Here is a 55270-nt window from a genome sequence, read left to right as displayed (position 1 = left end):
ACACTGGTCAACGAACCGGTGACGGTGGGCGTCAGCCTCTGACGCCCCGGGTCAGTACGCGACCCCGACGCCCTGCTTGACCGTGGCCGCGTCGTCGACCATGGCCAGCATGGCGTGCGCCACGTCCGCGCGCCCGATGAAGCGCCCGCCGTGCGGAAAACCGCCGATCACCATGCGGTACCGGCCGGTGAGCGGCTTGTCCAGGAGCTTCGGGGGGCGTACGGCCGTCCAGTCGGTGCCGCTCGCCGCGAGCGCGGTCTCTGTCTCGCGCAGGTCGGCGTAGATGTCCTTGAAGACCGCCGACACCACGCGCCGCATCCCCCGGTCCAGGGCGCCCTCCCGCTCCGGAGCGGGACCGATCGGCGCGGCGGTCACCACGAGCAGGCGGCGTACCCCCTCCGCCTCCATGGCACCGAGGACCGTACGGGTCAGCGGGGCGGCCACCCCGGCGTCCTTGCGCGTGCGCGCGCCGAGCCCCGACAGCACCGCGTCCCGGCCCGCGACGGCGGAGCGCAGCGCCCCGGGGTCGGACAGGTCGGCGCGGACCACGTCGAGCCGCTCGCCGGTGACGGTCAGCCGCGCCGGGTCACGGACCACCGCGGTGACCTCGTGCCCAGTCCCCAGAGCCTGACGGACGATCTCGCCACCGATACCGCCGGTGGCACCGAAAACGGTGAGCTTCATGGCGACTTCCCTTCCTAGGACACACCTCGCCGACAGGTGGGTGAGCATTCACTCACCCCCGTCCCTTCTAGAGTGGGTAAACACTCACCTGTTCGTCAAGGACGATTGGACGACCCATGCAGACGAAGCCGGCCCGCGTCCGCATCCTCGACGCCGCCCACGAGCTGATGCTCACCGTCGGCCTCGCCCGCGCCACCACCAAGGAGATCGCCAAGGCGGCCGACTGCTCCGAGGCGGCCCTCTACAAGTACTTCGACAGCAAGGAGGACCTGTTCGTCCAGGTCCTCCACGAGCGACTGCCCGGACTCACCCCGCTGCTCTCCGGCCTCACAGCCGCGCCGGGGCAGGGCACCCTGGAGCGGAACCTCACGGACATCACCCGCGAAGCCGCCCTCTTCTACGAGCAGAGCTTCCCGATCGCCGCGTCCCTTTATGCCGAGCAGCAGCTCAAACGCCGCCACGACGACGCCCTGCGCACCCTCGGCTCCGGACCCCACGTGCCCATCGAGGGACTGGACGCCTATCTGCGGGCCGAACAGGAACTCGGCCGCGTCCGCCCCGACGCCGACACCTACGCCGCCGCCCTGCTCCTGCTCGGCGCCTGCGTCCAGCGTGCCTTCGCCTACGACGCGAGCCCCGACGGCACCCGGCCGCCCGTGGACGACTTCGCCGCCCGTATGGTCCGCACCGTGCTGACCGGCATCGCCGCCTGAGCCCCTGCCCCCGCGCCTCAGACCGCCGGGCGGGTCAGCCAGTCGTCCACGCCCGCGAGCAACTGCTCCTTCTTCGCCTCCGGAGCCGCCGAGCCGCGGATCGACTGGCGGGCCAGTTCCGCCAGCTCCGGGTCCGAGAAGGCGTGGTGGCGGCGGGCGATCTCGTACTGCGCGGCCAGGCGCGAGCCGAACAGGAGCGGGTCGTCGGCGCCCAGGGCGAGCGGCACGCCCGCCTCGAAGAGGGTGCGCAGCGGGACGTCCTCCGGCTTCTCGTAGACGCCGAGCGCCACGTTCGACGCCGGGCAGACCTCGCAGGTGATGCCCCGGTCCGCCAGCCGCTTCAGCAGGCGCGGGTCCTCCGCCGCGCGCACACCGTGCCCGATCCGGGAGGCGTCCAGGTCGTCCAGGCAGTCCCGCACCGAGGCGGGTCCGGTCAGCTCGCCGCCGTGCGGCGCCGCCAGCAGACCGCCCTCGCGGGCGATGTGGAAGGCACGGTCGAAGTCGCGGGCCATGCCCCGCCGCTCGTCGTTGGAGAGCCCGAAGCCCACCACCCCCCGGTCCGCGTACCGCACCGCGAGGCGGGCCAGGGTGCGCGCGTCCAGCGGGTGCTTCATCCGGTTCGCGGCCACCAGCACCCGCATCCCGAGCCCGGTGTCGCGGGAGGTGGTCTCCACCGCGTCCAGGATGACTTCCAGAGCCGGGATCAGACCGCCGAGCCGGGGGGCGTACGAGGTCGGGTCCACCTGGATCTCCAGCCAGCCCGAGCCGTCCTTCAGGTCCTCCTCGGCAGCCTCGCGGACCAGCCGCTGGATGTCCTCCGGCTCGCGCAGGCACGAGCGCGCCGCGTCGTACAGCCGCTGGAAGCGGAACCAGCCGCGCTCGTCCGTGGCCCGCAGTCTCGGCGGCTCGCCGCTGGTCAGCGCCTCCGTCAGCGCGTCCGGCAGGCGCACGCCGTACTTGTCGGCCAGCTCGAGGACGGTTTCCGGCCGCATCGACCCGGTGAAGTGCAGATGAAGATGGGCCTTCGGCAGCTCAGAGACATCACGTACACGCTCCATCCCCAGATCCTGCCGCACCCGTGCGTCACATCGGTAGCGGGTTCCCCTTTAGTGGGCTTGCTCGCACACAGAAGCGGGCGCGACCTCCTCTCACCGGAGATCGCGCCCGCTTCCGAGGAGAGGAACCTCAGTCCCGCGCCTCCGCCAGCAGCTTCTGCAGCCGGCTCACGCCCTCGATCAGGTCCTCGTCGCCGAGCGCGTACGACAGCCGCAGGTAACCCGGCGTGCCGAACGCCTCGCCCGGCACCACCGCGACCTCCGCCTCGTCCAGGATCAGCGCGGCCAGCTCGACCGAGTCCTTGGGACGGCGCCCCCGGATCTCCTTGCCGAGCAGCGCCTTGACCGACGGGTAGACGTAGAAGGCGCCCTCGGGCTCCGGGCAGACCACGCCGTCGATCTCGTTGAGCATCCGCACGATCGTCTTGCGGCGCCGGTCGAACGCCTCGCGCATCGCCGCCACCGCGTCCAGGTCGCCGGAGACGGCGGCGAGGGCGGCAGCCTGGGCCACGTTGGAGACGTTCGAGGTGGCGTGCGACTGGAGGTTCGTCGCCGCCTTGATCACGTCCTTCGGACCGATCACCCAGCCCACCCGCCAGCCGGTCATGGCGTACGTCTTGGCGACGCCGTTGACCACGACGCACTTGTCGCGCAGCTCGGGCAGGATCGCCGGGAGCGAGGTGAAGGTCGCGTCGCCGTAGACCAGGTGCTCGTAGATCTCGTCGGTCAGCACCCACAGACCGTGCTCGACGGCCCAGCGGCCGATCGCCTCGGCCTCGGACTCCGAGTACACCGCGCCGGTCGGGTTGGACGGGGAGACGAAGAGGACGACCTTGGTCTTCTCCGTGCGCGCCGCCTCCAACTGCTCGACGGTGACGCGGTAGCCCGTGGTCTCGTCGGCCACGACCTCCACCGGGACACCGCCCGCGAGCCGGATCGACTCCGGGTAGGTGGTCCAGTACGGCGCCGGGACGATGACCTCGTCGCCCGGGTCGAGGATCGCGGCGAACGCCTCGTAGATCGCCTGCTTGCCGCCGTTGGTCACGAGGATCTGGGACGCGTCGACCTCGTAGCCGGAGTCGCGCAGCGTCTTCGCGGCGATCGCGGTCTTCAGCTCGGGCAGGCCGCCCGCCGGGGTGTAGCGGTGGAACCGGGGGTTCCGGCACGCCTCGACGGCCGCCTCGACGATGTAGTCGGGGGTCGGGAAGTCGGGCTCACCGGCGCCGAAGCCGATCACCGGACGTCCGGCGGCCTTGAGGGCCTTGGCCTTGGCGTCGACGGCGAGGGTGGCGGACTCGGAGATCGCGCCGACTCGGGCGGAGACCCGGCGCTCGGTGGGAGGGTTTGCAGCGCTCATGGGGCCCATCGTTCCAGACCCGAAACGCCCCGGGTACACGGGTTTCACAGACTGAACGGCTACCGGTCCACGGCAGAACCGGTGTCCGAATCCGCGCCCCGGCCTGGACGATCACCGCTGCGCGGTACCCGGTCAGGCACTTTCTGTTCGACGCCGGGCCCCGGACCACGTACACTCACACCTCGTTGGTCTCCAGCGGCCTCGCACGGCCGGTGCACACCGGGCACTCGGTCGGATGCGGTACGTTGGGGAGCACACAAAGGGTCGTAGCTCAATTGGTAGAGCACCGGTCTCCAAAACCGGCGGTTGGGGGTTCAAGTCCCTCCGGCCCTGCTACACACACCGCCAGGATGTGTGCGCATGTACGTACTGCAATGCACCGCCGTGCGGCTCAGGAACCGGGCGCGGCACGGCCACGACCCGGGATCAGGTGAGGACGCATGACGGACGCCGTGGGCTCCATCGACACGCCTGATGCTCAGGACGAGCTGCAGAAGAAGCCCCGCAAGGGCGGCAAGCGCGCCAAGAAGGGCCCGCTGAAGCGCCTCGCGATCTTCTACCGCCAAGTCGTCGCGGAACTCCGCAAGGTCGTCTGGCCCACGCGCAACCAACTGACGTCCTACACCACCGTGGTGATCGTCTTCGTTGCCGTCATGATCGCCCTGGTGACCGTGATTGACTATGGGCTCAACCACGCGGCCAAGTACGTTTTCGGCTGAGCCAAAAGCGAAGGGCGCCGTGGTACCGGCGCCCGTTTTCGCATGTTCCACCCCTATGTATCCAGGAAGAAGCAGCCATCGTGTCTGACCCGAACCTGAACGACGCCACCGAGCCGGACGAGACGGTCGACGACGAGCTCGACATCGTCGAGGGCGCGGACGAGCGGGACGAGTTCGAGGCTGCCGAGGAAGAGGCGGGCGAGCCGGCCGAGGAGGCCGCCGTGCACGTCGAGGGCGACGCCGAGGCGGTCGTCGAGGTCGCCGAGGACGTCGTCGAGGTCGAGGAAGAGACCGAGCCCGTCGACCCGGTCGTCGCACTCCGCGAGGAGCTGCGCACCCTCCCCGGCGAGTGGTACGTCATCCACACCTACGCCGGTTACGAGAACCGCGTGAAGACCAACCTGGAGCAGCGCGCCGTCTCGCTGAACGTCGAGGACTACATCTTCCAGGCCGAGGTGCCGCAGGAAGAGGTCGTCCAGATCAAGAACGGCGACCGCAAGACGATCAAGCAGAACAAGCTGCCGGGTTACGTCCTGGTCCGCATGGACCTGACGAACGAGTCCTGGGGCGTCGTCCGCAACACCCCCGGCGTCACCGGCTTCGTCGGCAACGCCTACGACCCCTACCCGCTGACCCTGGACGAGATCGTCAAGATGCTCGCCCCGGAGGCCGAGGAGAAGGCCGCCCGCGAGGCCGCCGAGGCCGAGGGCAAGCCCGCCCCGCAGCGCAAGGTCGAGGTCCAGGTCCTGGACTTCGAGGTCGGCGACTCGGTCACCGTCACCGACGGTCCCTTCGCCACCCTCCAGGCCACGATCAACGAGATCAACGCCGACTCGAAGAAGGTCAAGGGCCTCGTCGAGATCTTCGGCCGCGAGACCCCGGTCGAGCTGAGCTTCGACCAGATCCAGAAGAACTAGCACCCGCCGGTTCCCGCTGGGCACACGCTTCCGGGCAGGTCAGACGAGCTCTCGCAGCACGTCTGACCTGCCCGGTTTTCAGCCGCGCATCTATACCCGTTATCGTTGTGCGGTATGCCTGCATCCGGGTGGTTCCCCGGGCGCGGGCAGGACCCGAATCGAAAGGACCCGGAGAGCTATGCCTCCCAAGAAGAAGAAGGTCACGGGGCTTATCAAGCTCCAGATCAACGCCGGTGCGGCGAACCCGGCTCCGCCGGTCGGCCCCGCGCTCGGTCAGCACGGCGTCAACATCATGGAGTTCTGCAAGGCGTACAACGCCGCGACCGAGTCGCAGCGTGGCTGGGTCATCCCGGTGGAGATCACGGTCTACGAGGACCGTTCCTTCACCTTCGTGACCAAGACTCCGCCGGCCGCCAAGATGATCCTCAAGGCCGCGGGTGTCGAGAAGGGCTCCGGCGAGCCGCACAAGACCAAGGTCGCCAAGATCACCGAGGCGCAGGTCCGCGAGATCGCCACGACCAAGATGCCCGACCTGAACGCCAACGACCTGGACGCCGCGTCGAAGATCATCGCCGGCACCGCCCGTTCCATGGGCATCACGGTCGAGGGCTGATCACCCCCCTTGCAGTCGCGGCCATGACCGGCCGCACGTGGCAGGGCCTGCTCGGCCCGTACCACGACTCCTTTCCCCAGAACACACAGGAGCAGTTGTGAGCAAGCGCAGCAAGGCTCTCCGCGCTGCGGACGCCAAGGTCGACCGGGAGAAGCAGTACGCCCCGCTCGAGGCCGTCCGTCTCGCCAAGGAGACCTCCACGACCAAGTTCGACGGCACCGTCGAGGTCGCCTTCCGCCTGGGTGTCGACCCGCGCAAGGCCGACCAGATGGTCCGTGGCACCGTGAACCTTCCGCACGGCACCGGTAAGACCGCCCGGGTCCTGGTCTTCGCGACCGGCGACCGTGCCGAGGCCGCGCGTGCCGCGGGCGCCGACATCGTCGGCTCCGACGAGCTGATCGACGAGATCTCCAAGGGCAACCGCCTGAACGAGTTCGACGCCGTCGTCGCCACCCCGGACCTCATGGGCAAGGTCGGCCGCCTCGGCCGCGTCCTCGGCCCGCGTGGTCTGATGCCGAACCCGAAGACCGGCACCGTGACCCCGGACGTGGCCAAGGCCGTGTCCGAGATCAAGGGCGGCAAGATCGAGTTCCGCGTCGACAAGCACTCGAACCTGCACTTCATCATCGGCAAGACGTCCTTCGACGACACCAAGCTGGTGGAGAACTACGGCGCGGCGCTGGAGGAGATCCTCCGTCTGAAGCCGTCCGCCGCCAAGGGTCGCTACATCAAGAAGGCCGCCGTCAGCACCACGATGGGCCCCGGCATTCAGATCGACCCGAACCGCACCCGCAACCTCCTCGTCGAGGAGGACCCGGCCGCCGTCTGAGCCCCCGGCTCGTGAGGCAGCCGCGTCGGTGACGCGTCAGCAGGGCGGACCCCGCAACCGTGAGGTGGCGGGGTCCGTCCTTTTTTCTGTGCGCGCGCTGTCGGTGCTCCACGCTACGGTGCGAACACGACAACACACCAAGGGGTGGGGAACACATGCAGAGCACGACCGTCCGCCGTACGGCCCTCGCGGCCGCCGTCGCCGCCGCGCTGTCCGGGGTGGCCGCCTGCGGCGCCCAGGACGACGGGAAGGGCGGCAAGGCGTCCCACGACGTCGTGCCGGTGAGCCCGATCGCCGCGCTGCGCGCCGCCGACAAGTCGACCGACCGGGCGGAGTCCGCCAAGGTGCGCTCCACCATGAGCCTCGGCAAGCTCATGGACACCTCCGCCGACGGCGTCCTCGCCTGGGGCGACGGGATGCGCGGTGAGATGACTATCACCTACACCGGCGGCGACATGGCCGAGCTGATGCGCAAGGCGGGCTCCGCCTCCTCCGAGGCCCGCTATCTGCCGGACGCCTTCTACTCCCGGATGAGCGACGCCTTCGCCCGGCAGAACAGCGGCAAGCACTGGGTCAGGTACGGCTACGCGGACCTCGCCAAGCTGGGCGGGCGGGGCTCGACCGCCTACCTCCAGGACCAGGTCCGGCACAGCTCCCCGAACCAGTCGGTGAAGCTGCTGCTCGCCTCCGGCGACGTGAAGAAGGTCGGCGAGGAGAAGGTGGACGGCACCGCCACGACGCACTACGCGGGCACCGTGGACATCGCCGCCCTGGCCCGCAAGAACAGCGGTCTGACCGCCTCGCAGCTCTCCGACCTCAAGAGCGAGCTGACGCAGGCGGGTGTCACCACCGAGACCATCGACGTCTGGCTGGACGGCAAGAACCTGCTGGTCAAGAAGGTCGAGCGAGCCAAGACGGCGAACGGCACGATGGTCAGCACCGCCCACTACAGCGACTACGGCGTGAAGGTCACGGCCGAGGCGCCCGCGGCGGGCGACACCAAGGACTTCAAGGACCTGATGAAGGCCACGACCGCAGGCAGCGGCGTCACGTCCTGACCGTCCCGTCCTGACCGTCCTGCCCTGAAACGCGCAGGTCCCGGGGTCCGGAGGGCACCGATTTGCTCGACGGTGCCCCGGTCCCGTACTCTCTCGGAGAAGCCAAAGACCGCTGGTCGTTGCCGTGCGCTGTAATGAGCGCTCGGTGGCCGAAGGACCTACTGAAAAGTGGGCGACCCGCGCAGGTGATTGTGGAAGAACTCCCGGAGCAGACGCGCTCACGCGTGTGCGGCCGGTCGAGTCCGCCCCGAGCGCCTGCGCCGGGGCGTTTCGTTTTGCAAGTCCTCCTTCGGGTCCGCGCGGTCAGAATCACCCGGAAGGAGGCCGAGGCTCTATGGCGACGCCCGACAAGGCTGCCGCGGTTGCCGAGCTGACGGACAAGTTCCGCAGCTCCAACGCCGCCGTGCTGACCGAGTACCGCGGTCTCACCGTGGCGCAGCTCAAGACGCTGCGCCGGTCGCTCGGTGAGAACGCCCAGTACGCCGTGGTGAAGAACACGCTGACCAAGATTGCGGCCAACGAGGCCGGGATCACGCTGGACGACCAGCTCTTCGCTGGTCCGACGGCCGTCGCCTTCGTCACCGGTGACCCGGTGGAGTCGGCGAAGGGTCTGCGTGACTTCGCCAAGGACAACCCGAATCTCGTCATCAAGGGCGGTGTCCTTGACGGCAAGGCGATGACCGCCGACGAGATCAAGAAGCTTGCGGACCTCGAGTCCCGCGAGGTTCTGCTCAGCAAGCTGGCCGGTGCCTTCAAGGGCAAGCAGTCTCAGGCTGCTCAGCTCTTCCAGGCGCTGCCGTCGAAGCTCGTCCGCACCGTGGACGCCCTTCGCGCCAAGCAGGCCGAGCAGGGCGGTGCCGAGTAATTCGGCTCGCTTTCTGATCCTGGCCGCCTGACGCGGCGAGGGTCGCAGCGGGCCCTAAGTACGCCCGCCTCACCCAGTACATCCGGCACCTGCCGAATTAGTGGAAGGACCGCCATCATGGCGAAGCTCACCCAGGACGAGCTGCTGGCCCAGTTCGAGGAGATGACCCTCATCGAGCTCTCCGAGTTCGTGAAGGCCTTCGAGGACAAGTTCGACGTCACCGCCGCCGCTGCCGTCGCCGTCGCCGGCCCGGCCGCCGCCGGTGCCCCGGCCGAGGCTGCCGAGGAGCAGGACGAGTTCGACGTCGTCCTCACCGGCGCCGGCGAGAAGAAGATCCAGGTCATCAAGGTCGTGCGTGAGCTGACCTCCCTGGGTCTGAAGGAGGCCAAGGACCTCGTCGACGGCACCCCGAAGCCGGTCCTCGAGAAGGTCAACAAGGAGGCCGCTGAGAAGGCCGCCGAGGCCCTCAAGGGCGCCGGTGCCTCCGTCGAGGTCAAGTAAGACCTCACGGGGTTCAGCGAACCTCACCGCGCGCTGATTGCGGCCCGAGAGGGTCTGTAACGCGAACGCACCGAAGAGCGATCATCCATCCGGGTGGTCGCTCTTCGGCGTGTCCGGAGGGGGACCACGGTTGCCTTGCACTCGTGGTGGCGAGGGGTATGGTGATCATCGTCGTGTCTCCGGACGGCTCCGTTCCGGCTGGGGGGCCTTGACGAACCGCACGCAGCGCGCAATTCTCAGGACGCGTCGTCACAACGATCCGAATCCGAGGCATGGATCGACGGCGAAGAGGGCAGTATCACCGTGCGTTGAGGGCAACATGCCGAGGGCGTCGAAGACGAGGGCGTTGAGAAAGACGAAGGGTCTGCGAAACCCGGACTGGACATCAGTGTGCCAAGTGGCTACACTGACCCTTTGCGCTGCCTGTTAGCTGTCCCCTGCCCGTCACCAGGGGTCTGCCCTCACCCGAGCACCGACGGCCGAACTTCCCTGACCTGGGGTTTTCCGTCTCGCCGCTGGGAGAGGGGCCGGTACGCGCGTAGTGAGTCCGAGCCCTCGGAAGGACCCCCTCTTGGCCGCCTCGCGCACTGCCTCGACCGCGAATACGAACAACGGCGCCAGCACCGCCCCGCTGCGCATCTCCTTTGCAAAGATCAAGGAGCCCCTCGAGGTTCCGAACCTTCTCGCGCTCCAGACCGAGAGCTTCGACTGGCTGCTCGGCAACGACGCCTGGAAGGCTCGCGTCGAGAAGGCTCTCGAGAACGGTCAGGACGTCCCCACCAAGTCCGGTCTGGAGGAGATCTTCGAGGAGATCTCCCCGATCGAGGACTTCTCCGGGTCGATGTCGCTGACGTTCCGCGACCACCGCTTCGAGCCGCCGAAGAACTCCATCGACGAGTGCAAGGACCGCGACTTCACGTACGCCGCTCCGCTCTTCGTCACCGCTGAGTTCACCAACAACGAGACCGGCGAGATCAAGTCCCAGACGGTCTTCATGGGCGACTTCCCGCTCATGACGAACAAGGGCACCTTCGTCATCAACGGCACCGAGCGTGTCGTGGTGTCGCAGCTCGTGCGTTCTCCCGGTGTCTACTTCGACTCCTCCATCGACAAGACGTCCGACAAGGACATCTACTCCGCCAAGATCATCCCGTCCCGGGGTGCCTGGCTGGAGATGGAGATCGACAAGCGCGACATGGTCGGTGTCCGCATCGACCGCAAGCGCAAGCAGTCGGTCACCGTCCTGCTCAAGGCGCTCGGCTGGACCACCGAGCAGATCCTCGAGGAGTTCGGCGAGTACGAGTCGATGCGCGCCACCCTGGAGAAGGACCACACCCAGGGCCAGGACGACGCGCTGCTCGACATCTACCGCAAGCTGCGTCCGGGCGAGCCGCCCACGCGCGAGGCCGCGCAGACGCTGCTCGAGAACCTGTACTTCAACCCCAAGCGCTACGACCTGGCCAAGGTCGGCCGCTACAAGGTCAACAAGAAGCTGGGCGCGGACGCTCCGCTGGACGCGGGCATCCTGACCGTCGAGGACATCATCTCGACGATCAAGTACCTGGTGAAGCTGCACGCCGGTGAGACCGAGACGGTCGGCGACAGCGGCCAGTCGATCGTCGTCGAGACCGACGACATCGACCACTTCGGCAACCGTCGTCTGCGCAGCGTCGGCGAGCTCATCCAGAACCAGGTCCGCACGGGTCTGGCTCGTATGGAGCGCGTCGTGCGCGAGCGCATGACCACCCAGGACGTCGAGGCGATCACGCCGCAGACCCTGATCAACATCCGGCCGGTCGTCGCCTCCATCAAGGAGTTCTTCGGCACCAGCCAGCTCTCGCAGTTCATGGACCAGAACAACCCGCTGTCGGGTCTCACCCACAAGCGCCGTCTGTCGGCTCTTGGTCCGGGTGGTCTCTCCCGTGAGCGGGCCGGCTTCGAGGTCCGTGACGTGCACCCCTCGCACTACGGCCGCATGTGCCCGATCGAGACGCCCGAAGGCCCGAACATCGGTCTGATCGGCTCGCTCGCCTCCTACGGCCGGGTCAACGCGTTCGGTTTCGTCGAGACGCCGTACCGCAAGGTCGTCGACGGTCAGGTCACCGACGAGGTGGACTACCTGACGGCCGACGAAGAGGACCGATTCGTCATCGCGCAGGCCAACGCCACGCTCAATGACGACATGCGGTTCGAGGAGTCCCGCGTCCTGGTCCGCCGTCGTGGCGGCGAGGTCGACTACGTCCCCGGTGACGAGGTCGACTACATGGACGTCTCCCCGCGCCAGATGGTGTCGGTCGCGACCGCCATGATCCCGTTCCTCGAGCACGACGACGCCAACCGTGCCCTCATGGGCGCGAACATGATGCGCCAGGCCGTGCCGCTCATCAAGAGCGAGGCCCCGCTCGTCGGCACCGGCATGGAGTACCGCTCCGCCGTCGACGCCGGTGACGTGGTCAAGGCCGAGAAGGCGGGTGTGGTCCAGGAGGTCTCCGCGGACTACGTCACGACCGCCAACGACGACGGCACGTACATCACGTACCGCCTGCACAAGTTCTCGCGCTCCAACCAGGGCACGTCGGTCAACCAGAAGGTCATCGTCAACGAGGGCGACCGGATCATCGAGGGCCAGGTCCTGGCCGACGGTCCGGCCACCGAGAACGGCGAGATGGCCCTGGGCAAGAACCTGCTCGTGGCGTTCATGCCGTGGGAGGGTCACAACTACGAGGACGCGATCATCCTGTCGCAGCGCCTCGTGCAGGACGACGTCCTCTCCTCGATCCACATCGAGGAGCACGAGGTCGACGCCCGTGACACCAAGCTCGGCCCCGAGGAGATCACCCGGGACATCCCGAACGTCTCCGAGGAGGTCCTGGCGGACCTGGACGAGCGCGGCATCATCCGCATCGGCGCCGAGGTCACCGCGGGCGACATCCTCGTCGGCAAGGTCACGCCCAAGGGTGAGACCGAGCTGACCCCGGAGGAGCGTCTGCTCCGCGCGATCTTCGGTGAGAAGGCGCGCGAGGTCCGCGACACCTCCCTGAAGGTGCCGCACGGCGAGACCGGCAAGATCATCGGTGTCCGCGTCTTCGACCGCGAGGAGGGCGACGAGCTGCCCCCGGGCGTCAACCAGCTCGTCCGCGTCTACGTCGCGCAGAAGCGCAAGATCACCGACGGTGACAAGCTCGCCGGCCGCCACGGCAACAAGGGTGTCATCTCCAAGATCAACCCGATCGAGGACATGCCCTTCCTGGAGGACGGCACCCCGGTCGACATCATCCTCAACCCGCTGGGTGTCCCGTCCCGAATGAACCCGGGACAGGTCCTGGAGATCCACCTCGGCTGGCTCGCCAGCCGCGGCTGGGACGTCTCCGGTCTCGCGGAGGAGTGGGCCCAGCGTCTGCAGGCCATCGGCGCCGACCAGGTCGACCCCGGCACCAACGTCGCGACCCCGGTCTTCGACGGTGCCCGCGAGGACGAGCTGGCGGGTCTGCTGCAGCACACCATCCCGAACCGGGACGGCGAGCGCATGGTGCTCCCGACCGGCAAGGCGCGGCTGTTCGACGGTCGCAGCGGTGAGCCGTTCCCGGACCCGATCTCGGTCGGCTACATGTACATCCTCAAGCTGCACCACCTGGTCGACGACAAGCTGCACGCGCGCTCGACCGGTCCGTACTCGATGATCACCCAGCAGCCGCTGGGTGGTAAGGCTCAGTTCGGTGGCCAGCGCTTCGGTGAGATGGAGGTGTGGGCGCTCGAGGCTTACGGCGCCGCCTACGCCCTCCAGGAACTGCTGACCATCAAGTCCGACGACGTCACCGGCCGCGTGAAGGTCTACGAGGCCATCGTCAAGGGCGAGAACATCCCCGAGCCCGGCATCCCCGAGTCCTTCAAGGTGCTCATCAAGGAGATGCAGTCCCTGTGCCTCAACGTGGAGGTGCTGTCCTCGGACGGCATGTCCATCGAGATGCGCGACACCGACGAGGACGTCTTCCGCGCTGCGGAGGAGCTCGGTATCGACCTGTCCCGGCGCGAGCCGAGCAGCGTCGAAGAGGTCTGACGGGAGTCCGGTACGGGGGCTCGGTCCCGCAAGGAACCAAGCCCCCTTACCGGCCCCAGGACCCCCGTTTCAGACCCCATGACTCACAACCCTGAGAGGGATTGACGCATAGTGCTCGACGTCAACTTCTTCGACGAGCTCCGGATCGGTCTGGCCACCGCTGACGACATCCGTCAGTGGAGCCACGGCGAGGTCAAGAAGCCGGAGACCATCAACTACCGCACGCTCAAGCCCGAAAAGGACGGACTCTTCTGCGAGAAGATCTTCGGTCCGACCCGGGACTGGGAGTGCTACTGCGGCAAGTACAAGCGCGTCCGCTTCAAGGGCATCATCTGTGAGCGCTGTGGCGTCGAGGTCACCCGCGCCAAGGTGCGCCGTGAGCGGATGGGCCACATCGAGCTGGCCGCTCCCGTCACCCACATCTGGTACTTCAAGGGCGTTCCGTCGCGCCTTGGCTACCTGCTCGACCTCGCCCCGAAGGACCTTGAGAAGGTCATCTACTTCGCCGCGTACATGATCACGTACGTCGACGAGGAGCGCCGTCAGCGCGACCTGCCCTCGCTGGAGGCGCACGTCTCCGTCGAGCGTCAGCAGATCGAGAACCGCCGCGACTCCGACCTGGAGGCCCGCGCCAAGAAGCTCGAGACCGACCTGGCCGAGCTCGAGGCCGAGGGTGCCAAGGCCGACGTGCGCCGCAAGGTGCGCGAGGGTGCCGAGCGCGAGATGAAGCAGCTCCGCGACCGCGCGCAGCGCGAGATCGACCGCCTCGACGAGGTGTGGAACCGCTTCAAGAACCTCAAGGTCCAGGACCTCGAGGGCGACGAGCTGCTCTACCGCGAGCTGCGTGACCGCTTCGGCACGTACTTCGACGGCTCGATGGGTGCCGCGGCGCTGCAGAAGCGCCTGGAGTCCTTCGACCTCGAGGAGGAGGCCGAGCGCCTCCGCGAGATCATCCGCACCGGCAAGGGCCAGAAGAAGACCCGTGCGCTCAAGCGCCTCAAGGTCGTCTCCGCGTTCCTGCAGACCAGCAACAGCCCCAAGGGCATGGTGCTCGACTGCGTGCCGGTCATCCCGCCGGACCTGCGTCCGATGGTGCAGCTCGACGGTGGCCGCTTCGCGACCTCCGACCTGAACGACCTGTACCGCCGTGTGATCAACCGCAACAACCGTCTGAAGCGCCTGCTCGACCTGGGTGCTCCGGAGATCATCGTCAACAACGAGAAGCGCATGCTTCAGGAGGCTGTTGACGCCCTCTTCGACAACGGTCGTCGTGGTCGCCCGGTCACCGGTCCCGGCAACCGCCCGCTGAAGTCCCTCAGCGACATGCTGAAGGGCAAGCAGGGTCGTTTCCGTCAGAACCTGCTCGGCAAGCGAGTCGACTACTCGGCGCGTTCCGTCATCGTCGTCGGCCCGCAGCTCAAGCTGCACCAGTGCGGTCTGCCCAAGGCCATGGCGCTGGAGCTCTTCAAGCCGTTCGTGATGAAGCGCCTGGTCGACCTGAACCACGCGCAGAACATCAAGAGCGCCAAGCGCATGGTGGAGCGCGGCCGCACGGTCGTGTACGACGTCCTCGAAGAGGTCATCGCCGAGCACCCGGTTCTGCTGAACCGTGCTCCCACCCTGCACCGCCTCGGCATCCAGGCTTTCGAGCCGCAGCTCGTCGAGGGCAAGGCCATCCAGATCCACCCGCTCGTCTGCACCGCGTTCAACGCGGACTTCGACGGTGACCAGATGGCCGTGCACCTTCCGCTGTCCGCGGAGGCGCAGGCCGAGGCCCGCATCCTGATGCTGTCCTCGAACAACATCCTCAAGCCCGCCGACGGCCGTCCGGTGACGATGCCGACCCAGGACATGGTCCTCGGTCTGTTCTTCCTCACCACCGACGGCGAACTGCGTGACACCAAGGGCGAGGGCCGCGCGTTCGGCTCCACGGCCGAGGCGATCATGGCGTTCGACGCCGGCGAGCTGGCCCTGCAGTCGCCGATCGACATCCGCTTCCCGGTGGGCACCATCCCGCCGCGTGGCTGGACGCCGCCGGCGCGCGAGGAGGGCGAGCCGGAGTGGCAGCAGGGGGACTCGTTCCGTCTGCGCACCACCCTGGGTCGCGCGCTCTTCAACGAGCTGCTGCCCGAGGACTACCCGTTCGTCGACTACTCGGTGGGCAAGAAGCAGCTCTCCGAGATCGTCAACGACCTGGCCGAGCGCTACCCCAAGGTCATCGTGGCGGCGACGCTCGACAACCTGAAGGCGGCGGGCTTCTTCTGGGCGACCCGTTCCGGTGTCACCGTGGCCATCTCCGACGTCGTCGTTCCCGAGGCGAAGAAGGAGATCGTCAAGGGCTACGAGGCGCAGGACGAGAAGGTCCAGAAGCAGTACGAGCGCGGTCTCATCACCAAGGAAGAGCGCACTCAGGAGCTCATCAACATCTGGACCAAGGCGACCAACGAGGTCGCCGAGGCGATGAACGAGAACTTCCCCAAGACGAACCCCATCTTCATGATGGTTGACTCGGGTGCCCGAGGAAACATGATGCAGATGCGGCAGATCGCCGGTATGCGTGGTCTGGTGTCGAACGCCAAGAACGAGACCATCCCGCGTCCGATCAAGGCGTCCTTCCGTGAGGGCCTGTCCGTGCTGGAGTACTTCATCTCCACGCACGGTGCCCGTAAGGGTCTGGCGGACACCGCCCTGCGTACCGCCGACTCGGGTTACCTGACCCGTCGTCTGGTGGACGTCTCGCAGGACGTCATCATCCGCGAGGAGGACTGCGGCACCGAGCGTGGTCTCAAGCTCCGTATCGCGGACCGCGGCGCGGACGGTGTGCTGCGCAAGGCCGACAACGTCGAGACCAGCGTGTACGCCCGTGCGCTGGCCGAGGACATCGTCGTCGACGGTGTGGTGCTGGCCCCGGCCAACACCGACCTGGGCGACGTCCTCATCGACGAGCTGGTCAAGCACGGCGTCGAGGAGGTCAAGACCCGCTCGGTCCTGACCTGCGAGTCCGCCGTCGGCACCTGCGCGATGTGCTACGGCCGTTCGCTGGCCACCGGCAAGCTGGTCGACATCGGTGAGGCGGTCGGCATCATCGCCGCCCAGTCCATCGGTGAGCCCGGTACCCAGCTCACGATGCGTACCTTCCACACCGGTGGTGTGGCCGGTGACGACATCACCCAGGGTCTGCCCCGTGTCGTCGAGCTCTTCGAGGCCCGTACCCCGAAGGGTGTCGCCCCGATCTCCGAGGCCAGCGGCCGCGTGCGGATCGAGGAGACCGAGAAGACCAAGAAGCTGGTCGTCACCCCGGACGACGGCAGCGACGAGACGGCGTTCCCGATCTCCAAGCGCGCCAAGGTCCTGGTCCGCGAGGGCGAGCACGTCGAGGTGGGCCAGCAGCTCACCGTGGGTGCCACCAACCCGCACGACGTGCTGCGCATCCTGGGTCAGCGTGCCGTCCAGGTCCACCTGGTCGGCGAGGTCCAGAAGGTGTACAACTCGCAGGGCGTGTCGATCCACGACAAGCACATCGAGATCATCATCCGGCAGATGCTCCGCCGCGTGACGATCATCGAGTCCGGCGACGCCGAGCTGCTGCCCGGCGAGCTGGTCGAGCGCTCGAAGTTCGAGCACGAGAACCGTCGTGTGGTCCAGGAGGGCGGTCACCCGGCTTCCGGTCGTCCGCAGCTCATGGGTATCACCAAGGCGTCGCTGGCGACGGAGTCGTGGCTGTCCGCGGCGTCCTTCCAGGAGACGACCAGGGTCCTGACGGACGCGGCGATCAACGCCAAGTCCGACTCCCTGATCGGCCTCAAGGAGAACGTCATCATCGGTAAGCTCATCCCGGCCGGTACGGGTCTGTCCCGCTACCGCAACATCCGGGTCGAGCCGACCGAGGAGGCCAAGGCCGCGATGTACTCGGCCGTCGGCTACGACGACATCGACTACTCGCCGTTCGGCGCCGGTTCCGGTCAGGCCGTGCCGCTGGAGGACTACGACTACGGTCCGTACAACCAGTAAGCGAGCAGTTCCGAAGGGCGGCACCCTCCACGGGGGGTGCCGCCCTTCGGCGTTGTCCGGCTGACGCCGTCTGCGGGCATTTCCGCCCGGGACGGGGCGATCGGGCGCATCATGGAGGGACTCCGCCGGGGGTTTCGGGAGGTGCTCCGTGTCGTATCCGTCGTGGTGGCAGGGGAACGGCCGCGTGCCCGGACCGGTCCCTGGCAGTGGTCCGGCGTTCCTGCTGGCCTCGCACGCCGACCGGGAGCGCACCGTGGACGTGCTGCGCGCCGGGTACGGCGAGGGACGGCTGGACAAGGGGGAGTTCGACCGGCGCGTGGAGCGCGCCTACGCGGCCCGTACGGTGGGCGAACTGGCGCTGGTGGTGGCGGACCTGCCCCATGGCCCCGCACCGCAGCAGACGGCCCTCGGGCCCGTCCCGCCGCCCTTTCTGCCGCCCCCGCGGCCGGCGACCAACGGCAAGGCGGTCGGAGCCGCCGTCTGCGGGCTGCTGTGCCTGCTGACCGCCGGGCTCACCGGCATCCCGGCGATCGTGCTCGGCCACACCGCGCGCGGCGAGATCCGGCGCACCGGCGAGGACGGCGACGGGCTCGCGCTGATCGGGCTGGTCATGGGCTGGCTGTCGGCGGCCGGCTGGAGCGTGTTCTGGCTGCTGCTCATCGTGGCGGCCGCCGCCGGAACCTGAACCGCGCCAGTGTCCACGGGTGTCCGGCATGTGAAATCCCCGGGCACTCGCGGCCGGGGGACTTGACATGCTCCGTCGGTCACGTGCGGGTGCACCGCATTTGTTTTGACCGAAGTCCGTGCGGTAGGTACGCTCATACCTTGTGCCTGGGGTGTGCCCTGGCTCCCGTGCGTGCCTTCGACCGCGCGGCGAGCCGTCACCGGCCATCGCAATCCGCGCCCTTCCTCCCTTGCGGTGGAAGTCTGGCGGGTTCGACACACCCGACCGCGTGGGTCGGCGTAGTTCCAGGTTAGCTTCACCATTCGGCACACAGAAACCGGAGAAGTAGTGCCTACGATCCAGCAGCTGGTCCGTAAGGGCCGGCAGGACAAGGTCGAGAAGAACAAGACGCCCGCACTCGAGGGTTCCCCTCAGCGTCGCGGCGTCTGCACGCGTGTGTTCACGACCACCCCGAAGAAGCCGAACTCGGCCCTGCGTAAGGTCGCGCGTGTGCGTCTGACCAGCGGCATCGAGGTCACGGCCTACATTCCGGGTGAGGGACACAACCTGCAGGAGCACTCCATCGTGCTCGTGCGCGGCGGCCGTGTGAAGGACCTGCCGGGTGTTCGCTACAAGATCATCCGCGGCTCGCTCGACACCCAGGGTGTCAAGAACCGCAAGCAGGCCCGCAGCCGCTACGGCGCCAAGAAGGAGAAGTAAGAATGCCTCGTAAGGGCCCCGCCCCGAAGCGCCCGGTCATCATCGACCCGGTCTACGGTTCTCCTCTGGTGACCTCCCTCATCAACAAGGTGCTGCTGAACGGCAAGCGCTCCACCGCCGAGCGCATCGTCTACGGCGCCATGGAGGGTCTGCGTGAGAAGACGGGCAACGACCCGATCATCACGCTGAAGCGCGCGCTGGAGAACATCAAGCCGACCCTCGAGGTCAAGTCCCGCCGCGTCGGCGGTGCGACGTACCAGGTGCCGATCGAGGTCAAGCCCGGTCGCGCCAACACGCTCGCGCTGCGCTGGCTCGTCGGTTACTCCCGCGCCCGTCGCGAGAAGACGATGACCGAGCGTCTGCTCAACGAGCTTCTCGACGCTTCGAACGGCCTCGGTGCGGCCGTCAAGAAGCGCGAGGACACGCACAAGATGGCCGAGTCCAACAAGGCCTTCGCGCACTACCGCTGGTAGTCGCTACCCACATCGAGACCGAGAGAAGACTGAAGCCTTATGGCTACCACTTCACTTGACCTGGCCAAGGTCCGCAACATCGGGATCATGGCCCACATCGACGCGGGCAAGACGACCACCACCGAGCGGATCCTGTTCTACACCGGCGTGTCGTACAAGATCGGTGAGGTCCACGACGGCGCCGCCACGATGGACTGGATGGAGCAGGAGCAGGAGCGTGGCATCACGATCACGTCTGCTGCCACCACCTGCCACTGGCCCCTCGAGGGCAGTGACTACACCATCAACATCATCGACACCCCGGGTCACGTCGACTTCACCGTCGAGGTGGAGCGTTCGCTCCGCGTGCTCGACGGCGCCGTGACGGTGTTCGACGGTGTCGCCGGTGTGGAGCCGCAGTCCGAGACGGTGTGGCGTCAGGCCGACCGTTACGGCGTGCCGCGCATCTGCTTCGTGAACAAGCTGGACCGTACCGGCGCCGAGTTCCACCGCTGCGTGGACATGATCTCGGACCGCCTGGGCGCTCAGCCGCTGGTCATGCAGCTCCCGATCGGTGCCGAGGCCGACTTCAAGGGCGTCGTGGACCTGGTCCGCATGAAGGCGCTCGTGTGGTCCGCCGAGGCGGCCAAGGGCGAGATGTACGACGTCGTCGACATCCCGGACACCCACACCGAGGCTGCCGAGGAATGGCGCGGCAAGCTCGTCGAGGCTGTCGCGGAGAACGACGAAGAGATCATGGAGCTGTACCTGGAGGGCCAGGAGCCCACCGAGGAGCAGCTCTACGCCGCGATCCGTCGTATCACCATCGCGTCCGGCAAGTCCGACGGCACCACCGTCACCCCGGTGTTCTGCGGTACCGCGTTCAAGAACAAGGGCGTCCAGCCCCTGCTCGACGCGGTCGTGCGCTACCTGCCGACCCCGCTCGACGTCGAGGCCATCGAGGGCCACGACGTCAAGGACCCCGAGGTCGTCGTCAAGCGCAAGCCGTCCGAGGACGAGCCGCTGTCCGCGCTCGCGTTCAAGATCATGAGCGACCCGCACCTGGGCAAGCTCACCTTCGTCCGGGTCTACTCGGGCCGCCTGGAGTCCGGCACCTCGGTGCTGAACTCCGTCAAGGGCAAGAAGGAGCGCATCGGCAAGATCTACCGCATGCACGCGAACAAGCGTGAGGAGATCGACTCGGTGGGCGCCGGTGACATCGTCGCCGTCATGGGCCTGAAGCAGACCACCACCGGTGAGACGCTGTCCGACGACAAGAACCCGGTCATCCTGGAGTCCATGGACTTCCCGGCGCCGGTGATCCAGGTCGCCATCGAGCCCAAGTCCAAGGGTGACCAGGAGAAGCTGGGTGTCGCCATCCAGCGTCTCGCGGAGGAGGACCCCTCCTTCCAGGTTCACTCGGACGAGGAGACCGGCCAGACCATCATCGGTGGTATGGGCGAGCTGCACCTCGAGGTGCTGGTCGACCGTATGCGCCGTGAGTTCAAGGTCGAGGCCAACGTCGGCAAGCCGCAGGTCGCCTACCGCGAGACGATCCGCAAGGCTGTCGAGCGTCACGACTACACCCACAAGAAGCAGACCGGTGGTACCGGTCAGTTCGCCAAGGTGCAGATCGCGATCGAGCCGCTCGAGGGTGGCGACACCTCGTACGAGTTCGTGAACAAGGTCACCGGTGGCCGTATCCCGAAGGAGTACATCCCTTCGGTGGACGCCGGTGCGCAGGAGGCCATGCAGTTCGGCATCCTGGCCGGCTACGAGATGACGGGCGTCCGCGTCATTCTTCTCGACGGTGGCTACCACGAGGTCGACTCCTCCGAGCTCGCCTTCAAGATCGCCGGTTCGCAGGCCTTCAAGGAGGCCGCGCGCAAGGCTTCGCCCGTGCTCCTTGAGCCGATGATGGCCGTCGAGGTCACCACGCCCGAGGACTACATGGGTGAGGTCATCGGCGACATCAACTCCCGCCGTGGCCAGATCCAGGCCATGGAGGAGCGGGCCGGTGCCCGCGTCGTGAAGGGCCTCGTGCCCCTCTCGGAGATGTTCGGCTACGTCGGAGACCTCCGCAGCAAGACCTCGGGTCGCGCAAGCTACTCGATGCAGTTCGACTCCTACGCCGAGGTTCCGCGGAACGTCGCCGAGGAGATCATCGCGAAGGCCAAGGGCGAGTAACGCACCCCGTTTACACGCTTTAGGCTTGACACCGACCGCCGGGGTCGGACCACTCGGAAACACCCCGGCGGGCGGCATCCCAGCAAAGATCACCTGGCGCCGATGAGTAAGGCGTACCAGAACCACTCCACAGGAGGACCCAGTGGCGAAGGCGAAGTTCGAGCGGACTAAGCCGCACGTCAACATCGGCACCATCGGTCACATCGACCACGGTAAGACGACCCTCACGGCCGCCATTACCAAGGTGCTGCACGACGCGTACCCGGACCTGAACGAGGCCACCGCGTTCGACAACATCGACAAGGCGCCCGAAGAGCGTCAGCGCGGTATCACCATCTCCATCGCGCACGTCGAGTACCAGACCGATGCGCGTCACTACGCCCACGTCGACTGCCCGGGTCACGCGGACTACATCAAGAACATGATCACCGGTGCCGCGCAGATGGACGGCGCGATCCTCGTGGTCGCCGCCACCGACGGCCCGATGCCGCAGACCAAGGAGCACGTGCTCCTGGCCCGCCAGGTCGGCGTTCCGTACATCGTCGTCGCCCTGAACAAGGCCGACATGGTGGACGACGAGGAGATCCTGGAGCTCGTCGAGCTCGAGGTCCGTGAGCTCCTCTCCGAGTACGAGTTCCCGGGCGACGACGTTCCGGTCGTCAAGGTCTCCGCGCTCAAGGCCCTCGAGGGTGACCCCGAGTGGACCCAGTCGGTTCTCGAGCTGATGAAGGCCGTCGACGAGGCCATCCCGCAGCCCGAGCGTGACGTCGACAAGCCGTTCCTGATGCCGATCGAGGACGTCTTCACGATCACCGGTCGTGGCACCGTCGTCACCGGTCGTATCGAGCGTGGTGTCCTCAAGGTCAACGAGACCGTCGACATCATCGGCATCAAGCCGGAGAAGACCACCACCACGGTCACCGGCATCGAGATGTTCCGCAAGCTGCTCGACGAGGGCCAGGCCGGTGAGAACGTCGGTCTGCTGCTCCGCGGCATCAAGCGCGAGGACGTCGAGCGCGGCCAGGTCATCATCAAGCCCGGTTCGGTCACCCCGCACACCGAGTTCGAGGCCCAGGCCTACATCCTGTCCAAGGACGAGGGTGGCCGCCACACGCCGTTCTTCAACAACTACCGTCCGCAGTTCTACTTCCGTACGACGGACGTGACCGGCGTGGTGACCCTCCCCGAGGGCACCGAGATGGTCATGCCGGGTGACAACACCGAGATGAAGGTGGAGCTCATCCAGCCCGTCGCCATGGAAGAGGGCCTGAAGTTCGCCATCCGTGAGGGTGGCCGCACGGTAGGCGCCGGCCAGGTCACCAAGATCACGAAGTAAGTTCCCTTGCTTCGAGGTCACTGACTGACCTTCGAGAGGCCCGTACGACTCCGGTCGTACGGGCCTCTTTGTCGTATCTACGGCTTTGTCGTATCTACGGCGGCGTCAACCCGGGTCTCCGTAACCCACCGTGACGAAGACCGGCGTCCTTCGGTTGGGGGTGGTGGACGGCTGATCGGAGGGTGGACGGTGGACGGACCCGGTGTTTCTCTCGTACCCGGTGGTGGTTCCCCAGGTGGGGGAGGGCTGCTGGCTTCCTCGCCCGCGCGGCAGCGGGCGGCGGCGCGGGCGCTCCAGGACTGCCTGGAGCCGGACACCCGGGCGGCCGGGGGACGGGCGGACGACGAGACCTCTGCCGCCGTGAAGGCGTTCGGCGCCCGGGACGGCGACGGCTGGCTGACCTCGGCTGCCCTGCGCACCGCGCACGCCGCCTGGGGCGCGCAGGTGCGGAACCTGCTGGACCGGCTGGGCGCCGAGAAGGACGCGCTGGGCGGCACGATCACCGTCCTGACGGCAGCGGACCTGGACGTCGGCGCGCGGGTACGGCACGTGTCGGCGCTGGACCGGTACTGAGCGGGGGCGGGACGGGATGCCGACGTACCACGAGATCATGACCGCCGACCTCGCCGCGCTCACCGGCGCCGCCGAGCGGTGGGACGGCATGGCGGGGGAGTTCGCGCGGCAGGAGAAGGCGTACCGGCGGCAGGTGTACGGCATCACCCTCGCGCCCGCCTGGTCCGGCATGAGCGCGGAGGCGGCGCACGGGCGCTTCGGCGTCACCCTGGGGGAGTTCCGGTCGGCGCAGACGGAGGCGAAGGCGATCGCGTCACTGCTGCGGGACGCGCACGCCCAGTTCACGGAGCTGCGGGGGCGGTTGAGCGGGGTGCGGCGGGAGGCGGCGGCTGCGGGGCTGCGGGTGTCGGACCAGGGGGTGGTGACGGGGGACGGCGCCGAGTCGTCCGTGGTGCGGGCGTGGCAGGAGCGCGTCGATCACGCCGTACGGGCGGTGTCGGACGCGGACGAGGGGGTGCGGATCGCGCTGACCTCGGCGGTGGACGGTGGCGGGTCGGGCCGGGGCTTCAACGGTTCGGCTCTGGGGGACGTCGAGAAGTACGAGGCGCTGGCGGCGGAGGGGGCGCTGGAGCGGCTGAGCCGGGGCGGGCGGCTGTCCGCGCGCGAACTCGCCGAGCTGCGGCGGGAGTTCCGCGACAACGCCGGCGACGAGGTCTTCTCCCGCATGATCCTGGACGACCTCGGTCCGGCGGGCACGGTCCGCCTCACGAACGAGCTGAACGACCTCCTCCACGGTCCCCGCGGTGTCCCCGGACTCGGTTCGGTGTACGGCGAGTTGGAGTCCGGGCTCGCGAACAGCCTGGCCACGGCTACGCGGGACACGGAGTCCGCCTGGTACCGGCACTGGCGCGCCGGTATGCGCCGGGCGGGCGTCCGCGCTGGGCCACCGACGCGCAGGGCGAGCGCCTGGACAAGGCTCTCGGCTACCAGTCCCTGGTCACCCTGATGCGCGCGGGGCACGGCTACTCCGGTCGCATGCTGGAGGACCTGACCGACGACCTGATCGCCGCTGAGCGGCACCATCCCGGGATCTGGCAGTCGAAGGGGCGGTACGCGGGTGCCCGGTCCGGCTGGTTCGCCAACGACCCCGTGGACGGCGCGCTCGGTCTCATGGCCCGCGATCCCGCCACGGCGGCGCACTACCTCTCCTCCGACGCCCATATGCGGTACCTGGTGAAGGAGCGGGACTGGGCGGTGAGTCTTCGGGAGGGGAGATCCGGTTCGTACACGCCTGTCCTGGACGGTGACGACCGCGCGGGGTTCGGGGCGGCGCTGGAGGCGGGCGCGACGGGGGTCTCCTCGACGGGCGGTCACTGCGTCCCGCACACCGCGCGGAACGAGACCGTCCTGCGCTCCGCCCTCCACCACCTCTCCGCCCAGGGCGACGACCTCCCGCCCTCCCTGCGGCGCCCCCTCGCGAACATCCTCGTCAACCACGGTCCCACCGTCCACGCCGCGATGAGCGAGGTCGACATCTCCCGCTCTCCCCTGCCCCAGGACGAACTCTTCGAAGTCACCAAACAGGTCTCCAGGACCAGGGACGCCTACGACACCCTGAACGGCGGCCTCAACCAGGCGATGGTCTCGGGCATCCACGCCACCCCCTCCCCGTCCCCCGAACCCCTCCTCCGCGCCGGCCGCACCATCGGCTTCCTGGAGGAGGCCCGTCTCCAATCCCAGGGTGACCCGAAAACAGCCACCTTCGAAACGAAGCCGCTGTTCGACAAGGCGATCGGTTATCTCCCTGTCGCGAGTGAGGACGTGCAGGAGGGGTTCGATTACGTCACGGGGAAGTGGTTGGAGGATGAGCAGAAGAGGCTGGACGACAAGCAGTCGGAAGAAAACATCAAGGCGTTCGATGTGAGGAATGGCCAGTTGATGAGCTTGGCTGCGGAATGGGCCAAGACGCAGAAGCCGGGTGGTGCAGCGGACTTCGACACCAAGGCGGAAGTCAGTCGATCTGCTCAAGACGGCATGCAACATGCCAACGGTGTGTCAGGAGCGCAGCCTCGATGAACCGGCGCCTGTGCGGGGCTCTCTCGCTGGCAGTGCTGGCTACCCTGGGCACGTCTTGTAGCCCCGCCAGGGAATACGTCCCCGAGAAGATCTGCGGAACGCACGTCGATCCGAGTCTTACGAGGTCCCTCCTCGCTCCCAGTAGCAAGTGGGATGAGTACGACCGCGTCAGCCGCTCGGAAGGAGTCACGGCGCCCTGTCTGGTTCTCTCTCAACGCCAGGTCGTCATGCGATTGCGTTTTTCGTGGGACAGCGGCGCGGCAGATCTCATGCATCTGGCGAGCGATACAGGGGACGTTTCCCGAGTGAGCTCCCCCCGCTACGTGACAGCAAATTCGTACACGATGCTGGGCGGAACCGACGGTGCCATTTCCCAAGCCCCCTGCAAAACCAAAACCGGGAACTACTTCACCCTCACCCTCCAGCTCCCCCAGATCAAGCTCGCCGATCAGACCCACCGCAACGACATCGAGAAGTTCATGCGGGTCTACTTCCCGGCGACGGTGGGGACGTTGGGGTGTCGTCGGTGAGCCGGAGGTTCAGGGGTGTCCGGACCGCACCGGACCCCCGCCCCGCGCGCTGGTGTTTGACCTGCGTCACTCCCGGGGTAATCTCTTCGGCTCGATTGGCCAGGGGGCTGCCCCATATGGCAGACTGTCCGAGTTGCTCGGTCGAGTGTTGATGCTGCGCGCCTCCCGCCGGGAGGACCGGAAGCGAGTCCCACAGTACTCGTCAACCCCCCGCGGGTTGGACGTACGGGAATCTTCCGGGAAGCGTGGGTGCGGCACCGGCCAGGCACTCGGTGGGCCTTCCGCCCCCGGTCCGCGGTTCCGGACGGGCCGTGTGCATTCCCCGTAGGGATGTTCCGACTAGGGACATCTTTGTTGGCGGGAGCGCGACACGCCCGACCGCGTGGGTCGGAGAGAAGGCAATCGGAAACCACCGGGTTCCAGAGCGTTGAGAGACAGGACTACTGAGTAGCCATGGCGGGACAGAAGATCCGCATTCGGCTCAAGGCCTACGACCACGAGGTCATCGACTCTTCGGCCAAGAAGATCGTCGAGACGGTGACGCGCACTGGTGCGTCGGTCGCGGGCCCGGTGCCGCTGCCCACTGAGAAGAACGTGTACTGCGTCATCAAGTCGCCGCACAAGTACAAGGACTCGCGCGAGCACTTCGAGATGCGCACGCACAAGCGCCTGATCGACATCCTCGACCCGACGCCCAAGACCGTTGACTCCCTGATGCGACTCGACCTCCCGGCCGGTGTCGACATCGAGATCAAGCTCTGAGGGTCGGTGATCTGAGAATGGCTAAGCAGATCAAGGGCATCCTGGGCGAGAAGCTCGGCATGACGCAGGTGTGGGACGAGAACAACCGTGTTGTTCCGGTCACCGTCGTCAAGGCCGGCCCGAACGTCGTGACCCAGGTCCGCACGAACGACGTCGACGGCTACGAGTCGGTCCAGATCGCCTTCGGCGAGATCGACCCGCGCAAGGTGAACAAGCCCCTCAAGGGCCACTTCGCCAAGGCCGACGTCACCCCGCGCCGCCACCTGGTGGAGCTCCGTACCTCCGACGCCAGCGAGTACACGCTGGGTCAGGAGATCACTGCCGAGGTCTTCGAGTCGGGCGTCAAGGTCGACGTCACCGCGAAGAGCAAGGGCAAGGGCTTCGCCGGTGTCATGAAGCGCCACAACTTCAAGGGTGGCAAGGCGTCCCACGGTGCCCACCGTGTGCACCGCATGCCCGGTTCCATCGGTGGCTGTGCCACCCCCGGCCGTGTCTTCAAGGGCATGCGCATGGCGGGTCGCATGGGCAACGAGCGGGTCACCACCCAGAACCTGACCGTCCACGCCGTTGACGCGGAGAAGGGTCTGCTGCTCATCAAGGGCGCGGTTCCTGGTCCGAACGGCGGCCTCGTCCTGGTCCGCACCGCGGCCAAGGGGGCCTGAGGTAACCGATGAGCACTGTTGACATCCTTTCGCCGGCTGGCGACAAGGCCGGTTCCGTCGAGCTCCCCGCGGAGATCTTCGACGTGGAGAAGATCAGCATTCCGCTGATCCACCAGGTCGTCGTCGCCCAGCTCGCCGCTGCCCGCCAGGGCACCCACAAGACGAAGACGCGTGGCGAGGTCCGCGGCGGTGGCCGCAAGCCGTACCGCCAGAAGGGCACCGGCCGCGCCCGCCAGGGTTCGACCCGCGCCCCGCAGTTCGCCGGCGGTGGCGTCGTCCACGGCCCGCAGCCGCGTGACTACTCGCAGCGGACCCCCAAGAAGATGAAGGCCGCGGCCCTGCGCCACGCCCTCACCGACCGGGCGCGTCACAACCGCATCCACGTCGTCTCCGGCGTGGTCGAGGGTGCGAACCCGTCCACGAAGGCCGCCAAGAGCCTGTTCGGCAAGATCTCGGAGCGCAAGAACCTGCTCCTGGTCGTCGAGCGCGCCGACGAGGCCGCGTGGCTCTCCGCCCGCAACCTGCCCCAGGTCCACATCCTGGAGCCGGGCCAGCTGAACACGTACGACGTTCTCGTCTCGGACGACGTGGTCTTCACCCAGGCCGCGTTCGAGTCCTTCGTGTCTGGCCCCAAGGCCGCTGACACCGAAGGGAGCGAAGCCTGATGGCTACGCGTCACCCGAGCATCGCCTCGAAGGCCGCCAAGGCCGCCAAGGCCGCGCGCGTCGCCAAGGCGAAGCGCCACGCCACCGAGGGCAAGAACACCGTCGAGACCCCGCTGAGCAAGTCGTACACGGACCCCCGTGACGTCCTGCTGAAGCCGGTCGTCTCGGAGAAGAGCTACTCGCTCATCGACGAGAACAAGTACACGTTCATCGTCGACCCGAACGCCAACAAGACCCAGATCAAGCAGGCCGTCCAGGCGGTCTTCGACGTCAAGGTCACCGGGGTCAACACGATCAACCGCCAGGGCAAGCGCAAGCGCACGAAGACCGGCTTCGGTCAGCGTGCCGCCACCAAGCGCGCGATCGTGACCCTCGCCGAGGGCGACCGTATCGACATCTTCGGCGGTCCGACCGCCTAAGGGCGGTCTGGATCGTCCGATATCGGACGAGGACTGAGAAATGGGAATCCGCAAGTACAAGCCGACTACGCCGGGCCGTCGTGGTGCCAGCGTCGCCGACTTCGTCGAGGTCACGCGGTCCACGCCGGAGAAGTCGCTGGTCCGCCCGCTGCACAGCAAGGGCGGCCGTAACAACGCCGGTCGTGTGACCGTTCGCCACCAGGGTGGCGGACACAAGCGCGCCTACCGAGTGATCGACTTCCGTCGTCACGACAAGGACGGCGTGCCGGCGAAGGTCGCGCACATCGAGTACGACCCCAACCGCACCGCGCGCATCGCGCTGCTGCACTACGCCGACGGCGAGAAGCGCTACATCCTCGCCCCGCGCAACCTGCAGCAGGGTGACCGCGTCGAGAACGGTCCGGGCGCCGACATCAAGCCGGGCAACAACCTGGCCCTCCGCAACATCCCGGTCGGTACCACGATCCACGCGATCGAGCTCCGTCCCGGTGGCGGTGCCAAGTTCGCCCGTTCCGCCGGTGCCTCCGTGCAGCTCCTTGCGAAGGAGGGCGCCTACGCCCACCTGCGCATGCCGTCCGGTGAGATCCGTCTGGTCGACGTGCGCTGCCGCGCCACCGTCGGCGAGGTCGGCAACGCCGAGCAGAGCAACATCAACTGGGGTAAGGCCGGCCGTAAGCGGTGGCTGGGCGTTCGCCCGACCGTCCGTGGTGTCGTCATGAACCCGGTCGACCACCCGCACGGTGGTGGTGAGGGCCGGACCTCCGGTGGTCGCCACCCTGTGTCCCCGTGGGGCAAGAAGGAAGGCCGTACTCGTTCGCCCAAGAAGGCGTCGAACAAGTACATCGTCCGCCGCCGCAAGACGAACAAGAAGCGCTAAGGACGGGTTGAGATGCCTCGTAGCCTGAAGAAGGGGCCCTTCGTCGACGACCACCTGATCAAGAAGGTGGACGCCCAGAACGAAGCCGGCACCAAGAACGTCATCAAGACCTGGTCCCGCCGCTCGATGATCATCCCGGCGATGCTCGGACACACCCTCGCGGTGCACAACGGCAAGACCCACATCCCGGTGTTCGTCACCGAGTCGATGGTCGGCCACAAGCTCGGCGAGTTCTCGCCGACTCGCACCTTCCGGGGCCACGTCAAGGACGACCGGAAGTCGAAGCGCCGCTAGTAGCGGATCGCATTCAGACACGTAAGTAACTGAGAGGGACAACCATGGAAGCCAGGGCCCAGGCGCGGTACATCCGCGTTACGCCCATGAAGGCCCGCCGCGTGGTGGACCTTATCCGTGGCATGGATGCCACGGAGGCTCAGGCTGTTCTGCGATTCGCTCCGCAGGCAGCCTCCGTGCCGGTCGGCAAGGTGCTCGACAGCGCCATCGCCAACGCCGCGCACAACTACGACCACACCGACGCCGACAGCCTCTACATCTCCGAGGCGTACGTCGACGAGGGCCCGACCCTGAAGCGGTTCCGGCCGCGCGCCCAGGGCCGTGCCTACCGGATCCGCAAGCGGACCAGCCACATCACTGTGGTCGTCAGCAGCAAGGAAGGAACCCGGTAATGGGCCAGAAGGTTAACCCGCATGGGTTCCGGCTCGGTGTCACGACCGACTTCAAGTCGCGTTGGTACGCCGACAAGCTGTACAAGGACTACGTCAAGGAAGACGTCGCCATCCGTCGGATGATGACGTCCGGCATGGAGCGCGCCGGCATCTCGAAGGTTGAGATCGAGCGCACCCGTGACCGCGTGCGGGTGGACATCCACACCGCTCGTCCGGGCATCGTCATCGGCCGCCGTGGCGCCGAGGCCGACCGCATCCGCGGCGACCTCGAGAAGCTCACGGGCAAGCAGGTCCAGCTCAACATCCTCGAGGTCAAGAACCCCGAGACGGATGCGCAGCTCGTGGCCCAGGCCGTTGCCGAGCAGCTCTCCTCCCGCGTCTCCTTCCGTCGGGCCATGCGCAAGAGCATGCAGTCCGCCATGAAGGCCGGCGCCAAGGGCATCAAGATCCAGTGCGGCGGCCGCCTCGGTGGCGCCGAGATGTCCCGCTCGGAGTTCTACCGCGAGGGCCGCGTGCCCCTGCACACGCTCCGTGCGAACGTGGACTACGGCTTCTTCGAGGCCAAGACGACCTTCGGCCGCATCGGCGTGAAGGTCTGGATCTACAAGGGCGACGTCAAGAACATCGCCGAGGTCCGCGCCGAGAACGCCGCGGCCCGTGCGGGTAACCGCCCGGCCCGTGGTGGCGCCGACCGCCCGGCCCGTGGTGGCCGTGGTGGCGAGCGCGGCGGTCGCGGTCGTAAGCCGCAGCAGGCTGCCGGCGCCGAGGCCCCCAAGGCCGAGGCTCCCGCCGCCGCCGCTCCGGCTGAGAGCACCGGAACGGAGGCCTGACCGACATGCTGATCCCCCGTAGGGTCAAGCACCGCAAGCAGCACCACCCGAAGCGCCGTGGTCAGGCCAAGGGCGGTACGACGGTCGCGTTCGGCGAGTACGGCATTCAGGCCCTCACGCCGGCGTACGTGACCAACCGCCAGATCGAGGCGGCCCGTATCGCGATGACCCGTCACATCAAGCGTGGCGGCAAGGTCTGGATCAACATCTACCCGGACCGCCCGCTGACGAAGAAGCCTGCCGAGACCCGCATGGGTTCCGGTAAGGGTTCTCCGGAGTGGTGGATCGCGAACGTGCACCCGGGCCGGGTCATGTTCGAGCTGTCCTACCCCAACGAGAAGATTGCGCGTGAGGCCCTCACTCGTGCGGCTCACAAGCTGCCGATGAAGTGCCGGATCGTCAAGCGCGAGGCAGGTGAAGCGTGATGTCGGCCGGTACCAAGGCGTCCGAGCTGCGCGAGCTGGGCAACGAGGAGCTTCTCGCGAAGCTCCGCGAGGCCAAGGAAGAGCTGTTCAACCTCCGTTTCCAGGCGGCGACTGGTCAGCTCGAGAACCACGGCCGTCTGAAGGCGGTCCGCAAGGACATCGCGCGGATCTACACCCTGATGCGCGAGCGTGAGCTGGGCATCGAAACGGTGGAGAACGCCTGATGAGCGAGAAGAACGTGACTGAGAACGCAGAGGCCCGCGGCTTCCGCAAGACCCGTGAGGGTCTCGTCGTCAGCGACAAGATGGACAAGACCGTCGTCGTCGCCGTCGAGGACCGCGTGAAGCACGCGCTGTACGGCAAGGTCATCCGCCGTACGAACAAGCTCAAGGCGCACGACGAGCAGAACGCCGCGGGTGTCGGCGACCGTGTCCTCCTCATGGAGACCCGGCCGCTGTCCGCGACGAAGCGCTGGCGCGTCGTCGAGATCCTCGAGAAGGCCAAGTAATCCCTGCGGGGCTTTGACCCGCAGACAGATTCGCCGTCCCGGCGGGGGCTCCGTGAGGTGACTCACGGACCCCCCGCCGGGAAACCGGCAAGGTAATTCCTGCGGGAGTTCACTCGCAGGAGAGTTCCGCCAGGCTCTTCGGGCTCAACCCCCGGAGGGAACCGGCAGACAAACAGGAGATAGACGTGATCCAGCAGGAGTCGCGACTGCGTGTCGCCGACAACACTGGTGCGAAGGAAATCCTTTGCATCCGTGTGCTCGGTGGCTCCGGTCGCCGCTACGCGGGCATCGGTGACGTCATCGTCGCCACCGTCAAGGACGCGATCCCCGGCGGCAACGTGAAGAAGGGTGACGTCGTCAAGGCGGTCATCGTTCGCACCGTCAAGGAGCGCCGTCGTCCGGACGGCTCGTACATCCGCTTCGACGAGAACGCCGCCGTCATTCTGAAGAACGACGGCGACCCTCGCGGCACCCGTATCTTCGGCCCCGTCGGCCGTGAGCTGCGCGAGAAGAAGTTCATGAAGATCATCTCGCTCGCGCCGGAGGTGCTGTAAGCATGAAGATCAAGAAGGGCGACCTGGTCCAGGTCATCACCGGTAAGGACAAGGGCAAGCAGGGCAAGGTCATTGCCGCTTACCCGCGCGACGAGCGTGTCCTGGTCGAGGGTGTCAACCGGGTCAAGAAGCACACCAAGGCCGGCCCGACCGCCAGCGGCTCCCAGGCCGGCGGCATCGTGACCACCGAGGCCCCCATCCACGTCTCCAACGTTCAGTTGGTCGTGGAGAAGGACGGCAACAAGGTCGTCACGCGCGTCGGTTACCGCTTCGACGACGAGGGCAACAAGATCCGCGTTGCCAAGCGGACGGGTGAGGACATCTGATGACTACCACCACTCCGCGTCTGAAGCAGAAGTACCGCGAGGAGATCGCGGGCAAGCTGCGTGACGAGTTCAAGTACGAGAACGTCATGCAGATCCCCGGCCTCGTCAAGATCGTGGTCAACATGGGTGTCGGCGACGCCGCCCGTGACTCCAAGCTCATGGACGGTGCCGTCCGTGACCTGACCACCATCACCGGTCAGAAGCCGGCCATCACCAAGGCCCGCAAGTCCATCGCGCAGTTCAAGCTGCGCGAGGGTCAGCCGATCGGTGCCCACGTCACGCTCCGTGGCGACCGCATGTGGGAGTTCCTGGACCGCACCCTGTCGCTCGCGCTCCCGCGCATCCGCGACTTCCGTGGTCTGTCCCCCAAGCAGTTCGACGGCCGTGGCAACTACACCTTCGGTCTCACGGAGCAGGTCATGTTCCACGAGATCGACCAGGACAAGATCGACCGCGTCCGGGGTATGGACATCACCGTGGTCACCACGGCGACCAACGACGCTGAGGGCCGCGCGCTCCTTCGTCACCTCGGCTTCCCGTTCAAGGAGGCGTGAGCGAGATGGCGAAGAAGGCTCTTATCGCTAAGGCTGCTCGCAAGCCCAAGTTCGGTGTGCGTGGCTACACGCGCTGCCAGCGCTGCGGCCGTCCGCACTCCGTGTACCGCAAGTTCGGCCTCTGCCGCGTGTGCCTTCGTGAGATGGCTCACCGTGGCGAGCTGCCGGGCGTGACCAAGAGCTCCTGGTAATCCCCCTAAACAGGGATTCCTGAAGCTCTCGGTAAGCATCTGGGTCGACAGAGGCCCTTCCCCACATGCCGTAGGCTTGCGGGGTTGGGCGTCTGTCGCCCGTACGACTTACTACGCCGTAGGTCCACCGCGCCGCACCCGCCCCGTCCCGGATCGGGGAGAGGGATGGCGCACCAGGAAACCCCGGCGAGAGAGGCCGAAGGCCAATTCATGACCATGACTGATCCGATCGCAGACATGCTTACGCGTCTGCGTAACGCGAACTCGGCATACCACGACTCCGTGACGATGCCGGCGTCGAAGATCAAGTCTCACATCGCGGAGATCCTCCAGCAGGAGGGCTTCATCACCGGCTGGAAGACCGAGGACGCCGAGGTTGGCAAGAACCTCGTCCTCGAGCTGAAGTTCGGTCCGAACCGTGAGCGCTCCATCGCGGGCATCAAGCGGATCTCGAAGCCCGGTCTCCGGGTCTACGCGAAGTCCACCAACCTGCCCAAGGTGCTGGGTGGCCTCGGCGTGGCGATCATCTCCACGTCCCACGGGCTCCTCACCGACAAGCAGGCCGGCAAGAAGGGCGTAGGCGGAGAAGTTCTCGCCTACGTCTGGTAACGGAAGGGAACGGAGGAAACAGCTATGTCGCGTATTGGCAAGCTCCCCATCACGGTTCCCGCCGGCGTGGACGTCACCATCGACGGCCGTACGGTCTCGGTCAAGGGCCCCAAGGGCACCCTGTCCCACACCGTCGTGGCGCCGATCGACATCGCCAAGGGTGAGGACGGCGTTCTGAACGTCACCCGCCCCAACGACGAGCGTCAGAACAAGGCCCTGCACGGCCTGTCCCGCACGCTGGTGGCGAACATGATCACCGGCGTGACCCAGGGTTACGTGAAGAAGCTCGAGATCAGCGGTGTCGGTTACCGAGTGACCGCCAAGGGTTCGAACCTCGAGTTCGCGCTCGGCTACAGCCACCCGATCGTCGTCGAGGCCCCCGAGGGCATCACCTTCAAGGTGGAGACCCCGACCCGCTTCCAGGTCGAGGGCATCGACAAGCAGAAGGTCGGCGAGGTTGCGGCGAACATCCGCAAGCTGCGCAAGCCCGACCCGTACAAGGCCAAGGGCGTCAAGTACGAGGGCGAAGTCATCCGCCGCAAGGTCGGAAAGGCGGGTAAGTAAGCCATGGCATACGGACAGAAGATCCTCAAGGGCGACGCCTACAAGCGCGCCGCGATCAAGCGCCGTCACATCCGGATCCGTAAGCACATCTCGGGTACGGCTGAGCGCCCGCGTCTCGTCGTGACGCGCTCGAACCGCCACATCGTGGCCCAGGTCATCGACGACATCAAGGGTCACACCCTGGCGTCGGCGTCGACCCTGGACGCCTCGATCCGCGGCGGCGAGAGCGACAAGTCGACGCAGGCCAAGTCCGTCGGCGCCCTGGTCGCCGAGCGCGCCAAGGCCGCCGGTGTCGAGGCTGTCGTATTCGACCGTGGTGGCAACCAGTACGCCGGGCGCATCGCCGCCCTGGCGGACGCCGCCCGCGAAGCCGGACTCAAGTTCTGAGTCGCCCGTCGCGCAGCGACTTTCAGACGCTGCGTAGCTAGCGGATAAAGAGAGAGGTAATTCCAATGGCTGGACCCCAGCGCCGCGGTGGCGGTGCCGGTGGCGGCGAGCGGCGGGACCGGAAGGGCCGTGACGGCGGCGCGGCTGCCGCCGAGAAGACCGCGTACGTTGAGCGCGTTGTCGCGATCAACCGCGTCGCCAAGGTTGTGAAGGGTGGTCGTCGCTTCAGCTTCACCGCGCTGGTCGTGGTGGGCGATGGTGACGGCACCGTCGGTGTCGGTTACGGCAAGGCCAAGGAGGTGCCGGCCGCCATCGCCAAGGGTGTTGAGGAGGCCAAGAAGCACTTCTTCAAGGTCCCCCGTATCCAGGGCACCATCCCCCACCCCATCCAGGGTGAGAAGGCTGCCGGCGTCGTCCTGCTCAAGCCCGCGTCCCCCGGTACCGGCGTTATCGCCGGTGGCCCGGTGCGTGCGGTGCTCGAGTGCGCCGGTATCCACGACATCCTGTCGAAGTCCCTGGGCTCCGACAACGCGATCAACATCGTGCACGCCACCGTGGCGGCCCTCAAGGGCCTGCAGCGTCCCGAGGAGGTCGCGGCCCGCCGCGGTCTGCCGCTCGAGGACGTCGCCCCCGCGGCTCTGCTGCGTGCGCGTGCCGGGGCTGGTGCGTAATGGCGCAGCTCAAGATCACGCAGGTCAAGTCCTACATCGGCAGCAAGCAGAACCACCGTGACACCCTGCGTTCCCTTGGTCTCAAGGGCATCAACACGCAGGTCGTCAAGGAGGACCGCCCCGAGTTCCGCGGCATGGTGCACACCGTCCGCCACCTCGTGACGGTCGAGGAGGTCGACTGATCATGGCGGAGCAGAACCCGCTCAAGATCCACAACCTCCGTCCCGCCCCGGGCGCCAAGACCGCCAAGACCCGTGTGGGTCGTGGTGAGGCGTCGAAGGGTAAGACGGCCGGTCGTGGTACCAAGGGCACGAAGGCCCGTTACCAGGTTCCGGAGCGCTTCGAGGGTGGCCAGATGCCCCTCCACATGCGTCTCCCGAAGCTCAAGGGCTTCAAGAACCCGTTCAAGACCGAGTACCAGGTCGTGAACCTGGACAAGCTGGCCTCCCTCTACCCGCAGGGTGGAGAGGTCACCGTCCAGGACCTCGTGGCCAAGGGTGCCGTTCGCAAGAACAGCCTCGTCAAGGTCCTCGGCCAGGGCGAGCTCTCCGTGGCGCTGCAGGTGACGGTGGACGCCGTCTCCGACTCCGCCAAGGAGAAGATCACCGCCGCCGGCGGTACGGTCACCGAGCTGGTCTGAGTCCCTCAGGTCTCTCGATGACATAGACGATCCCGACCGGGGATACCTCACAATGGGGTATCCCCGGTTGGTCGTTCCTAGGGGGGCAGTGTCGCCGGTAAGGTGGCCTGCACTGTTCTTATTCGTATTCGTCGAACCTCTAGACCGTCACCCTTGACGCAGTTGCGCGGGGGTCGCAGGAGGCACCGTGCTCACCGCGTTCGCCCGGGCGTTCAGGACGCCCGACCTGCGCAAGAAGCTGCTCTTCACGCTGGGCATCATCGTGGTCTACCGGGTCGGTACCCACATCCCGATCCCCGGCGTCAATTACAAGGCCGTCCAGCAGTGTGTGACCGAGGCGTCCGGCAATCAGGGCCTCTTCGGACTGGTCAACATGTTCAGCGGTGGCGCGCTGCTGCAGATCACGATCTTCGCCCTCGGCATCATGCCGTACATCACGGCCAGCATCATCCTTCAACTGCTGACCGTGGTGATCCCGCGTCTGGAAGCCCTCAAGAAGGAGGGCCAGGCGGGCACGGCGAAGATCACGCAGTACACGCGGTATCTGACCGTGGCGCTGGCCATCCTCCAGGGCACCGGACTGGTCGCCACCGCCCGCACCGGCGCGCTGTTCAGCGGCTGCACCGCCGCCCCGAGCATCGTCCCGGACCAGTCGATCTTCATCACGATCACCATGGTGATCTGCATGACCGCCGGTACCTGCGTCGTCATGTGGCTCGGTGAGCTGATCACCGACCGCGGCATCGGCAACGGCATGTCGATCCTGATGTTCATCTCGATCGCCGCGACCTTCCCGTCCGCGCTGTGGGCCATCAAGAAGTCCGGCACCCTGGCCGACGGCTGGATCGAGTTCGGCACCGTCATCCTGGTCGGCCTGGTCATGGTCGCGCTCGTCGTCTTCGTGGAGCAGGCCCAGCGCCGTATCCCCGTGCAGTACGCGAAGCGCATGATCGGTCGCCGGTCCTACGGCGGCACCTCGACGTACATCCCGCTCAAGGTGAACCAGGCCGGTGTCATCCCGGTCATCTTCGCCTCGTCGCTCCTCTACATCCCGGCTCTGGTCGCGCAGTTCGCGGGCGGGGACTCGGGGTGGAAGCGCTGGATCACGGCGAACCTGACCAAGGGCGACCACCCGGTCTACATCACGATGTACTTCCTCCTGATCGTGTTCTTCGCGTTCTTCTACGTGGCGATCTCGTTCAACCCCGAGGAAGTCGCCGACAACATGAAGAAGTATGGTGGCTTCATCCCGGGCATCCGGGCTGGCCGACCGACCGCTGAGTACCTCAGTTACGTGCTCAACCGGATCACCTGGCCGGGTTCGCTGTATCTGGGTCTGATCGCTCTTGTGCCGACGATGGCGTTGGCGGGCTTCGGGGCAAGCCAGAACTTCCCGTTCGGCGGGACCAGCATCCTCATCATCGTGGGTGTCGGCCTGGAGACCGTGAAGCAGATCGAGAGCCAGCTCCAGCAGCGCAATTACGAAGGGTTCCTCCGCTGATGCGTATCGTCCTCGTCGGGCCGCCGGGTGCCGGTAAGGGAACGCAAGCCGTCCGCCTCGCCGAGACCCTGTCGGTCCCGCACATCTCCACGGGCGACCTGTTCCGGGCCAACATCAGCCGGCAGACGGAGCTGGGCAAACTCGCGAAGTCCTTCATGGACGCCGGAAACCTCGTCCCCGACGAGGTCACCATCGCGATGGCCAAGGACCGCATGGAGCAGCCCGACGCCGAGAACGGCTTCCTGCTCGACGGGTTCCCGCGCAACGTGTCGCAGGCCGAGGCGCTGGACGAGCTGCTGCGCGGCGAGGGCATCAAGCTGGACGCGGTGCTGGACCTGGAGGTCCCGGAGGACGAGGTCGTCAAGCGGATCGCCGGTCGGCGCATCTGCCGCAACGACTCCTCGCACGTCTTCCACGTGACGTACAGCAAGCCGAAGCAGGAAGGCGTCTGCGACGTCTGCGGCGGCGAGCTGTACCAGCGTGACGACGACTCCGAGGACACGGTCCGCAAGCGCCTGGAGGTCTACCACACGCAGACCGAGCCGATCATCGACTACTACCGGTCCCAGGGCCTGGTCGTGACGATCTCCTCGCTCGGTCCGGTGGACGAGATCACCCAGCGCGCGCTGGCCGCTCTCAAGAGCGAGCAGACCGAGAGCGAGTAACGAGCGGTCCCTCCGGCCGCGGTGTCCCTCATGGGCGCCGCGGCCGTAGTGTTGTGTCCCTAACAGTCGATGAGTGACGGAGAGCGCAGGCCCCCCATGGTGCAGATCAAGACCCCTGAGCAGATCGCCAAGATGCGTGAGGCGGGGCTGGTCGTCGCCGCGATCCACGCGGCCACCCGTGAGGCGGCGGTGCCCGGCGCGACCACCCGCGACCTGGACCAGGTCGCGCGCAAGGTGCTCGACGAGCACGGCGCCAAGTCGAACTTCCTGGGGTACGGCGGTTTCCCCGCGACGATCTGCACCTCGGCCAACGAGGTCGTCGTCCACGGCATCCCCTCCGACGAGGTCGTCCTCAAGGACGGCGACATCATCTCCATCGACTGCGGTGCGATCGTCGACGGCTGGCACGGCGACGCCGCGTACACCGCTTTCGTCGGCTCCGGGCACGCGCCCGAGCTGATCGAGCTGTCGCGGGTCACCGAGGAGTCGATGTGGGCGGGCATCGCGGCGATGAAGCAGGGCAACCGGCTGGTGGACATCTCGCGGGCGATCGAGACGTACATCCGTCGTCAGCCGAAGCCGGGGGGCGGGCGGTACGGGATCATCGAGGACTACGGCGGTCACGGCATCGGTACCGAGATGCACATGGACCCGCATCTGCTGAACTACGTCGAGCGGCGGCGGGGGAAGGGACCGAAGCTGGTGCCGGGGTTCTGCCTCGCCATCGAGCCGATGGTGTCTTTGGGTACGCCTCGCACGGAGGTGCTGTCCGACGACTGGACTGTCATCACCACGGACGGGACCTGGTCTTCGCACTGGGAGCACTCTGTCGCTCTTACGGCTGAGGGTCCGCTGGTGCTGACCGCGCCCGACGGGGGTAGGGCGAAGCTGGCTGAGTACGGGGTTACCGCTGCGCCGGATCCGCTGGCGTAGGGGCGGGGCGCCGTCGCCGGCTGCGGGTCACGGCTGTGCCCACCCGTTCCGCCCCAGCGGAACGACTGCCCACAGCCTGGGCGGTCGTGATGAGTGGCACCCCGGGTGCATGATGATCTACTCGGCAGGGCAGACTTCTGCGATTCGTGTTTCCGGGTGCGCTGACGTAGACTGACTCGTCGGCTCTCGTGCACCCGCATGTCCGCATGCGCTCGCAGCTCGCCCCTCGGGGTGGGTGAGAGAGTCGATCAAGGTAGTCGATTCGAAGGGCGAAGCGTGGCCAAGAAGCAAGGTGCCATCGAGATCGAGGGCACTGTCGTCGAGTCTCTGCCGAACGCCATGTTCAAGGTCGAGCTCCAGAACGGCCACCAGGTCCTGGCACACATCAGCGGCAAGATGCGTATGCACTACATCCGCATCCTCCCTGACGACCGGGTCGTGGTGGAGCTGTCTCCGTACGACCTGACGCGTGGCCGGATCGTCTACCGGTACAAGTAGATCTTGCCCGCATTCCGGCATCCGCCGGGATGATGGCACTGACCCGGAGAACCTCACCCATGAAGGTCAAGCCGAGCGTCAAGAAGATCTGCGACAAGTGCAGGGTGATCCGCCGTCACGGCCGGGTCATGGTCATCTGCGAGAACCCGCGCCACAAGCAGCGCCAGGGCTGACGCACGACCGATCCCTCTGCACCCGCAGAGATTCGCGCGACGCAAGCTGAATATGTTCATACGCAGAGCCCGAGCCATCCAGCTCGACACCCTCGGTTCGGAGGCCGAGGACCCGGTTCGTACCTAGTACGGCGGCCGGGAACCGGTTCTGTGGAAGACCTCCGAAGATTCACCAGGAGCCATTGAATGGCACGCGTTTCCGGTGTTGACATCCCGCGCGAAAAGCGCGTGGAGGTCGCCCTCACCTACGTGTTCGGCATCGGCCGGACCCTCTCCCAGGAGACGCTGGCTGCGACCGGCGTCGACCCGAACACCCGTGTCCGCGACCTGAGCGAAGAGCAGCTCGTCGCGATCCGCGAGTACGTGGACGCCAACATCAAGACCGAGGGTGACCTCCGTCGCGAGATCCAGGCCGACATCCGCCGCAAGGTCGAGATCGGTTGCTACCAGGGTCTCCGTCACCGTCGTGGTCTGCCCGTCCGCGGTCAGCGCACCAGCACCAACGCCCGCACCCGCAAGGGCCCGCGTCGCGCCATCGCCGGCAAGAAGAAGCCGGGCAAGAAGTAGTCCTCAGCGGACAACGCTTCATCAGCGGTCTTCGCTGTAGGACCGACCACCTCCCCGTAGGAGTTTGTAGATGCCCCCCAAGGGTCGTCAGGGCGCTGCCAAGAAGGTGCGCCGCAAGGAAAAGAAGAACGTCGCTCACGGCCACGCGCACATCAAGAGCACGTTCAACAACACGATCGTCTCCATCACGGACCCGTCGGGCAACGTGATCTCCTGGGCCTCCGCCGGTCACGTCGGCTTCAAGGGCTCCCGGAAGTCCACGCCGTTCGCCGCGCAGATGGCCGCCGAGTCGGCTGCCCGCCGCGCTCAGGAGCACGGCATGCGCAAGGTCGACGTGTTCGTGAAGGGCCCGGGTTCCGGTCGTGAGACCGCGATCCGCTCCCTGCAGGCCACGGGCCTCGAGGTCGGCTCCATCCAGGACGTCACCCCGACCCCGCACAACGGCTGCCGCCCGCCGAAGCGCCGCCGCGTCTGACGCACAGCGCTCCGCTGCTGGTTTAGCGGTTCCGGGCGGTACGGCTCCTCACGGGGCCGTGCCGCCCGTACCCTTGCAGTACAAGTCGGGCGTCAAATAGCGGGCGCCCCTGACTGAAGGACTCACTCCATGCTGATCGCTCAGCGTCCCTCGTTGACCGAAGAGGTCGTCGACGAGTTCCGCTCCCGGTTCGTCATCGAGCCGCTGGAGCCGGGCTTCGGCTACACCCTCGGCAACTCCCTCCGCCGTACCCTCCTGTCGTCGATCCCCGGCGCTGCTGTCACCAGCATCCGCATCGACGGTGTCCTGCACGAGTTCACCACCGTGCCGGGCGTCAAGGAGGACGTCACCGACCTGATCCTCAACATCAAGCAGCTCGTGGTCTCCTCGGAGCACGACGAGCCGGTCGTGATGTACCTGCGCAAGCAGGGCCCGGGTCTGGTCACCGCCGCCGACATCGCGCCCCCGGCCGGTGTCGAGGTGCACAACCCCGACCTCGTCCTCGCCACGCTCAACGGCAAGGGCAAGCTGGAGATGGAGCTGACCGTCGAGCGCGGTCGCGGCTACGTCTCCGCCGTGCAGAACAAGCAGGTGGGCCAGGAGATCGGCCGTATCCCGGTCGACTCCATCTACTCGCCGGTTCTCAAGGTCACGTACAAGGTCGAGGCCACGCGTGTCGAGCAGCGCACCGACTTCGACAAGCTGATCGTCGACGTCGAGACCAAGCAGGCGATGCGTCCGCGTGACGCCATGGCCTCCGCCGGTAAGACGCTGGTCGAGCTGTTCGGTCTCGCCCGCGAGCTGAACATCGACGCCGAGGGCATCGACATGGGTCCGTCCCCGACGGACGCCGCCCTGGCCGCGGACCTGGCTCTGCCGATCGAGGAGCTTGAGCTCACGGTCCGTTCCTACAACTGCCTCAAGCGTGAGGGCATCCACTCCGTGGGTGAGCTGGTCGCGCGTTCCGAGGCGGACCTCCTGGACATCCGTAACTTCGGTGCGAAGTCCATCGACGAGGTCAAGGCGAAGCTGGCGGGTATGGGTCTCGCGCTCAAGGACTCGCCGCCCGGATTCGACCCGACCGCTGCGGCTGACGCGTTCGGCGCGGACGACGACGCGGACGCGGGCTTCGTCGAGACCGAGCAGTACTAAGAGCTCGGGCCTTCTGGTCCGTACTTGGGTGCGGGTGCGCTGTGCTTGATCGCGCAGTTCCCCGCGCCCCTTCCGGACGACTCGCCCCTTCGGGGCTTGTCGTCCGGATCTCTGACAGACAACCGTCTGCTCAGATACTGACTTCGGTACCTGATACGGCCGGGGCAGACACCTAGGAGAAACACCATGCCGAAGCCCACCAAGGGTGCCCGTCTGGGCGGCGGTGCCGCGCACGAGAAGCTGCTGCTCGCGAACCTCGCGAAGAGCCTCTTCGAGCACGGCCGCATCACCACCACCGAGGCGAAGGCGCGCCGCCTGCGCCCGTACGCCGAGCGTCTGATCACCAAGGCGAAGAAGGGTGACCTTCACAACCGCCGTCAGGTGCTCCAGGTCATCACGGACAAGGGCATCGTCCACACGCTCTTCACCGAGATCGGCCCGCGGTACGAGAACCGCCCCGGTGGTTACACCCGCATCACCAAGGTCGGTAACCGCCGTGGCGACAACGCGCCCATGGCCGTCATCGAGCTGGTCGAGGCCCTGACCGTCGCCCAGCAGGCGACCGGTGAGGCCGAGGCCGCCACCAAGCGTGCGGTCAAGGAGTCCGAGGAGGCCAAGGTCGAGCAGACCGAGGCTGCCGAGGCTCCCGCCGAGGAGTCCAAGGACGCCTGAGGCTGACGCCTGAGAGCGGGTCTGCCCTTGCCGGGCAGGCCCGCTTTCGCGTACCTGAGAGGATTTCCCCGTGAGTGACGAAGCACAGCCCGGCCATGTCCGTATCCGCCTCGATCTGTCGTACGACGGCACCGACTTCCACGGCTGGGCCAAGCAGGCCGGCGGGAGGCGGACCGTGCAGGGGGAGATCGAGGACGCCCTCAGGACGGTCACGCGGTCCAAGGAGACGTACGAGCTGACCGTGGCGGGGCGCACGGACGCCGGGGTGCACGCGCGCGGGCAGGTCGCGCACGTCGACCTGCCCGAGGACGTGTGGGCCGAGCACCGGGAGAAGCTGCTGAAGCGGCTCGCCGGGCGGCTGTCGAAGGACGTACGGGTGTGGAGCCTGACCGAGGCGCCCCCCGGGTTCAACGCGCGTTTCTCGGCGGTCTGGCGGCGCTACGCCTACCGCGTCACCGACAACCCCGGCGGGGTCGATCCGCTGCTGCGCAACCATGTGCTGTGGCACGACTGGCCGCTGGACGTGGACGCGATGAACGAGGCGGCGCGGGCGCTCCTCGGCGAGCACGACTTCGCGGCGTACTGCAAGAAGCGCGAGGGCGCGACCACCATCCGCACCCTCCAGGAGCTGAGCCTGGTGCGCGGGGCGGACGGTGTGATCACCGCCACGGTCCGCGCGGACGCCTTCTGCCACAACATGGTGCGCTCGCTGATCGGCGCGCTGCTGTTCACCGGCGACGGGCACCGGGGTCCCGAGTGGCCGGGGAAGGTACTGGCCGCCGGGGTGCGGGACTCCGCCGTGCATGTCGTACGGCCGCACGGGCTGACGCTGGAGGAGGTCGGCTACCCGGCCGACGAGCTGCTGGCCGCCCGGAACAAGGAGGCGCGCAACCGGCGCTCGCTGCCGTCGGCGGGCTGCTGCTGAGCGAGGGGGACGCGGGGGCCCGGAAAGCCCCCGCGCGGCTACTTCGCGGCTGCCGACGCCTGAGCCTCGCCGCGGCGCAGGAGCTGGCGGAAGGTGAACTGCGCGAGGTCGTTGCCCGCCGAGAACACCTTGTTGTCCTTGAGGGTGACGTCCTTGCCGTTCGTGAAGCCCGCAGTGGTGAAGTAGGCGTACCTGCCGAGGGTGTTGGTGGTCGTGCGGCAGATCGCCGAGTCGCAGAAGGACTTCACGCCCTTGCCGGGCAGCGAGGAGATGATGCTCTTCGTGTCCGTCTGCCCCTTGAACTTGGCGGCCTCGGCGGCGGTGTCGAAGACGGCCACGCCCGCGGTGACGGCCACGCCGTCCTTGACGTAGCTGACCCGCATCAGCCGGGTGCACTTGTTCGCGGTGAGGAGCTTGGGGAGGGTGCCGCGCGCGCCGGTGGCGCAGTTCTTGGTGTCGGCGGTGGCGCCCTTCTTGTACACCGTGTCGCCCATGGTGAGCTGGGTGCCCGGGAACAGGGTCTCGGGGCTGAGCGGGGCGGTGTCCTTCTTGGCGCTGGAGATGAATTCCTTCGGGTCCAGCGGGGGCGGCGCGCTGGTCGGCTCGAAGGACGGTGCCGTGGCGCCGCCCGGCAGCGAGGCGCTCGGGGGCAGGGCCGAGGGGCCGCCGGAGGCGTCGTCGTCGCTGCCCGAGTTGACGACGGCCATCGCGACGGCGGTGCCTATCGCGGCCGTGGCCAGGGCACCGCCGACGATCAGCAGCACCTTGCGGCGCTTGCTGCGGTTCTCGGACTGGTCCGCGAGCGCGGCCCAGTCGGGAGTCCCGTCGTCGCCCTTGGCGCTCCACGGCTGCTCGGATTGAGGTGTCCAGGGATCCCACTGGTTCTGGGAGCCCCCCTGCCCGTAACTCATGGGGCGCATCTTAGAGGGGCTCCGAGAGTGCCGGTACGCCCGAGGGCACGGGCCCGGGAGGCGATAGGGGGACCTTCCGCGCAGGGGGGAACATCTCGGCGCGCCGGGTTTCGGTTCCGACGCGTTTTGACCCGTCCGGGGGTGCCCCGGTAACCTGGCTCCTCGTTGTGTATTGGCTTGCTCATTCTCACGGGACGGGCCCTTACACCGGTCCACCGGGCCGATGACCAGCGATCCGCACGCGGTTGCGTCACCGCAGTGCGATCGAGGCTGTCGTGATCGTTTCGGTGACCTGTTCAGGACCATTCACTCGAAGCGAAGGCTACGAACCGTGCGTACGTACAGCCCCAAGCCCGGCGATGTGACGCGCCAGTGGCACGTCATCGACGCTCAGGACGTTGTCCTGGGCCGTCTGGCCACCACTGCCGCCACCCTGCTGCGCGGCAAGCACAAGCCGATCTACGCGCCGCACGTCGACGCTGGCGACTTCGTCGTCATCATCAACGCCGACAAGGTGCACCTGTCCGGCAACAAGCGGACCCAGAAGATGGCGTACCGCCACTCCGGTTACCCGGGTGGTCTGCGCTCGGTCCGCTACGACGAGCTGCTCGACAAGAACCCCGAGAAGGCCGTCGAGAAGGCCATCAAGGGCATGCTCCCCAAGAACACCCTCGGCCGTCAGATGCTCTCGAAGCTGAAGGTCTACAAGGGCGACCAGCACCCGCACGCTGCCCAGCAGCCGGTGCCGTTCGAGATCACCCAGGTCGCGCAGTAATTCCGGCCGCCCTTTAACTGACAGAGAATCTGAGGAGAATCGTGGCCGAGACCACTGCCGAGCAGCCGCTCGAAGAGACCGAGCTCGTCGACATCGAGAGCTACACCACCGAGAGTGACGTCCCCGTCGAGGGCGAGTACACCTCGGAGTCCGTGGCGTCCCGCTTCGGTGAGCCCCAGCCGGCCGCCGGCCTGGGCCGTCGCAAGAACGCCATCGCCCGTGTCCGGATCGTTCCGGGCACCGGCAAGTGGAAGATCAACGGTCGCACCCTCGAGGACTACTTCCCGAACAAGGTGCACCAGCAGGAAGTCAACGAGCCCTTCAAGGTGCTCGAGCTCGAGGGCCGCTACGACGTCATCGCCCGTATCTCGGGTGGCGGTGTCTCCGGTCAGGCCGGTGCGCTCCGTCTCGGTGTCGCCCGTGCGCTGAACGAGGCCGACGTGGACAACAACCGCGGCGCCCTCAAGAAGGCCGGCTTCCTCAAGCGCGACGACCGTGCGGTCGAGCGCAAGAAGGCCGGTCTGAAGAAGGCCCGTAAGGCCCCGCAGTACAGCAAGCGCTAAACAGCGGCGCTTCGCGCGTACTCCGAACGCCCCGACGGCACGCCTGTGTGCCGCCGGGGCGTTCGTTTATCTCTGTCAAGGGCGTATAACGACACAAGACGCTCAAAGGCTTGTGCGATTGGATGCTCTGGCACATGCCATGATTCCTCGCAGCAGTTGCGCTTCTTCAGGAGGACAAGTGGGACGACTCTTCGGCACCGACGGCGTGCGTGGCGTCGCCAACGCGGACCTGACGGCCGAGATGGCGCTCGGTCTGTCCGTCGCGGCGGCGCATGTGCTGGCCGAGGCGGGTACTTTCGCGGGTCACCGGCCGAAGGCGGTGGTCGGTCGCGACCCGCGGGCGTCCGGGGAGTTCCTGGAGGCGGCCGTGGTCGCCGGGCTGGCGAGCGCGGGCGTGGACGTGCTGTGCGTGGGCGTGCTGCCGACGCCCGCCGTGGCGCATCTGACCGGCTCGCTCGGCGCGGACCTCGGCGTGATGCTCTCCGCGAGCCACAACGCCATGCCGGACAACGGCATCAAGTTCTTCGCGCGCGGCGGTCACAAGCTCGCCGACGAGCTGGAGGACCGGATCGAGGCGGTCTACGAGTCCCACCGCCACGGCGAGCCCTGGGAGCGCCCCACCGGCTCCGGGGTCGGCCGGGTGCGGACGTACGACGAGGGCTTCGAGACCTACGTCGCGCATCTGCTGTCGGTGCTGCCGAACCGCCTCGACGGGCTGACGATCGTCCTGGACGAGGCGCACGGCGCGGCCGCCGGTGTCTCCCCGGCCGTGTTCGCGCGCGCCGGTGCGACGGTCGTCACGATCGGCGCCGAGCCGGACGGGCTGAACATCAACGACGGCTGCGGCTCGACCCACCTGGGTCCGCTCAAGGCGGCCGTGATCGAGCACGGCGCCGACTTCGGCATCGCGCACGACGGCGACGCCGACCGCTGCCTCGCCGTGGACCACACCGGCGAGGAGGTGGACGGCGACCAGATCCTGTCCGTGCTCGCGCTGGCGCTGCGCGAGCGCTCGGAGCTGCGCTCGGACACCGTGGTCGCGACCGTGATGTCCAACCTGGGCTTCAAGCTGGCCATGGAGCGGGCGGGCATCCGCCTGGTCCAGACGGCGGTCGGTGACCGGTACGTGCTGGAGGAGATGAAGGAGCACGGCTACGCGCTCGGCGGCGAGCAGTCCGGGCACGTCATCGTCCTGGACCACGCGACCACCGGCGACGGCACGCTGACCGGGCTGCTCCTTGCCGCGCGGGTCGCGGAGACCGGGCGGACCCTGCGCGAGCTGGCCTCCGTCATGGAGCGGCTGCCGCAGATCCTGATCAACGTCCCGGACGTCGACAAGTCCCGCGTCCAGACCTCCGCCGACCTCGCCGCCGCCGTGGGTGAGGCCGAGCGCGAGCTGGGCCAGACCGGTCGCGTCCTGCTGCGCCCCTCCGGCACCGAGCCGCTGGTCCGCGTGATGGTCGAGGCGGCCGACATCGACCAGGCACGCTCGGTCGCGGGGCGCCTTGCCGACGCGGTGAAGTCGGCGCTGGGCTAACCGGCGCCGGGCTGAATCGCCTTCGCCTTCCTGGCCCAGAACCACTTCTGGGCCAGGAGGGTCAGGACGCCCGCCAGCACGATGCCGAACAGGTTCAGCAGAAGCTGCTCGCTGGAACCGACGGTCTGACCGGTGTCGCCGTAGGCGAGGGCGACGGCGGCGTTGGCGGCGGCCGGGACGGTCGTCACCGAGATGGCGACGCCGACCAGGGCGCCGGACTTGGCCGAGGTCAGCGAGAGGGTTCCGGCGGCGCCCGCGAGCAGCGCGACCACGAACGAGAACGCGTCCGGCGCGTAGACGAACGCGGTGTTGGGGCGCTCGCCCTCCAGTCGCGCCTCGCTGAACAGCCCGGCCGCGTCCATCAGGACGGCGAAACCGGCCGTCAGCGCCATCGCGGCGGCGAAGCCGACCAGCAGGGCGATCAGCGAGCGCGCCGCGAGCCGGGGTCTGCGCCGGACCACGGCGGTGCTGATGCCCGCCAGCGGTCCGAACTCCGGACCCACCGCCATCGCGCCCACGATCAGCACCGCGTTGTCCAGGACGACACCGCAGGCGGCGATCATCGTGGCGATGGCGAGGAACGCGACGTAGGTCACCGAGAGGGTGGACTCCTCGTGGGTCTCCTCGACCAGGTGCTCCCACAGCACGGCGTCCGCCGCCTCGCCGGGCGCCTCCTCCTCCGCCCGGGCGGCGCGGTGGGACAGCGACAGGTCGATGTCCTCCACGGCGATGGAGCCGTCGCGGTCGACGCCGAGCCGCTGGAGCCCGGAGAGCAGGGCGTCGCCCGCCTCCCGCGCGACGTCGCACATCACCACGTCCCCGACCGGGTTCCGGGCGGCGCCCGGCAGCACCACCAGGTGGGTGGTGCCGACGGTGTCCTCGATCAGGCGTACGGCGTCGTCCGAGCGGTCGGGCGGGACGATCAGGCGCAGATGCAGCATGGCGCCCATCCAACCGGAGGCGCTACAGCTTGCGCAGGCGCAGGCGCTGGACCGTGTGGTCGGGTCCCTTGCGCAGGACGAGACCGGCGCGGCCGCGGGTGGGGGCGATGTTCTCGGTCAGGTTGGGCTTGTTGATCGTGCGCCACAGTCCGCGGGCGTAGTCCAGTGCCTCCTCCTCGGAGACCTGGGTGTACTTGCGGAAGTAGGAGTCCGGGTCCTGGAAGGCGGTCTGGCGCAGCTTCTTGAAGCGGTTGAGGTACCAGCGCTCGATGTCCTCGGCGCTCGCGTCGACGTACACGCTGAAGTCGAAGTAGTCCGCGAGACCGACGCGGGTGCGGCCGTCCTTGCCGGGCAGGGCGGGCTGGAGGACGTTCAGACCCTCCACGATCAGGATGTCCGGGCGGCGCACGGTGAGCTTCTCGCCGGGGACGATGTCGTAGATCAGGTGGGAGTAGACGGGGGCGGTCACCTCGTCCTTGCCCGCCTTGATGTCGGCGACGAAGCGGGTGAGCGCGCGGCGGTCGTACGACTCCGGGAAGCCCTTCCTGGACATCAGACCGCGCGCCTGGAGCTCCTTGGTGGGCAGCAGGAAGCCGTCGGTGGTGACCAGCTCGACGCGGGGGTGCTCGGGCCAGCGGGACAGCAGCGCCTGGAGCAGGCGGGCCACGGTGGACTTGCCGACTGCGACGGAGCCCGCGACGCCGATCACGAACGGCGTGCCCGACTGGGAGCCCTTCTCGCCGAGGAAGGTGTTCAGCGCGCTTCTGAGGCTGTCGGTGGCGCCGACGTAGAGGTTCAGCAGGCGGGAGAGCGGCAGATAGATGTCCCGCACCTCGTCGAGGTCGATCACATCGCCGAGCCCGCGCAGCTTCTCCACCTCCTCGGCGGTGAGCGGCAACGGCGTCTTGTGGCGCAGCGCGCTCCATTCGGCACGGGTGAGGTCGACGTAGGGAGTCGCCTCCGGGCGGTGCCGGTGGGCGCTCCTCTGGAACTCGGAGACCGGTGAGATCACATTCCATTGTTAACGGAGTTTGAACGGAGGCGCGGGGTGGGGTACGTCACGCTGGGCGCTCGCCCTCGGCGGCTCACAGGGGCTGCGCCCCGAGCAGGGCCGCAGTGAGGCGATGCCGGTCCCGGAGTGCGGGCGCCCCGCTCCCGGTGGGCGCTCGGGCCAGGAGTTGCGGGAAGCCGCTTTTCAGCATCGCGAGGGCCGGTGGGGTGGGTGTGTCATGTGCCGGTTCGGGGTGATTTCGGGGTGGTCTCTGAGGCGGGATCAAGCATGCCCGGTTTGGGGGGACTTGGGGGTGAGGGGGTCGGTCAAGTGCCCCGCACAGGGGTGCGTACCCCCGTGGGAATTTCCGAAATCGGGCACGCGGCGCCTCTTTTGGGGCCGGGATTGACCGTAGGCTGCCGCGCATGTGCGGAATCGTGGGATACGTGGGAGCGCGGTCGGCGCTCGAAGTCGTGATGGCGGGGCTGAAGCGGCTGGAGTACCGGGGGTACGACTCCGCCGGTGTCGCGGTGCTCGCGGACGGGGGACTGGCGTCGGCCAAGCGGGCCGGGAAGCTGGTCAACCTGGAGAAGGAGCTGGGGGAGCGGCCGTTGCCCGCCGGGACGACCGGCATCGGGCACACCCGCTGGGCCACGCACGGCGGTCCGACGGACGCCAACGCCCACCCGCACCTGGACAACGCGGGCCGGGTCGCCGTCGTGCACAACGGCATCATCGAGAACTTCGCGGTGCTGCGCGCCGAACTCGCCGAGCGCGGGCACGAGCTGACCTCCGAGACCGACACCGAGGTCGTCGCGCACCTGCTGACCGAGGAGTACTCCGCGACGGCGGACCTCGCGGAGGCGATGCGGCTGGTGTGCCGCCGTCTGGAGGGCGCCTTCACGCTGGTCGCCGTGCACGCGGACGCCCCGGACGTGGTCGTCGGCGCGCGCCGCAACTCCCCGCTGGTGGTGGGCGTCGGCGAGGGCGAGGCGTTCCTCGCCTCCGACGTCGCCGCGTTCATCGCGCACACCCGGGACGCGCTGGAGCTGGGCCAGGACCAGGTCGTCGAGCTGCGCCGCGAGGGCGTCACGGTGACCGGGTTCGACGGCTCCCCTGCCGAGGTCCGCGCCTTCCACGTCGACTGGGACGCCTCGGCCGCCGAGAAGGGCGGCTACGACTACTTCATGCTCAAGGAGATCGCCGAGCAGCCGAAGGCGGTCGCGGACACCCTCCTCGGGCGTGTCGACCCCTCCGGCTCGCTCACCCTGGACGAGGTGCGCATCGGCGCGGCGGAGCTGCGCGAGGTGGACAAGGTCGTCATCGTCGCCTGCGGTACGGCCTTCCACGCGGGGCTGATCGCCAAGTACGCCATCGAGCACTGGACCCGCATCCCCTGCGAGGTCGAGCTGGCGAGCGAGTTCCGCTACCGCGACCCGATCCTGGACGGACGCTCCCTGGTCATCGCGATCTCCCAGTCCGGCGAGACCATGGACACGCTGATGGCGCTCAGGCACGCCCGCGAGCAGGGCTCCAAGGTGCTCGCCATCTGCAACACCAACGGCTCCACGATCCCGCGCGAGTCCGACGCGGTGCTCTACACGCACGCGGGACCCGAGGTCGCCGTCGCCTCCACCAAGGCGTTCCTGACCCAGTTGGTCGCCTGCTACCTCGTCGCCCTCTATCTGGGCCAGGTGCGCGGCACCAAGTGGGGCGACGAGATCCGTGCCGTCGTGCGCGACCTGTCCCGGATCTCCGGCGAGGTCGAGCGCGTCCTGGAGACCATGGAGCCGGTGCGCGAGCTGGCCCGCTCCCTGGCGGGGCACGACACGGTGCTCTTCCTCGGCCGGCACGTGGGCTACCCGGTCGCCCTCGAAGGCGCCCTCAAGCTCAAGGAACTCGCCTACATGCACGCCGAGGGCTTCGCGGCGGGCGAGCTGAAGCACGGTCCGATCGCGCTGATCGAGAAGGACCTCCCGGTCGTCGTGGTCGTGCCCTCGCCGCGCGGTCGTTCCGTCCTGCACGACAAGATCGTCTCCAACATCCAGGAGATCCGCGCCCGGGGCGCCCGCACCATCGTCATCGCCGACGAGGACGACGACACGGTCACTCCGTACGCCGACCACCTCATCCGCATTCCCGCCACGCCCACCCTGCTCCAGCCCCTGGTCGCCACGGTCCCGCTCCAGGTCTTCGCCTGCGAACTGGCCGCCGCCCGCGGCAACGAGGTCGACCAGCCGCGCAACCTCGCCAAGTCGGTGACGGTGGAATAGCCCGGTGCCGACGCCCCTTAGGCTCCTCGCATGGGCATTGTCGGGGTCGGGATCGATGTGGCCGAGATCGAGCGGTTCCGGGCGGCACTGGAGCGCACGCCAGGGCTTGCCGACCGGCTGTTCGTGGCGGGGGAGTTGCTGCTGCCGGGCGGTGAGCGGCGCGGGATCGCCTCCCTGGCGGCGCGCTTCGCTGCCAAGGAGGCGCTCGCCAAGGCGCTGGGCGCGCCGTCCGGGCTGCTCTGGGTGGACGCCGAGGTGTACGTCGAGGACAGCGGGCAGCCCCGGCTGCGGGTCAAGGGCACGGTGGCCGCCCGCGCGGCCGAGCTGGGCGTCAGGTCCTGGCACATCTCCCTCAGCCACGACGCGGGCGTCGCCTCCGCCGTGGTGATCGCCGAGAACTGATCCATCCGGGTGCGCGGGTCCGCGCTCGCGGGGCAGACTCGAAGACATGCGTACGGCGTACAGCGTGGAGACGGTACGGGCGGCCGAGCGGGCCCTGATGGCACGGCTGCCGGAGGGCGCGCTCATGCAGCGGGCGGCGGCGGGGCTCGCCGCCGCCTCGGCGGAGTTCCTGGGGCGGGTGCACGGCAGCCGGGTGGTGCTGCTGGTCGGCAGCGGCGACAACGGCGGCGACGCGCTGTACGCCGGTGCCAGACTCGCGCGGCGCGGCGCGGGCGTCACCGCCGCCCTCCTCTCACCCGAGCGGGCGCACGCGGGCGGACTGCGGGCGCTGCGCCACGCGGGCGGCACGGTCGTCACGGCTCCCGAGGACGCCGTCGCGGCCGTCGAGCGGGCGGATCTCGTCCTGGACGGCATCGTCGGCATCGGCGGCAAGGGCGGGCTGCGCCCCGACGCCGAGCGGCTGGTGGACGCCGCCGCGCGCTCGCGGGCCGGGATCGTCGCCGTGGACCTGCCCAGCGGGGTGGACGCGGACACCGGCGAGGTGCGCGGGGCGGCGGTGTGCGCGGATCTGACGGTCACCTTCGGGGCGTACAAGCCGGGGCTGCTGATCGACCCCGGGCGCGAGTACGCCGGTGCGGTCCGCCTCGTCGAGATCGGGCTCGAACTGCCGCCCGACCCTGCCGTGGAGGCGCTCCAGCACGCGGACGTGGCCCGGCTGCTGCCGGTGCCCTCGGCGGAGAGCGACAAGTACCGGCGCGGGGTGCTCGGCGTCGCCGCGGGGTCGGCGCGCTATCCCGGCGCGGCGGTGCTCGCCGTCTCGGGCGCGCTGCGCGGGGGCGCGGGGGCGGTGCGGTACGTCGGTCCCGCCGGGGACGCGGTGATCGCCCGGTTCCCCGAGACGCTCGTCTCCGACCAGGGACCCGACCACGCGGGGCGCGTGCAGGCGTGGGTGGTCGGACCCGGCGCCGGGGACGACGCGGCCACCGTCGCCAAGGTCCTCGGCGCGGACGTACCGGTCCTGCTCGACGCCGACGGGCTCCGGCTCGCCGACCGCGACACCGTGCGCGGGCGCAGCGCACCGACCCTGATGACCCCTCACGCGGGCGAGGCGGCAGCCCTGCTCGGCGTACGGCGCGAGGAGGTGGAGGCGACCCGGCTCGCCTCGGTGCGCGAGCTGGCGGCGGTCTACCGGGCGACGGTCCTGCTGAAGGGCTCCACCACGCTGATCGCCGCCCCCGACGGCGGTCCGGTCCGGGTCAACCCCACCGGCACCGCCTGGCTCGCCACCGCGGGCAGCGGCGACGTGCTCTCCGGACTCACCGGCTCGCTGCTCGCCTCCGGGCTGACCCCGCTGGACGCGGGCAGCGTGGGCGCCTATCTGCACGGTCTGGCCGGGCGGTTCGCCTCCCGGGGCGCCCCGATCGCCGCCCTGGACATCTCCGACCGGCTGCCGGACGCGTGGCGGGACGTACACCGGGAGCTGGACTGGGACTGAGCCCCGGCGTGGCACAGGAGCCACCGGGAACGCGTGCCGGACCGGTGGACCGGGCACCCGGCAAAGGACCGCCGAGGAGTGCTTCCGGGGGCCGGGCGGGGCCTCTGAGAGACTGGGGGCGCCATGAACGAGACAGCAGCAGTGCCGACGGCGCCCCTGCGCGCCCGCGCCGAGATCGATCTGGGTGCCCTGCGCGCCAACGTACGGGCGTTGCGCGCCCGGTTGACCGGCGCGGCCCTGATGGCCGTCGTCAAGTCGGACGCCTACGGCCACGGCGCGGTGCCCTGCGCCCGCGCCGCCCTCGCGGCCGGGGCGACCTGGCTGGGCACCGCCACGCCCGAGGAGGCACTCGCGCTGCGCGCGGCCGGGCTGCCGGGCCGGATCATGTGCTGGCTCTGGGTGCCCGGCGGTCCCTGGCGCGAGGCGATCGACGCCGACCTCGACGTGTCCGTCAGCGGCATGTGGGCGCTGCGCGAGGTCACCGGAGCCGCCCGCGCGGCGGGGCGTACGGCACGCGTGCAGCTCAAGGCGGACACCGGGCTCGGGCGCAACGGCTGTCAGCCCGGCGACTGGCCCGAGCTGGTCGCCGAGGCGCTGAAGGCGGAGGCGGACGGGCTGATCAAGGTCACCGGTCTCTGGTCCCACTTCGCGTGCGCCGACGAGCCGGGCCACCCCTCCATCACCGCCCAGCTCGACCGCTTCCGCGAGATGACCGCCTACGCCGAGGAGCAGGGGCTGCGCCCGGAGGTGCGGCACATCGCCAACTCCCCGGCCACGCTGACCCTTCCGGAGACCCACTTCGACCTGGTGCGCACCGGCATCGCCATGTACGGCGTCTCGCCCAGCCCCGAACTGGGCACCCCGGCGGACTTCGGACTGCGCCCGGTGATGACGCTGCGCGCCTCCCTCGCCCTGGTCAAGCGGGTGCCCGGCGGCCACGGCATCAGCTACGGCCACCACTACACCACCCCCGGCGAGACGACCCTCGGTCTCGTCCCGGTCGGCTACGCGGACGGCATCCCCCGGCACGCCTCGGGCACCGGACCCGTGCTGATCGACGGCAAGTGGCGCACGGTCGCCGGGCGGGTCGCGATGGACCAGTTCGTGGTCGACCTCGGGGGCGACGAGCCCCCGGCGGGCACGGACGCGGTCCTCTTCGGTCCCGGCGACGCGGGCGAGCCCACCGCCGAGGACTGGGCACAGGCGTGCGGGACGATCGCGTACGAGATCGTCACCCGCATCGGCGCCCGGGTGCCCCGCGTGCACCTGAACGGGGAAGAAAAGGGGTAACCACCCCGCCGGGCCGGGCAGTTGAGTCCCTCAAGCCCCCTGGGTGAGTCATGTCCCCGTTCTCTACGAACATGAGTACGGCGAAGATCTGAGCACGGCGGTACGGCGAGGAGGAGCGGTACGTGAGCGAGAGCAGTGCGGAGGGCGTGGCCGAGGCCGTCGCCGCGGTCGCCGCCGCCGGGGAGGCGGCGGGGAGCTGGCGCCGGGCGACGGGTCTCGCCGGGGCCGCGATAGGCGTCCTGGCCGCGGGCGCCGCCGCCGGAGTGGCCATCGAGCGCATGACGGTCGGGCGCGGAATGCGCCGCAAGGCGCAGCTCGCCCTGGACTCGGCAGGTCCCTACGGC

General features: G+C 68.1%; 65 protein-coding genes and 1 tRNA gene (2 of these 66 only partly in view). 60 read left to right on the top strand and 6 right to left on the bottom strand.

The genetic code is table 11. From position 1 onward, the window contains the following. Nucleotides 1-42 carry the end of a UDP-N-acetylmuramate dehydrogenase gene (locus IF655_RS19995; protein ID WP_199586268.1) on the top strand. It extends 1014 nt beyond the left edge of the window, so the window shows 42 of its 1056 coding nt (coding positions 1015-1056); the start codon falls outside the window, past its left edge; the stop codon is at nucleotides 40-42. Nucleotides 43-51: 9 nt separating this feature from the next. Here the strand turns inward: IF655_RS19995 and IF655_RS19990 are convergent, their stop codons facing one another. Then, complete coding sequence (locus IF655_RS19990; RefSeq protein WP_199586266.1) at nucleotides 52-684, bottom strand: NAD(P)-dependent oxidoreductase; 633 nt, start codon at nucleotides 682-684, stop codon at nucleotides 52-54. Between the two features lie 116 nt (nucleotides 685-800). Between IF655_RS19990 and IF655_RS19985 the strand changes: the two genes are divergently transcribed. Beyond that, nucleotides 801-1397 carry a TetR/AcrR family transcriptional regulator gene (locus IF655_RS19985; protein WP_199586264.1) on the top strand — a complete coding sequence of 199 codons (597 nt, stop codon included), beginning with the start codon at nucleotides 801-803 and terminating at the stop codon, nucleotides 1395-1397. A 17-nt stretch (nucleotides 1398-1414) separates the two neighbouring features. On the opposite strand, the gene IF655_RS19980 is transcribed toward IF655_RS19985, so the two are convergent. Further along, nucleotides 1415-2455, bottom strand: coding sequence for an adenosine deaminase (locus IF655_RS19980; protein ID WP_199586262.1), 1041 nt, complete (start codon nucleotides 2453-2455; stop codon nucleotides 1415-1417). Between the two features lie 127 nt (nucleotides 2456-2582). After that, the gene (locus IF655_RS19975) at nucleotides 2583-3809 is read right to left on the bottom strand and encodes a pyridoxal phosphate-dependent aminotransferase (RefSeq protein ID WP_199586259.1); all 1227 of its coding nucleotides are present in this window, start codon (nucleotides 3807-3809) and stop codon (nucleotides 2583-2585) included. 260 nt (nucleotides 3810-4069) lie between these two features. On the opposite strand from IF655_RS19975, the gene IF655_RS19970 reads away from it, so the two are divergent. From IF655_RS19970 to truA, 50 genes are all read left to right on the top strand, one after another. Next, a tRNA-Trp gene (locus IF655_RS19970) sits at nucleotides 4070-4142 on the top strand. Nucleotides 4143-4249: 107 nt separating this feature from the next. Continuing rightward, nucleotides 4250-4528 (top strand): preprotein translocase subunit SecE, encoded by a 279-nt coding sequence (secE, locus tag IF655_RS19965; protein ID WP_199586257.1) that lies wholly within the window; start codon nucleotides 4250-4252, stop codon nucleotides 4526-4528. Nucleotides 4529-4608: 80 nt separating this feature from the next. Then, on the top strand, nucleotides 4609-5445 hold the full coding sequence (gene nusG / locus IF655_RS19960) for a transcription termination/antitermination protein NusG (RefSeq protein ID WP_018543895.1): 837 nt from the start codon (nucleotides 4609-4611) through the stop codon (nucleotides 5443-5445). 178 nt (nucleotides 5446-5623) lie between these two features. Continuing rightward, nucleotides 5624-6058 (top strand): 50S ribosomal protein L11, encoded by a 435-nt coding sequence (rplK, locus tag IF655_RS19955; protein WP_018543896.1) that lies wholly within the window; start codon nucleotides 5624-5626, stop codon nucleotides 6056-6058. Nucleotides 6059-6155: 97 nt separating this feature from the next. Further along, a complete protein-coding gene (gene rplA, locus IF655_RS19950; protein WP_199586255.1) occupies nucleotides 6156-6887 on the top strand; it encodes a 50S ribosomal protein L1 in 732 nt (243 codons plus the stop codon). A gap of 155 nt (nucleotides 6888-7042) precedes the next feature. After that, nucleotides 7043-7945 carry a hypothetical protein gene (locus IF655_RS19945; protein WP_199586253.1) on the top strand — a complete coding sequence of 301 codons (903 nt, stop codon included), beginning with the start codon at nucleotides 7043-7045 and terminating at the stop codon, nucleotides 7943-7945. 334 nt (nucleotides 7946-8279) lie between these two features. Then, a complete protein-coding gene (gene rplJ, locus IF655_RS19940) occupies nucleotides 8280-8810 on the top strand; it encodes a 50S ribosomal protein L10 (protein ID WP_199586251.1) in 531 nt (176 codons plus the stop codon). Nucleotides 8811-8927: 117 nt separating this feature from the next. Further along, nucleotides 8928-9311, top strand: coding sequence for a 50S ribosomal protein L7/L12 (rplL, locus tag IF655_RS19935; protein ID WP_018543900.1), 384 nt, complete (start codon nucleotides 8928-8930; stop codon nucleotides 9309-9311). A gap of 571 nt (nucleotides 9312-9882) precedes the next feature. Next, nucleotides 9883-13368 (top strand): DNA-directed RNA polymerase subunit beta, encoded by a 3486-nt coding sequence (gene rpoB, locus IF655_RS19930; RefSeq protein ID WP_199586249.1) that lies wholly within the window; start codon nucleotides 9883-9885, stop codon nucleotides 13366-13368. Between the two features lie 111 nt (nucleotides 13369-13479). Beyond that, a complete protein-coding gene (locus tag IF655_RS19925) occupies nucleotides 13480-17379 on the top strand; it encodes a DNA-directed RNA polymerase subunit beta' (RefSeq protein ID WP_199586247.1) in 3900 nt (1299 codons plus the stop codon). 184 nt (nucleotides 17380-17563) lie between these two features. Next, nucleotides 17564-18064, top strand: coding sequence for a DUF1707 and DUF4190 domain-containing protein (locus tag IF655_RS19920; protein WP_199586245.1), 501 nt, complete (start codon nucleotides 17564-17566; stop codon nucleotides 18062-18064). A gap of 327 nt (nucleotides 18065-18391) precedes the next feature. Beyond that, nucleotides 18392-18763, top strand: coding sequence for a 30S ribosomal protein S12 (rpsL, locus tag IF655_RS19915; protein WP_003948652.1), 372 nt, complete (start codon nucleotides 18392-18394; stop codon nucleotides 18761-18763). 2 nt (nucleotides 18764-18765) lie between these two features. Continuing rightward, complete coding sequence (rpsG, locus tag IF655_RS19910; RefSeq protein WP_003992340.1) at nucleotides 18766-19236, top strand: 30S ribosomal protein S7; 471 nt, start codon at nucleotides 18766-18768, stop codon at nucleotides 19234-19236. A gap of 39 nt (nucleotides 19237-19275) precedes the next feature. Continuing rightward, entirely contained in the window at nucleotides 19276-21402 is a 2127-nt protein-coding gene (gene fusA, locus IF655_RS19905; RefSeq protein WP_199586243.1) for an elongation factor G, read from the top strand. A gap of 142 nt (nucleotides 21403-21544) precedes the next feature. Beyond that, on the top strand, nucleotides 21545-22738 hold the full coding sequence (tuf, locus tag IF655_RS19900; RefSeq protein WP_018543905.1) for an elongation factor Tu: 1194 nt from the start codon (nucleotides 21545-21547) through the stop codon (nucleotides 22736-22738). Nucleotides 22739-22927: 189 nt separating this feature from the next. Then, on the top strand, nucleotides 22928-23311 hold the full coding sequence (locus IF655_RS19895; protein ID WP_242488836.1) for a hypothetical protein: 384 nt from the start codon (nucleotides 22928-22930) through the stop codon (nucleotides 23309-23311). A gap of 16 nt (nucleotides 23312-23327) precedes the next feature. Further along, nucleotides 23328-24257, top strand: coding sequence for a hypothetical protein (locus IF655_RS31230; RefSeq protein ID WP_242488825.1), 930 nt, complete (start codon nucleotides 23328-23330; stop codon nucleotides 24255-24257). 29 nt (nucleotides 24258-24286) lie between these two features. Next, nucleotides 24287-25327 (top strand): hypothetical protein, encoded by a 1041-nt coding sequence (locus tag IF655_RS31225; RefSeq protein ID WP_242488824.1) that lies wholly within the window; start codon nucleotides 24287-24289, stop codon nucleotides 25325-25327. Then, nucleotides 25324-25857 (top strand): hypothetical protein, encoded by a 534-nt coding sequence (locus IF655_RS19885; RefSeq protein ID WP_199586241.1) that lies wholly within the window; start codon nucleotides 25324-25326, stop codon nucleotides 25855-25857. The genes IF655_RS31225 and IF655_RS19885 overlap by 4 nt, the downstream gene beginning before the upstream one ends. A 453-nt stretch (nucleotides 25858-26310) precedes the next feature. After that, nucleotides 26311-26619: a 30S ribosomal protein S10 gene (gene rpsJ, locus IF655_RS19880; RefSeq protein ID WP_003948644.1), complete on the top strand. Its 309-nt coding sequence runs from the start codon at nucleotides 26311-26313 to the stop codon at nucleotides 26617-26619. A gap of 17 nt (nucleotides 26620-26636) precedes the next feature. Continuing rightward, nucleotides 26637-27281 carry a 50S ribosomal protein L3 gene (gene rplC, locus IF655_RS19875; protein WP_018543906.1) on the top strand — a complete coding sequence of 215 codons (645 nt, stop codon included), beginning with the start codon at nucleotides 26637-26639 and terminating at the stop codon, nucleotides 27279-27281. An 8-nt stretch (nucleotides 27282-27289) separates the two neighbouring features. Continuing rightward, nucleotides 27290-27946, top strand: a complete 657-nt coding sequence (gene rplD, locus IF655_RS19870; RefSeq protein ID WP_199586239.1) for a 50S ribosomal protein L4 — start codon at nucleotides 27290-27292, stop codon at nucleotides 27944-27946. Beyond that, nucleotides 27946-28365: a 50S ribosomal protein L23 gene (gene rplW, locus IF655_RS19865; protein ID WP_161182740.1), complete on the top strand. Its 420-nt coding sequence runs from the start codon at nucleotides 27946-27948 to the stop codon at nucleotides 28363-28365. Before rplD ends, rplW begins: the two co-directional genes overlap by 1 nt. 40 nt (nucleotides 28366-28405) lie before the next feature. Continuing rightward, on the top strand, nucleotides 28406-29242 hold the full coding sequence (gene rplB, locus IF655_RS19860; protein WP_018543909.1) for a 50S ribosomal protein L2: 837 nt from the start codon (nucleotides 28406-28408) through the stop codon (nucleotides 29240-29242). A 12-nt stretch (nucleotides 29243-29254) separates the two neighbouring features. Further along, on the top strand, nucleotides 29255-29536 hold the full coding sequence (rpsS, locus tag IF655_RS19855) for a 30S ribosomal protein S19 (RefSeq protein ID WP_018543910.1): 282 nt from the start codon (nucleotides 29255-29257) through the stop codon (nucleotides 29534-29536). 44 nt (nucleotides 29537-29580) lie between these two features. Next, a complete protein-coding gene (gene rplV, locus IF655_RS19850; protein ID WP_019329637.1) occupies nucleotides 29581-29928 on the top strand; it encodes a 50S ribosomal protein L22 in 348 nt (115 codons plus the stop codon). Next, nucleotides 29928-30758: a 30S ribosomal protein S3 gene (gene rpsC, locus IF655_RS19845; RefSeq protein WP_030317320.1), complete on the top strand. Its 831-nt coding sequence runs from the start codon at nucleotides 29928-29930 to the stop codon at nucleotides 30756-30758. The genes rplV and rpsC overlap by 1 nt, the downstream gene beginning before the upstream one ends. A gap of 5 nt (nucleotides 30759-30763) precedes the next feature. Continuing rightward, a complete protein-coding gene (gene rplP / locus IF655_RS19840; RefSeq protein WP_004927269.1) occupies nucleotides 30764-31183 on the top strand; it encodes a 50S ribosomal protein L16 in 420 nt (139 codons plus the stop codon). After that, the gene (rpmC, locus tag IF655_RS19835; protein ID WP_007494763.1) at nucleotides 31183-31407 is read left to right on the top strand and encodes a 50S ribosomal protein L29; all 225 of its coding nucleotides are present in this window, start codon (nucleotides 31183-31185) and stop codon (nucleotides 31405-31407) included. Before rplP ends, rpmC begins: the two co-directional genes overlap by 1 nt. Continuing rightward, nucleotides 31407-31691, top strand: a complete 285-nt coding sequence (gene rpsQ, locus IF655_RS19830) for a 30S ribosomal protein S17 (RefSeq protein WP_018543912.1) — start codon at nucleotides 31407-31409, stop codon at nucleotides 31689-31691. Before rpmC ends, rpsQ begins: the two co-directional genes overlap by 1 nt. A 185-nt stretch (nucleotides 31692-31876) precedes the next feature. Continuing rightward, nucleotides 31877-32245: a 50S ribosomal protein L14 gene (gene rplN / locus IF655_RS19825; RefSeq protein ID WP_003998823.1), complete on the top strand. Its 369-nt coding sequence runs from the start codon at nucleotides 31877-31879 to the stop codon at nucleotides 32243-32245. Nucleotides 32246-32247: 2 nt separating this feature from the next. Further along, nucleotides 32248-32571: a 50S ribosomal protein L24 gene (gene rplX / locus IF655_RS19820; protein WP_018543913.1), complete on the top strand. Its 324-nt coding sequence runs from the start codon at nucleotides 32248-32250 to the stop codon at nucleotides 32569-32571. Next, a complete protein-coding gene (rplE, locus tag IF655_RS19815; protein ID WP_026248231.1) occupies nucleotides 32568-33125 on the top strand; it encodes a 50S ribosomal protein L5 in 558 nt (185 codons plus the stop codon). Before rplX ends, rplE begins: the two co-directional genes overlap by 4 nt. Before the next feature lie 5 nt (nucleotides 33126-33130). Next, the gene (locus IF655_RS19810; protein WP_003948630.1) at nucleotides 33131-33316 is read left to right on the top strand and encodes a type Z 30S ribosomal protein S14; all 186 of its coding nucleotides are present in this window, start codon (nucleotides 33131-33133) and stop codon (nucleotides 33314-33316) included. Nucleotides 33317-33526: 210 nt separating this feature from the next. Beyond that, a complete protein-coding gene (rpsH, locus tag IF655_RS19805; RefSeq protein ID WP_026248232.1) occupies nucleotides 33527-33925 on the top strand; it encodes a 30S ribosomal protein S8 in 399 nt (132 codons plus the stop codon). Nucleotides 33926-33949: 24 nt separating this feature from the next. Further along, on the top strand, nucleotides 33950-34489 hold the full coding sequence (gene rplF, locus IF655_RS19800; protein WP_199586238.1) for a 50S ribosomal protein L6: 540 nt from the start codon (nucleotides 33950-33952) through the stop codon (nucleotides 34487-34489). A gap of 3 nt (nucleotides 34490-34492) precedes the next feature. Beyond that, nucleotides 34493-34876: a 50S ribosomal protein L18 gene (gene rplR, locus IF655_RS19795; RefSeq protein ID WP_199586236.1), complete on the top strand. Its 384-nt coding sequence runs from the start codon at nucleotides 34493-34495 to the stop codon at nucleotides 34874-34876. Nucleotides 34877-34941: 65 nt separating this feature from the next. After that, nucleotides 34942-35547, top strand: coding sequence for a 30S ribosomal protein S5 (gene rpsE, locus IF655_RS19790; RefSeq protein ID WP_007494753.1), 606 nt, complete (start codon nucleotides 34942-34944; stop codon nucleotides 35545-35547). Then, the gene (gene rpmD, locus IF655_RS19785; protein WP_003974250.1) at nucleotides 35547-35729 is read left to right on the top strand and encodes a 50S ribosomal protein L30; all 183 of its coding nucleotides are present in this window, start codon (nucleotides 35547-35549) and stop codon (nucleotides 35727-35729) included. The genes rpsE and rpmD overlap by 1 nt, the downstream gene beginning before the upstream one ends. A 2-nt stretch (nucleotides 35730-35731) precedes the next feature. Next, complete coding sequence (rplO, locus tag IF655_RS19780) at nucleotides 35732-36187, top strand: 50S ribosomal protein L15 (RefSeq protein WP_199586235.1); 456 nt, start codon at nucleotides 35732-35734, stop codon at nucleotides 36185-36187. A gap of 187 nt (nucleotides 36188-36374) precedes the next feature. Then, nucleotides 36375-37688, top strand: a complete 1314-nt coding sequence (gene secY / locus IF655_RS19775; RefSeq protein WP_199586233.1) for a preprotein translocase subunit SecY — start codon at nucleotides 36375-36377, stop codon at nucleotides 37686-37688. Further along, nucleotides 37688-38353, top strand: coding sequence for an adenylate kinase (locus IF655_RS19770; protein WP_199586231.1), 666 nt, complete (start codon nucleotides 37688-37690; stop codon nucleotides 38351-38353). The genes secY and IF655_RS19770 overlap by 1 nt, the downstream gene beginning before the upstream one ends. 96 nt (nucleotides 38354-38449) lie before the next feature. Further along, on the top strand, nucleotides 38450-39286 hold the full coding sequence (gene map / locus IF655_RS19765; protein WP_199586229.1) for a type I methionyl aminopeptidase: 837 nt from the start codon (nucleotides 38450-38452) through the stop codon (nucleotides 39284-39286). Between the two features lie 276 nt (nucleotides 39287-39562). After that, a complete protein-coding gene (gene infA, locus IF655_RS31220) occupies nucleotides 39563-39784 on the top strand; it encodes a translation initiation factor IF-1 (protein WP_003948620.1) in 222 nt (73 codons plus the stop codon). 59 nt (nucleotides 39785-39843) lie between these two features. Then, nucleotides 39844-39957 carry a 50S ribosomal protein L36 gene (gene rpmJ / locus IF655_RS19755; RefSeq protein ID WP_003998809.1) on the top strand — a complete coding sequence of 38 codons (114 nt, stop codon included), beginning with the start codon at nucleotides 39844-39846 and terminating at the stop codon, nucleotides 39955-39957. Nucleotides 39958-40143: 186 nt separating this feature from the next. Beyond that, on the top strand, nucleotides 40144-40524 hold the full coding sequence (gene rpsM / locus IF655_RS19750) for a 30S ribosomal protein S13 (RefSeq protein ID WP_020132619.1): 381 nt from the start codon (nucleotides 40144-40146) through the stop codon (nucleotides 40522-40524). Nucleotides 40525-40594: 70 nt separating this feature from the next. Beyond that, complete coding sequence (gene rpsK / locus IF655_RS19745) at nucleotides 40595-40999, top strand: 30S ribosomal protein S11 (RefSeq protein WP_003956432.1); 405 nt, start codon at nucleotides 40595-40597, stop codon at nucleotides 40997-40999. A 129-nt stretch (nucleotides 41000-41128) separates the two neighbouring features. Next, on the top strand, nucleotides 41129-42151 hold the full coding sequence (locus tag IF655_RS19740; protein ID WP_003966937.1) for a DNA-directed RNA polymerase subunit alpha: 1023 nt from the start codon (nucleotides 41129-41131) through the stop codon (nucleotides 42149-42151). Between the two features lie 186 nt (nucleotides 42152-42337). Then, complete coding sequence (gene rplQ, locus IF655_RS19735; protein WP_199586227.1) at nucleotides 42338-42823, top strand: 50S ribosomal protein L17; 486 nt, start codon at nucleotides 42338-42340, stop codon at nucleotides 42821-42823. A 70-nt stretch (nucleotides 42824-42893) separates the two neighbouring features. Continuing rightward, on the top strand, nucleotides 42894-43748 hold the full coding sequence (gene truA / locus IF655_RS19730; RefSeq protein WP_199586226.1) for a tRNA pseudouridine(38-40) synthase TruA: 855 nt from the start codon (nucleotides 42894-42896) through the stop codon (nucleotides 43746-43748). Nucleotides 43749-43786: 38 nt separating this feature from the next. On the opposite strand, the gene IF655_RS19725 is transcribed toward truA, so the two are convergent. Further along, nucleotides 43787-44659 (bottom strand): hypothetical protein, encoded by an 873-nt coding sequence (locus tag IF655_RS19725; protein WP_199586225.1) that lies wholly within the window; start codon nucleotides 44657-44659, stop codon nucleotides 43787-43789. A 331-nt stretch (nucleotides 44660-44990) separates the two neighbouring features. On the opposite strand from IF655_RS19725, the gene rplM reads away from it, so the two are divergent. The 3 genes from rplM to glmM all read left to right on the top strand — a co-directional run bounded on the left by rplM (nucleotide 44991) and on the right by glmM (nucleotide 47534). Next, complete coding sequence (rplM, locus tag IF655_RS19720) at nucleotides 44991-45434, top strand: 50S ribosomal protein L13 (RefSeq protein ID WP_199586224.1); 444 nt, start codon at nucleotides 44991-44993, stop codon at nucleotides 45432-45434. Nucleotides 45435-45475: 41 nt separating this feature from the next. After that, the gene (rpsI, locus tag IF655_RS19715) at nucleotides 45476-45997 is read left to right on the top strand and encodes a 30S ribosomal protein S9 (protein WP_199586223.1); all 522 of its coding nucleotides are present in this window, start codon (nucleotides 45476-45478) and stop codon (nucleotides 45995-45997) included. Nucleotides 45998-46175: 178 nt separating this feature from the next. Then, complete coding sequence (glmM, locus tag IF655_RS19710; protein ID WP_199586222.1) at nucleotides 46176-47534, top strand: phosphoglucosamine mutase; 1359 nt, start codon at nucleotides 46176-46178, stop codon at nucleotides 47532-47534. On the opposite strand, the gene IF655_RS19705 is transcribed toward glmM, so the two are convergent. Both IF655_RS19705 and coaA read right to left on the bottom strand, forming a co-directional pair. Beyond that, the gene (locus IF655_RS19705; protein WP_199586221.1) at nucleotides 47531-48475 is read right to left on the bottom strand and encodes a DUF389 domain-containing protein; all 945 of its coding nucleotides are present in this window, start codon (nucleotides 48473-48475) and stop codon (nucleotides 47531-47533) included. The genes glmM and IF655_RS19705 overlap by 4 nt on opposite strands. 22 nt (nucleotides 48476-48497) lie before the next feature. Continuing rightward, entirely contained in the window at nucleotides 48498-49487 is a 990-nt protein-coding gene (coaA, locus tag IF655_RS19700) for a type I pantothenate kinase (protein WP_199586220.1), read from the bottom strand. A gap of 404 nt (nucleotides 49488-49891) precedes the next feature. On the opposite strand from coaA, the gene glmS reads away from it, so the two are divergent. The 5 genes from glmS to IF655_RS19675 form a co-directional block, all read left to right on the top strand. After that, nucleotides 49892-51739, top strand: a complete 1848-nt coding sequence (gene glmS, locus IF655_RS19695) for a glutamine--fructose-6-phosphate transaminase (isomerizing) (RefSeq protein WP_199586219.1) — start codon at nucleotides 49892-49894, stop codon at nucleotides 51737-51739. Between the two features lie 30 nt (nucleotides 51740-51769). Next, nucleotides 51770-52141 carry a holo-ACP synthase gene (locus IF655_RS19690; RefSeq protein ID WP_199586218.1) on the top strand — a complete coding sequence of 124 codons (372 nt, stop codon included), beginning with the start codon at nucleotides 51770-51772 and terminating at the stop codon, nucleotides 52139-52141. Nucleotides 52142-52187: 46 nt separating this feature from the next. After that, complete coding sequence (locus tag IF655_RS19685) at nucleotides 52188-53636, top strand: NAD(P)H-hydrate dehydratase (RefSeq protein ID WP_199586217.1); 1449 nt, start codon at nucleotides 52188-52190, stop codon at nucleotides 53634-53636. Between the two features lie 123 nt (nucleotides 53637-53759). Then, a complete protein-coding gene (gene alr, locus IF655_RS19680) occupies nucleotides 53760-54926 on the top strand; it encodes an alanine racemase (protein WP_199586216.1) in 1167 nt (388 codons plus the stop codon). Nucleotides 54927-55048: 122 nt separating this feature from the next. Beyond that, nucleotides 55049-55270, top strand: the 5' portion of a protein-coding gene (locus IF655_RS19675) for an alpha/beta fold hydrolase (protein ID WP_199586215.1). The gene runs 1032 nt beyond the window's last position; the window shows 222 of its 1254 coding nt (coding positions 1-222); the start codon lies at nucleotides 55049-55051; its stop codon lies off the right edge, out of view.

This window comes from Streptomyces sp. DSM 110735, assembly GCF_016482685.1.
Lineage (GTDB): Bacteria > Actinomycetota > Actinomycetes > Streptomycetales > Streptomycetaceae > Streptomyces.
The sequence above is the reverse complement of the archived record's forward strand: the minus strand, read 5'-3'. Positions and strand labels throughout refer to the sequence as shown.

Bases quoted from the DNA above. Each gene is read 5' to 3' on its own strand.
- IF655_RS19990 (WP_199586266.1), bottom strand. From the start codon at position 684: ATGAAGCTCACCGTTTTCGGTGCCACCGGCGGTATCGGTGGCGAGATC.
- IF655_RS19985 (WP_199586264.1), top strand. From the start codon at position 801: ATGCAGACGAAGCCGGCCCGCGTCCGCATCCTCGACGCCGCCCACGAG.
- IF655_RS19980 (WP_199586262.1), bottom strand. From the start codon at position 2,455: ATGGAGCGTGTACGTGATGTCTCTGAGCTGCCGAAGGCCCATCTTCAT.
- IF655_RS19975 (WP_199586259.1), bottom strand. From the start codon at position 3,809: ATGAGCGCTGCAAACCCTCCCACCGAGCGCCGGGTCTCCGCCCGAGTC.
- secE (WP_199586257.1), top strand. From the start codon at position 4,250: ATGACGGACGCCGTGGGCTCCATCGACACGCCTGATGCTCAGGACGAG.
- rplK (WP_018543896.1), top strand. From the start codon at position 5,624: ATGCCTCCCAAGAAGAAGAAGGTCACGGGGCTTATCAAGCTCCAGATC.
- IF655_RS19945 (WP_199586253.1), top strand. From the start codon at position 7,043: ATGCAGAGCACGACCGTCCGCCGTACGGCCCTCGCGGCCGCCGTCGCC.
- rplJ (WP_199586251.1), top strand. From the start codon at position 8,280: ATGGCGACGCCCGACAAGGCTGCCGCGGTTGCCGAGCTGACGGACAAG.
- rplL (WP_018543900.1), top strand. From the start codon at position 8,928: ATGGCGAAGCTCACCCAGGACGAGCTGCTGGCCCAGTTCGAGGAGATG.
- rpsG (WP_003992340.1), top strand. From the start codon at position 18,766: ATGCCTCGTAAGGGCCCCGCCCCGAAGCGCCCGGTCATCATCGACCCG.
- fusA (WP_199586243.1), top strand. From the start codon at position 19,276: ATGGCTACCACTTCACTTGACCTGGCCAAGGTCCGCAACATCGGGATC.
- IF655_RS31230 (WP_242488825.1), top strand. From the start codon at position 23,328: ATGCCGACGTACCACGAGATCATGACCGCCGACCTCGCCGCGCTCACC.
- IF655_RS31225 (WP_242488824.1), top strand. From the start codon at position 24,287: ATGCTGGAGGACCTGACCGACGACCTGATCGCCGCTGAGCGGCACCAT.
- IF655_RS19885 (WP_199586241.1), top strand. From the start codon at position 25,324: ATGAACCGGCGCCTGTGCGGGGCTCTCTCGCTGGCAGTGCTGGCTACC.
- rpsJ (WP_003948644.1), top strand. From the start codon at position 26,311: ATGGCGGGACAGAAGATCCGCATTCGGCTCAAGGCCTACGACCACGAG.
- rplC (WP_018543906.1), top strand. From the start codon at position 26,637: ATGGCTAAGCAGATCAAGGGCATCCTGGGCGAGAAGCTCGGCATGACG.
- rplD (WP_199586239.1), top strand. From the start codon at position 27,290: ATGAGCACTGTTGACATCCTTTCGCCGGCTGGCGACAAGGCCGGTTCC.
- rplW (WP_161182740.1), top strand. From the start codon at position 27,946: ATGGCTACGCGTCACCCGAGCATCGCCTCGAAGGCCGCCAAGGCCGCC.
- rplB (WP_018543909.1), top strand. From the start codon at position 28,406: ATGGGAATCCGCAAGTACAAGCCGACTACGCCGGGCCGTCGTGGTGCC.
- rpsS (WP_018543910.1), top strand. From the start codon at position 29,255: ATGCCTCGTAGCCTGAAGAAGGGGCCCTTCGTCGACGACCACCTGATC.
- rplV (WP_019329637.1), top strand. From the start codon at position 29,581: ATGGAAGCCAGGGCCCAGGCGCGGTACATCCGCGTTACGCCCATGAAG.
- rpsC (WP_030317320.1), top strand. From the start codon at position 29,928: ATGGGCCAGAAGGTTAACCCGCATGGGTTCCGGCTCGGTGTCACGACC.
- rplP (WP_004927269.1), top strand. From the start codon at position 30,764: ATGCTGATCCCCCGTAGGGTCAAGCACCGCAAGCAGCACCACCCGAAG.
- rpmC (WP_007494763.1), top strand. From the start codon at position 31,183: ATGTCGGCCGGTACCAAGGCGTCCGAGCTGCGCGAGCTGGGCAACGAG.
- rpsQ (WP_018543912.1), top strand. From the start codon at position 31,407: ATGAGCGAGAAGAACGTGACTGAGAACGCAGAGGCCCGCGGCTTCCGC.
- rplX (WP_018543913.1), top strand. From the start codon at position 32,248: ATGAAGATCAAGAAGGGCGACCTGGTCCAGGTCATCACCGGTAAGGAC.
- IF655_RS19810 (WP_003948630.1), top strand. From the start codon at position 33,131: ATGGCGAAGAAGGCTCTTATCGCTAAGGCTGCTCGCAAGCCCAAGTTC.
- rpsH (WP_026248232.1), top strand. From the start codon at position 33,527: ATGACCATGACTGATCCGATCGCAGACATGCTTACGCGTCTGCGTAAC.
- rplF (WP_199586238.1), top strand. From the start codon at position 33,950: ATGTCGCGTATTGGCAAGCTCCCCATCACGGTTCCCGCCGGCGTGGAC.
- rplR (WP_199586236.1), top strand. From the start codon at position 34,493: ATGGCATACGGACAGAAGATCCTCAAGGGCGACGCCTACAAGCGCGCC.
- rpsE (WP_007494753.1), top strand. From the start codon at position 34,942: ATGGCTGGACCCCAGCGCCGCGGTGGCGGTGCCGGTGGCGGCGAGCGG.
- rpmD (WP_003974250.1), top strand. From the start codon at position 35,547: ATGGCGCAGCTCAAGATCACGCAGGTCAAGTCCTACATCGGCAGCAAG.
- rplO (WP_199586235.1), top strand. From the start codon at position 35,732: ATGGCGGAGCAGAACCCGCTCAAGATCCACAACCTCCGTCCCGCCCCG.
- IF655_RS19770 (WP_199586231.1), top strand. From the start codon at position 37,688: ATGCGTATCGTCCTCGTCGGGCCGCCGGGTGCCGGTAAGGGAACGCAA.
- map (WP_199586229.1), top strand. From the start codon at position 38,450: ATGGTGCAGATCAAGACCCCTGAGCAGATCGCCAAGATGCGTGAGGCG.
- rpmJ (WP_003998809.1), top strand. From the start codon at position 39,844: ATGAAGGTCAAGCCGAGCGTCAAGAAGATCTGCGACAAGTGCAGGGTG.
- rpsM (WP_020132619.1), top strand. From the start codon at position 40,144: ATGGCACGCGTTTCCGGTGTTGACATCCCGCGCGAAAAGCGCGTGGAG.
- rpsK (WP_003956432.1), top strand. From the start codon at position 40,595: ATGCCCCCCAAGGGTCGTCAGGGCGCTGCCAAGAAGGTGCGCCGCAAG.
- IF655_RS19740 (WP_003966937.1), top strand. From the start codon at position 41,129: ATGCTGATCGCTCAGCGTCCCTCGTTGACCGAAGAGGTCGTCGACGAG.
- rplQ (WP_199586227.1), top strand. From the start codon at position 42,338: ATGCCGAAGCCCACCAAGGGTGCCCGTCTGGGCGGCGGTGCCGCGCAC.
- IF655_RS19725 (WP_199586225.1), bottom strand. From the start codon at position 44,659: ATGAGTTACGGGCAGGGGGGCTCCCAGAACCAGTGGGATCCCTGGACA.
- IF655_RS19705 (WP_199586221.1), bottom strand. From the start codon at position 48,475: ATGCTGCATCTGCGCCTGATCGTCCCGCCCGACCGCTCGGACGACGCC.
- glmS (WP_199586219.1), top strand. From the start codon at position 49,892: ATGTGCGGAATCGTGGGATACGTGGGAGCGCGGTCGGCGCTCGAAGTC.
- IF655_RS19690 (WP_199586218.1), top strand. From the start codon at position 51,770: ATGGGCATTGTCGGGGTCGGGATCGATGTGGCCGAGATCGAGCGGTTC.
- IF655_RS19685 (WP_199586217.1), top strand. From the start codon at position 52,188: ATGCGTACGGCGTACAGCGTGGAGACGGTACGGGCGGCCGAGCGGGCC.
- alr (WP_199586216.1), top strand. From the start codon at position 53,760: ATGAACGAGACAGCAGCAGTGCCGACGGCGCCCCTGCGCGCCCGCGCC.